Source organism: Pseudomonas kulmbachensis, from assembly GCF_963681935.1.
GTDB classification, from domain to species: Bacteria; Pseudomonadota; Gammaproteobacteria; order Pseudomonadales; family Pseudomonadaceae; genus Aquipseudomonas; species Aquipseudomonas kulmbachensis.
Map to the genome: position 1 here is coordinate 2,050,243 of NZ_OY817088.1, position 57,671 is coordinate 2,107,913.

A 57,671-nucleotide genomic window follows, 5' to 3' on the forward strand; every position below is an offset into this window, starting at 1 on the left:
GGGTAGTGTCGTAGTGGTGTGGTCGTTATGGCGGGTACGTCATGCCAGCCAGCGGGTCGGCCGGTACGATGCATTGGCCAGAGTGTTTTTTGCGGTGTGGCAGGTGTATGCGGTGAGCCAGGGGGCCAGTTACCTGATTCTGCTGGTTACGGCGATGGAGATCGTGTTCGGTATTGCACAGTTGTTGCCTGTGCGGGCCCCACACCAACCCGACATCCTGTAGCCGCTGCCGCAGGTTGCGATGGGCGGTATAGCGGTCCCGCTCTCAAGATTACAAGAGAAGGTCCTGCGGCCCTTATCGCAGCCTGCGGCAGCGGCTACCAGCTTTCAATGCAGCGCCTGCTCTATATCCGCCAGCAAATCGGCAATGTCCTCAAGCCCCACAGCCAATCGCACCAGACCCTCGCTGATGCCGTGCCGTGCGCGTTCCTCCAGGGTGTAGGTGGAGTGGGTCATGCTCGCCGGGTGTTGTGCCAGTGACTCGGCGCCTCCCAGGCTCACCGCACGACTGAACAGTTGCAGGGCATTCATAAAGCGCTGGCCTGCAGCCAGACCGCCTTTGAGTTCAAAGGCAATCATGCCTCCCGGCAGCTTCATCTGCCTGGAGGCCAGTTCGTATTGTGGGAAGGAGGGAAGACCGGGGTAGGCAACCCATTCTACTGCGGGATGATCCTGCAACATTTGCGCGATGACCTGGGCGCTGCTGCAATGGCGATCCATGCGCAATGCCAGGGTCTTGATGCCGCGCATCAACAGGTGGGCATCCTGCGGCGAAAGCACTGCACCGGTCAGATCCTTCAGGCCTTGCAGGCGAATCCGGTCTGCCAGGATTTGGCGGGTGACCACCATGCCGGCGGTGATATCGCTATGCCCGCTCAGGTACTTGGTGGCCGAATGCACCACCACATCGGCGCCCATTTCCAGAGGGCGTTGTAAATACGGGGTGCAGTAGGTGTTATCGATCACCACGATTATGTCGCTGTGCTTGTGGGCAATGTCTGAGACGGCTGCGATGTCCACCAATTGCATGTTTGGATTGGCCGGTGTTTCGAAGTAGATCATCCGCGTTGCCGGGCTGATAGCGGCTTGCAGTTCGGTCAGGTTGGACATGTCCACGTGCTTGACCACAACCCCGAACTCACCGATGCCGTGATGCAACAGGGCGAAGGTGCAGCCATACAATGTGCGGCTGACGATGATTTCGTCGCCGGGTCTGAGCAGGGTCCAGAAGGTCGCGGCAATCGCACCCATGCCGGAACTGAAGGCTACACCTGCTTCGCCGTTTTCCAGCGCCGCCATACGACTTTCCAACAGCGCCAGGGTCGGGTTGGAGATGCGGGTATAGAAATGCCCGCTCTGTTCCCCGGCAAAACAGGCTGCGCCGTACTCGACCGATGCAAAGGCAAAGGTAGAAGTCAGGTAAATGGGCGGTATCAGTGCACCGTGGTTCTCCAGTGCGTTGTAACCGTAATGTATTGCGCGGGTAGAAAAGCCGAAGTTGTTATGTTTATCGTTCATGCTGAACTCTCCGATATTTCCTACAATGCTATGCTTTAAATAGACGTGAAAAATTCCAAATTTGCCTGTAAATACTAAGTGTATTAGAACAAAACCAAGTCACAGCGTTTTTTAGAGGCACATTATGCCAACTGCTCTGGATCGAACTGATAAAGCCCTTCTCGCTGCACTGCAAGGTAATGCCCGACTCACCGTCGCTGAGTTGGCCGAGAGCGTTTCACTGACGACCTCACCGTGTTGGCGGCGGGTAAAAATACTGGAAGAGAGCGGGATTATTACGGGCTATCAGGCTGTTCTTTCGCCCAAGGAGTTGGGCTACGGAGTCACGGCTTTTGTCAGTGTGATGATGGAGTCGCACTCTCAGGAAGTGGCCAGGAAATTTGAGCAGCGCTTATTGGAAATCCCTGAAATCATTGCCTGTCACAACGTTTCGGGGCGTTATGATTTTTTGTTGGAAGTAGTGGCCAAAGATCTGGAGTCCTTCGGCGAATTTGCCCGAGAGGTCCTGCAAGTCTTGCCTGCGGTCAAGGAGATTTATTCGAGTTTTTCGTATAAATCGGTCAAGCCGCGGCGAGTGGTTCCCGTCATCGGTTGAGGGCGGCTATGCACTGTCAAGTTGTGAAGTATGCGAACTTTATATCCGCCATGTTATAGGGCTGTAAGAGTGTTCTGTTAAAGATGTAGTCCTGGTCTTTTAGTAGTTATTTGGCAGGCGGTAAAGGTTTTAAATGGTTCACTTTTAATTTCGTTTATTAAGAGTAAATAACCATGTTGACCCGTAAAATCATGTTGCAGCTTTTTCCAAAAAGCGCTGCGTTTGTCGATGTGTATATGCCTTTTGTGCAGGCAATGACCCGCCAGCGGCTGATCAATACTCCCAAGCGCATGGCCGCTTTTTTAGCTCAGGTCGGGCATGAAAGTGCAGGTTTTAGTGTTCTTGTCGAAAGCCTCAATTACAGCGCTGACGGCCTGGCCGCGACGTGGGGTTCACGTTTTGCGCAGAAAAACTCGGCCGGCCAATACCTCACAGTGATGGACGGGGGGCGAGCACGGCGCCTGCCCAATGGTGACGCGCAGAAGCTGCATCGCAGGCCTGAAGCAATCGCCAACCGGGTTTACAGTGACCGCCTGGGCAATGGCTCCGAGGCTTCGGGAGATGGCTGGCGGTATCGTGGCAGAGGGCTGATCCAGGTAACCGGTAAAAGCAACTATCAACAATGCAGTCTTGGACTGTTCGGCGATGAACGATTACTGGACGCCCCACAACAATTGCAGGAGTGGCACTGGGCAGTTGAATCGGCAGGCTGGTATTGGAACTCGCGCAATGTAAATGCTCTGGCAGACGGCGACGACTTTGAGCGCGTTACAAAAGCAATTAACGGCGGCCTTAATGGCCAGCCGCATCGATTGGCTCTTTACCGGCAGGCCCTGGACTTGTTACAGGCGGCCTGACAGATTTTATTTCAGTCAGCCAGACAGTGTTATCAGTCCATAATGCCCACCGATTTGCCCCTAGCCATTTTGGAGTCATGGATCAGTGATGTTTGAGATAAAGCCGATGAGCCCCGAAATTTACCGTCAGCAAACCCGTCGCAGTACGTTTTATATCGCGTTGACGTTTGTGGTACTGGCCCTGCTGGTGTCCGGGCTGGCGGTCATGATGCTGGGGGTCGCTGGTGGCGATAACTTCAGCTTGAATCTGGCGGGGGTCATTGTCGCCTTGATCGCGACCCTGCTGCTGGTACGTTACCGGTTTTGGTCACAGCCCTGGATGGCGCCTGCGGTTTACGGCTGGCAACTCAAGCGCAGCCTGATGAAGGTCACCAATGTCATGCATCACGTGACAGCGGGGGTAATGGCGGGGGATGTTGCGGCAATGAAGCTGCTGCGTTTTTATCATTTGGGTGTGACCCAGATGTACCAGCTGGACGCCAACACCAGTGCATTAAGCCAGATGCTGCGAGAAATCGATTTGCACAAGGCGCGTCTTGAAGCGCTGGGTATTGAAACAGAACAGACCCGGCTTGATCCTGCCTGGATTGATGCCGTAAAGCAGTTTGCTCCGCTGAAGTAAGGCCGCGATGGGCAGGCCAGGCGAGGCGCGTGATGACATTCCGCGTTTCGCTTGGCAAGCCCTTTTGGATGGGGTTTAGCTTACGACTCGATAGCACGGCACATAGGCTGCGCCGCCTGGAAGCTTCATGCGGTTTTGTTCAACGAATGCTTGCAGCAGTTTGTCCAGAGGCTTCATCACAGCCGCGTCGCCATGAATCTCGTAAGGCCCATGCTGCTCGATCAGGTGGATGCCTTTCTCTTTCACGTTCCCCGACACAATCCCGGAAAAAGCCTGGCGCAAATTGATTGCCAATTCGTGCGCGGGCATGTCGCGCCGCAGTTGCAGGCTCGCCATGTTGGCGTGGGTCGGGTCGAAGGGGCGTTGAAAGCCTTCGTCGATTTTCAATAGCCAGTTGAAGTGGAATGCGTCATTGCGCTCGCGACGGAACTGCTTCACCGCCTTGAGCCCTGCGGTCATGTGGCGGGCCACTTCGGCCGGGTTGTCGATGATGATCTGATAGTGCTGTTGCGCTTCCTCACCGAGGGTAGCGCCTACAAACTCATGCAATTGCTGCAGGTAGGGCTCGGCCTCTTTGGGACCGGTCAACACAACCGGGAATGGCACATCCTTGTTTTCCGGGTGCATCAGAATGCCCAGCAGGTACAGGAATTCTTCGGCTGTACCGGCACCGCCAGGAAAGATGATCACGCCGTGGCCAACCCGGACAAAGGCTTCAAGGCGCTTTTCGATGTCCGGCAGGATCACCAGCTCGTTGACGATAGGGTTCGGTGCCTCGGCAGCGATGATGCCTGGCTCGGTGAGGCCCAAATAACGGCCGCCGGTCAGGCGCTGTTTGGCGTGGGAAATGGTGGCGCCTTTCATCGGGCCTTTCATCACGCCAGGACCGCAGCCCGTACAGATATCAAGGCTACGCAGGCCCAGTTCGTGGCCGACTTTTTTGGTGTACTTGTACTCTTCGGTGTTGATCGAGTGACCACCCCAGCACACCACGATTTTTGGCTCGACGCCGGGGCGGAGCGTGCGGGCATTGCGCAGCAGGTGAAACACGTAGTCGGTGATGCCCTGAGAGCTGCTCAGGTCGATACGGGGGCTGTCCAGGCCGCTCTGGGTGTAGACGATGTCGCGCAGGGCGCTGAACAACATCTCACGGGTACTGGCGATCATTTCGCCATCGACAAATGCATCGGCTGGAGCGTTGAGCAGTTCAAGACGCACGCCGCGGTCTTGCTGATGAATCCGGACTTCGAAATCCTGATAGGCCTCAAGGATGGTTTTAGCGTTATCGACATGAGCGCCGGTGTTCAAAATAGCCAGTACGCACTGGCGAAACAGCGTGTAGCTGGTGCCTGAGCCAACTTCGCTCAGCTGTTGCACTTCACGTTGGGAGAGTGTTTCCAGACTGCCCTTGGGGCTTACGGAGGCGTTGATGACTTGTCTTTGGACCATTACGGGCTTCCTTGAGCGGGGTCGAAAATTGCTTGGCACAGCCATTGAGTTCATGTCAGCAGTGCAGATTTGCCGAGCGAGGCGTCCCAACTCTCGCGTCTTTAGATTCATCTGCTTTAAGCATAGTAGCCTTCGGGCATGGATTTAGAAGTGCCTGAGGCTCTATCCCGCTACAGTAGCAGCAGTGCGCAGTGCAAAATACGCAGCACCTCTACAAGTCTCTGAAACAGAAAAAGGACAGGTTGATGATTATCACCACCACACACAGCATTGATGGCCGAAAAATCACTGACTACCTAGGGGTTGTCAGCGCCGAGTCGGTACACGGAATTAACGTGGTGCGAGACTTTTTTACCGGTGTGCGCGATTTTTTTGGTGGCCGCTCTCAGACACTGGAACGAGCGCTGAAGGAAGCGCGAGCAGAGGTCACGGATGAAATTCGTGACAGGGCCAGAGCCATGGGGGCAGATGCAATTGTGGGGCTGGATTTTGAAATCAGTATGCCGTCAGGTCGTGGCGGGATGTTGGTGGTTTTTGCCACTGGTACTGCAGTGCGTTTGAACTGAGGGATGAGGATTCGACCGCGTTAACGCGGTCGAAGGGGCTGGTGCCGGCTTAAACCGTTTTGGCCAAAGGCACGCCAGCGGTGGTTTTGGACAGTGCGTCCTGCAGCTTTTGCTCTTGTTCCGGCGACAGGGAGGTACGCAATACCTTGCCCTTGAAGTCTGAATCTTCGAGTTCTTTCAGAACTTTCTCAGGCTGGAACTTGCGCAGCAATACGAACAGGGCGGAGGAGTCGTTGGGGATCGTTTCGCTCAACGACTTGATGAAATCGTCATCAATCCCGTAATCGCTCAACGAACCCGAAAGCGCGCCAGTACCGGCGCCCAGTGCGCCACCGATGGCAAAGCCTGCCAGAGGGTTAAGAAACAACAGCCCGACCAGTGCGCCCCACAAGCCGCCAGTTACCAGGCCAGAAGTAGCCCCAATAGCGGTCAGGTTTACGCTTTGTTTGATATGGATCTTGCCTTCGGCATTGCGTACGACAATGACCGCATCTTCCAGCTCTACCAGGTGCTCTTTACTCAGCGAAACCATTTTAGTGAGGGCGCGATCAGCTTTTTCGGTGTCTGAAAATCCCACTACGATTAAATCGGACATGTCTTTCATTCCTTGATGGTACAGGTTCAGCTCGCTGACGGGCTGAATTGAGGAGGAGTCTCTCAAGACGTCACAATACAAACGCCTTGGCGCGCAGCGGTTCAGGTACTTTGAGCCTTCTGCGAGGAATGAGCGTGGTCGCTAACCTTGAAACGGTCAAGCCAACAAGACATATCGTTTAACAAAGAGACAGGGGCAGCAAGGGGGAGATGCTGGGGGGGAGCAGGTTTTGAGTGTTTTGAGGAGGGCTGGCTGAGCAGCCCTGACACTCAAGCCTAGGGCTGATACCTCACAGGCTTACGGCTGATCGTTTTTTTCCGGTGCATTCAATCCGGCCTGGATACGTTGGTAAATCTCTTCACGGTGAACGGCAACATCCTTCGGCGCATTGATGCCGATTCTGACCTGTTGGCCGCTGACACCTAAAATAGTGATCGTAATATCGTCACCGATGTTTATGCTTTCACCAACTTTACGGGTGAGTATCAGCATTTTTTTCTCCTTGATGGCTTTGTAAGGCACGTCTCTGAGACGGTGCGGCTTCGGTCATGACTACAGAATACTGCGAAGTGCGTATAAATGCGCCGCTCATTACAGACGACATGGCCAGAGGTTTGATTCCCAGCATAGGGAAAATTCTCGCGTATGAGCCTTAAATTGGGGCGTATTTGATTTGTTCAAGGAGAGCAAAGGCCATTGCCCCAGTGATAAAATCGACCCATTCAAACAGACAGGGGAAACGCAGTGCGTAAAGTCATCGTGATGACAGCAATATTGGCCTTGACGGCTTGCGGTCAGGAGTCTAACGATAAAATCCAGCGGGCTAAAGCTGCTTCTGAAGCAACGATGGTTCAGGCCCCCGTTGGTCATTGGGCGTTAGAGATCACTGAGGGCCAGAGAGCGACCATTCCTGACACCACCGGAAGGCTTCTTGACAACGGTTTTACTCCTTATATTTTTGAGAGTGGCGGCGTTCAACACTTCTTGATTGGGCCGTTCACCACCGAGGCTCAAGCTGTGCAAGCGCAGGAAAAGATGAAGCTCAAGCGCAAACTCGACGGCATCGAAACCAACGTGATTGAGTTGCCCGCAGCGAACTAAGCCAGTGCAGCGCGTCTCGTAGCAGCCTAAGCGTAGCTGCAACAGGCGCTATTCGATGCGTTGCGCAGGAAATATTTGCTCACTCGGCATCTGTCGAAGAAGCACGACCGCAAGGGCATTGGCCATGGGCAATCACAAGATCGAAATTCGGCGCAGTAATGTCGAAAAAATCCTCCTAGGGGCCGAAAAGGTTTTTGCCGAAAAAGGCTTTGCCGGTACGGCGATGGCGGATATCGCCGCGCAAGTCGAACTGCCACGCTCCAACCTGCACTACTACTTCAGTACCAAAACCGAGTTGTATAGCGCTGTATTGCTGGGTTTGCTCGAGGTATGGAAGCAGGACGCGCTGTGTTTCGAAACCTATGATGATCCGCGTTTGGTGCTCAGCAGTTACATTCGCGCCAAGATGAACCATTCGCGCACACGGCCCCATGGTTCGAAAGTCTGGGCTAATGAGATGATCCACGGCGCCCCGACCCTGGGCCTGGCGCTGGATGCCAGCCTCTATGACTGGGCGAAGATGAAGGAGGCGAAAATCAGCCAATGGGTGCAAGACAAGCGCATCCTGCCGGTGGAACCGTCCAGCCTGTTGTATATGATCTGGGCCTCAACCCAGCATTACGCCGACTTCGACCATCAAGTGACGATTATCAACGATCATCAGCCCTTGTCCGATATCCAGTTTGAGCGGGCGCTGCAGACCGTCACCAGCGTGATCCTGCGCGGGATCGGGTTGGAGCCGTAAAATTTAGCGGGATGGAGGGGGTGTAGCAGCTGCCGAAGGAACGAGGCTGCGTTCGGCGGCAAAGCCGCCGTAAAACCTGAGTCTGCGGTCTGTCAGTTAATTCGCGGACTCAGGTTTTACGATCGCTTCGCAATCGAACGCAGCCTCGTTCCTTCGGCAGCTGCTACACCCCCCTGCATTCTACGAAGCCACCCGATACGGATTACGCGGGTCATGGTTCCAGTCCAGGAACGGCAGGCCATTGTTGTAAGGCACCATCTCGATACAAGCCTCGACCGGGCAGGTGATCTGGCACAGGTTGCAGCCCACGCATTCGTCGTCGATTACTTCGTAACGGTGTGTCCCGTCAGGCTGTTTCAAGCTGGCGATGGCCTGGTGCGCGGTGTCTTCGCAGGCAATATGGCAACGTCCGCAGCCAATGCAGGCGTCCTGATCGATTTTGGCGATGACCTGATAATTGATATCCAGGTATTTCCAGTCAGTGGTATTGCCTACAGCGCGTCCGCAGAAGTCATCGAGGCAGGTATAACCCTGGCTGTCCATCCAACGTGACAAACCGTCTTTCATCTCGTCGACAATCCGAAATCCGTGGAGCATTGCCGCCGTACACACCTGGATCGAGCCACAGCCCATGGCAATAAACTCTGCCGCATCACGCCAACTGCCAATGCCGCCTATCCCACTGATAGGCAAGCCTTTGGTCAGTGGGTCGCGGGCGATTTCAGCCACCATATTCAGCGCAATCGGCTTGACCGCCGAACCGCAATAACCGCCGTGGGTACTTTTGTTGCCCACCGTGGGCAACGCCACCATGTGTTCAAGGTCGACACTGGTGATCGAGTTGATGGTGTTGATCAACGACACCGCATCGGCACCGCCGCGATAAGCGGCCCGGGCGCTGAGGCGTACATCGGTGATATTGGGCGTCAGCTTGACGATCACCGGCAGCGAACAATAGGTCTTGCACCAGCGCGTCACCAGCTCGACGTACTCGGGCACCTGGCCCACCGCAGCGCCCATGCCGCGTTCGGGCATGCCGTGGGGGCAACCGAAATTAAGCTCGATGCCATCGGCGCCCGTGGCCTCCACCAGCGGCAGGATGGATTTCCATGCCTGCTCTTCGCAGGGCACCATCAGCGACACGATCAGTGCACGGTCCGGCCAGTCCTTCTTGACCTGGGTAATCTCGCGCAAGTTGATTTCAAGGGAACGGTCGGTAATCAACTCAATATTGTTGATGCCTATGACTTCGCGATTCGGCCCGTAGTGAGCCGAGTAGCGTGAAGATACGTTGACCGCGGCCGGGTCCTCACCCAGGGTTTTCCAGACCACGCCCCCCCAGCCTGCCTCATAGGCGCGCACTACGTTGTAGGCTTTGTCGGTCGGAGGTGCAGACGCGAGCCAGAAAGGATTGGGCGCTTTGATACCGGCGAATACAATCGAGAGATCGGCCATTTACGCGGCCTCCTGATCAAGCATGAGTTGGGCATGCATGGCTTGCGCGGCCAGCTTGCCGTGCTGCACGGCCTGTACGGTCAAGTCCTGCCCCAGTGACGTGCAATCGCCTCCGGCATAGATTCCCGGAATACTGGTGCGCAGTTGCTCGTCCACCTCGATCCGGTCACCCACGCGCTTGAGCGCTTGTGCCAACGGATCGCCCAGTGCCGCGTTATCAAAAGTCTGGCCGATGGCCTTGAACACCGCGTCAGCCGCCAGTTCGAAGGTTTCACCGGTGGTGACCAGGCGCCCATCCTCAAGCCGGGTACGGGCGAAGCGCATGCCACGCACATGGCCCTTTTTATCCAGTAACACTTCCTGCGGTTGTGCCCAGGTCATGAGTCGCACCTGATTGGCCTTGGCAATGTCCTGTTCGTGCCCGGTGGCGCCCATGTCTTCAAGACCGCGGCGATACACCAGGTTCACCTCGCGTGCACCTAAGCGGGCCATCTGTACCGCCATGTCGATTGCCGTGTTGCCAGCGCCCAGCACAATGCAGCGTTCGGCCAGGGGCAATTGCGTCAGGTCGTCGCTTTGGCGCAGTTCGCGGATGTAGTCGGTGGCGGCCAGCACCCCTGGCGCATCTTCGTGAGGCAGCCCCAGTTGGCGACTGGCTGCCAGCCCAAGGCCCAGAAACACCGAGTCAAACTCCAGGTGCAGGTCGCTCAGTTTCAGGTTGTCACCCAGACGCTGCCCGTGGCGCACTTCAATGCCACCGACCTGCAATACAAAATCCACTTCGCGCTGGGCGAAATCATCCACCAGCTTGTACTTGGCAATCCCGTACTCATTGAGCCCGCCGGATTTTTCCCGGGCCTCGAAAATCACCACTTCATGTCCGAGCAGCGCCAGGCGATGAGCGCAGGCCAAGCCGGCAGGTCCGGCACCGACCACGGCGATGCGCTTGCCGGTGGGGGCTGCACGTTTGAACGGATGTTCGCTGAACTGCGCATGGTCGACCGCATAACGCTGTAACAAACCGATCAGCACCGGGGCGCATTCCTCGGTGTTATTGCGCACGCAGGCTTGCTGGCACAGCACTTCGGTGGGACAGACCCGGGCACAACTGCCGCCGAGGATATTGGCCGAAAGGATTTTTTGCGCTGCCCCCTGGACGTTTTCCTGCTGGATATTGCGAATAAACGACGGGATATCTATGTCACTGGGGCACGCATTGACGCAGGGCGCGTCATAGCAATACAGGCAGCGCGAGCTTTCCAATGCGGCTTGGCGCGCGCTGAGTGGCGGCGCCAGGTCGGTAAAGTGGCTCGCCAGCACCTGCGCGTTGTCGTGCGGGTGCGGTAAATGGTTCAGGGACTTGATCACGGTGATTGCCTCACGGTTGTGGGGATCGTCCTGCCTCTGTCGGGCAGTACTGTGCGACTCAGCGCTTAACAGCCACCGGCTGCTGATGCGCGGCGCGTTTTTTCAGCAGGTCGAACACGGCGGGGTAGGCCGGGCGTTCGATATAGCGGCCTGCACCGCGTTCCGCGCGCAGGTCGCCATCGGCCCACACCAGGCGGCCCTGGCTGATGGTATGGCTGGGAACGCCGCGCACGGTCTTGCCTTCAAAAATATTGAAATCGACTTTTTGATGGTGGGTTGTGGCGGAAATGGTGCGCGTACCCAGCGGGTCCCACAGCACCAGATCAGCATCGGCGCCAACCCGGATCGTGCCTTTGCGCGGGTACAGGTTGAAAATTTTCGCGGTGTTGGTGGAGGTCAGCGCGACGAATTCCTGCATCGACAGACGCCCGGTATTGACCCCTTCATCCCACAGCAGCGCCATGCGGTCTTCGATGCCCGCGGTGCCGTTGGGGATCTTGCTGAAGTCGTCGCGCCCGGCGGCCTTTTGTTCGGCACAGAAGCAGCAATGGTCGGTGGCGGTGGTGTGCAGGTTGCCTGATTGCAGGCCATGCCACAGCGCCTCCTGGTGTCCGCGAGGACGGAAGGGCGGGCTCATCACGTAGCCAGCGGCGGTCTGCCAGTCTGGGTGCTGATACACGCTGTCATCGAGTAGCAGATGCCCGGCCAGTACTTCGCCATACACGGGTTGGCCCTGACTACGGGCGTAGGTGATTTCATCCAGCGCTTCACGGGTCGAGACATGCACCAGATACAACGGCGTGCCGATGGTCTGGGCGATTCTGATCGCCCGGCTGGCGGCTTCTCCTTCAACTTGGGACGGACGTGACAGCGGGTGGGCTTCCGGGCCGGTCATGCCTTGAGCCATGAGCTTACGTTGCAGGTGGTACACCAGCTCGCCGTTCTCGGCATGCACGGTGGGCACCGCGCCCAGTTCCAGGCAACGCTCAAAACTGGCGACCAGGGTGTCGTCTGCGGCCATGATCGCGTTTTTGTAAGCCATAAAATGCTTGAAGCTGTTGATGCCGTGCTGGCTGACCAGTTCGGCCATTTCTTCACTTACCTGCTCGCTCCACCAGGTGATCGCGACATGAAAGCCATAATCCGACGCAGACTTCTCGGCCCAGCCGCGCCACTGATGAAAAGCCTCCAGCAAGGACTGCTGAGGATTAGGGATTACAAAGTCGATAATGGAAGTAGTACCGCCAGCCAGACCGGCTGCAGTGCCACTGAAAAAGTCTTCGCTGGCCACGGTGCCCATAAAGGGAAGTTGCATATGAGTGTGCGGGTCGATACCGCCAGGTATTAGATATTGGCCGCTGCCATCAAGCACTTCGCAGCCTGCTGGAACATCAAGATGGGTCCCGATTGCACGGATGAGACCGTCGGCACAATAAACGTCTGCACAGTAACTTTCATCATGGGTTACAAGCGTAGCGCCACGGATTAACAGTGACATACCGAGATCCTCGCAGGCTGACCGGCTAATACCGGTTCTAAATGTTGTTATTCAAGTTTAGTGAGCAGTTTGCATTCCTGCCACTGGTGACAGGAATAAAATCTAATAGGTTGTCTGGGAATGATCAAACTTTATTTTTGATCTATGTGTTTGATACTAACTTACTGATTAATAAGTAATTTATATTAAAGTCACCAAAATGATGCACGCCATCACCATTTTGACGCACTTGACAGGAATCAAATATGAGCGAAGTTTCTTATGTTAAATCAGGTGCTTGAGTAGACGGCGAAAGGGTGATGAATCGATAAATTAAATAAGCGTGCACCGTGTTGTTTCGTTTAGCTATATCAAAAAAGCGCTTACCCAACTGCAAATGAACTTAACGGGAATGAGAGTCATTTGAGTAATAAGTTAAAACAGTTAAAAACCAGCGAGTTATACATAATAAAAGCCAGTGTGCGGGGATGAGGCAAGTAACACGGCACAGTTCTTGATTGTGGCTGCCAACACCTGACGGGCCGACGCAGACAAGTGAGTGTCCAGACCAAGAGAGTCACCTTGCGCGAAGGCGCAGGGCCTGACAGCACAACCAGGAACGCCACAACAAGAGAGTGATCGAATATGCAACCGAGCAGATCCCAAGTCACCGAACGTAACGGTTTATACGAGTTGGACCCAGGGCCTGAAGTCCTCGATAGTTCCCGGTACAACCACGATATCGCCCCCACCAAAGTGCATGAGCGCACCTGGAATAAATGGCATATCACTGCCTTGTGGATTGGCATGTCCATTTGCGTGCCTACCTACACCTTGGGCGGAGTGTTGACGGCTTACTTCGGGCTTTCGGTCGGCGAGGCGCTGCTGGCGATTCTGATGGCCAATATCGTGGTGTTGATCCCGCTGACACTGAACGCTTTTGCTGGCACCAAATACGGCATTCCCTTTCCGGTATTGCTGCGCTCTTCCTTCGGCATCATCGGTTCTAACGTTCCGTGCCTGATCCGTGCCCTAGTGGCCTGCGGCTGGTTTGGTATTCAAACGTTATTCGGCGGCCTGGCCATTCACTTGTTTCTGGGCTCGGTGTTCGAGGGCTGGAAAAGCCTTGGTGGCACCGGTGAAGTCATCGGTTTCATGATGTTCTGGGCACTAAACCTGTGGGTGGTGTTGCGCGGTGCCGAATCGATCAAATGGCTCGAAACCTTGTCTGCGCCACTGCTGGTGCTGGTCGGCCTCGGTTTGCTGGTGTGGGCATTGCCCAACGTGTCGATGACCGAGCTGCTGGCCCAGCCGCCCAAGCGCCCTGAAGGCGCCAGCGTGTATGGCTACTTCTTTGCCGGCCTGACCGCCATGGTTGGTTTTTGGGCCACTTTGTCACTGAATATTCCGGACTTCAGCCGCTACGCAAAAAGTCAGAAAGACCAGATTCTGGGGCAGATTTTCGGCTTGCCGCTGACCATGTTCCTGTTCGCCGCATTGGGCGTGGTGATGACGGCTGCGTCGGAAAAACTGGTAGGCGTTACGGTGTCTGATCCGGTGAGCCTGATCGGCCATATTCAAAGTCCGGGCTGGGTGGCACTGGCCATGGCGCTGATCATCATCGCCACCCTGTCGACCAATACCGCAGCCAATATCGTGTCGCCCACCAATGACTTCCAGAACATTGCCCCGAAGTTGATCAACCGAACCACCGCAGTGATGTTGACGGGGCTGGTGGGGTTGGTGTTGATGGCCCACGAACTGCTCAAAAAACTCGGTTTGCTGGTCTCGGATGTGAGCCTGGAAACCGTGTACTCGAACTGGCTGCTGGGTTACTCCAGCCTGTTGGGGCCGATTGCCGGAATCATGGTGGTCGACTATTTCATCATCCGTAAGCAACAGCTCGACCTCGCGGGGCTGTACCACGACGGCGTTTACCCGGCATGGAACTGGAACGGATTTATCGCTTTTGGGATTCCCGTGGTGCTGACCTTGCTGTCGTTGGGCAGCAGCGCCTTCAGCTGGTTCTATGACTTCGGCTGGTTTACCGGGTCGTTGCTTGGTGCCGGGATTTATTACGGTTTGTGTCGCTTTAACAGTCAGCAAGCACAGACCGTCAAAGGCACGGTTTAAAGCCGATCTCTACTACAACTGCCTGAGGAAAACTCCATGAACGCCGTACAAGACCTTCAGCAGCAACGTACCCAAGCCATCAACGGTGAGCGCCTATGGGCCTCGCTGATGGAGATGGCCCAACTTGGCGCCACGGTAAAAGGCGGCGTGTGCCGCCTGGCTTTGACTGACCTCGACCGTCAGGCCCGTGACGTATTCGTACGCTGGTGCGAAGAGGCGGGCTGTACTGTCAGTGTGGATGCCGTGGGCAATATTTTTGCCCGCCGTCCCGGACGCAATCCCGACTTGCCGCCAGTGATGACCGGCAGCCATATCGACACCCAGCCCACCGGCGGCAAGTTTGACGGCTGCTTTGGCGTACTCGCCGGGGTTGAAGTGCTGCGCACCCTTAACGACCTCAATATCGAGACCGAAGCACCGCTGGAAGTGGTGGTCTGGACCAACGAAGAAGGCTCGCGCTTTGCGCCGTGCATGATGGGTTCCGGGGTGTTCGCCGAAAAATTCACCCTTGAAGAAACTCTGGCCAAAATCGATGCCCAGGGCGTGAGTGTCGGTGAAGCTCTGACTGCCATTGGCTATGCGGGCAGCCGTAAAGTCAGCGGCCATCCGGTGGGGGCCTATTTCGAAGCCCATATCGAACAGGGCCCGATCCTTGAGGACGAACGCAAAACCATTGGTGTGGTGCTGGGCGCTTTGGGGCAGAAATGGTTCGACCTCAACCTGCGAGGTGTCGAAGCTCACGCCGGGCCGACGCCCATGCACCTGCGCAAGGACGCCCTGGTCGGTGCCGCGGCGGTGGTTGCTGCGGTCAATCAAGCTGCTCTCGGCCATCAACCCCATGCCTGTGGCACCGTGGGTTGCCTGCAGGCCTACCCCGGTTCGCGCAATGTGATCCCCGGCGAAGTGCGCATGACCCTGGACTTCCGGCATCTGCTGCCTGAGCGTCTGGACTCGATGATTGCAGAGGTTCGCGGGGTGATTGAGGCCACCTGCAAGCAACATGGCCTGAGCTTCGAACTCACCCCCACGGCGGACTTTCCACCGTTGTATTTCAACCCTGACTGCGTCAACGCCGTGCGTGAGGCAGCCAACGAGTTGGGCCTGTCCAACATGGACATTGTCAGCGGCGCCGGGCACGACGCTATTTTTCTTGCCGAACTGGGGCCAGCCGGGATGATTTTTGTGCCATGTGAAGGCGGCATCAGCCACAACGAAATCGAGAATGCCGACCCCAAGGACCTGGCGGCGGGGTGTGCGGTATTGCTTAAAGCCATGCTGGCGGCGTCGAAAGCCGTGGTACAGGCAGGCTGATCGATAATCGACTTGTGGGAGCGGGCCGGCCCGCGATGGCATCGCTGCGATTTGCCTGACAGACCGCGTCGCTTGCATCGCGAGCAGGCTCGCTCCCACTGATACGGGATATACCTCAACCCTTCCAACCACCCCCCAACGCCGTCAGCAATCCCACACTGGCCTGCAACTGCCGGGTGCGCAGAGCTTGTACCTGGCGCTGGGCTTGCAGCGCTGCGGTCTGCGCGGTCACCACATCCAGATAGCTCACGGCCCCGGCTTCATAGCTGTTGGTGGCGATCGCTTGGGTGTGTTCGGCGGCATTGGCGGCCGCTTGTTCGTCGAGGCTTTCCTGTTGTAGATCGCGCAACTGGGCGAGGTTATCCTCGACTTCACGCACCGCATGCAGCACCTGGCTGCGATAGTGAGCCGAGGCTTCTTCAAATTCGGCCTTGGCCTGGCGCTCCTGGCCATCGAGCCTGCCACCATCAAAAATCGGCAGGCTGATCAGCGGCCCCAGTGCCCAAAACCGATTACCTGCGGCCAGTAAATTACCGCTGCCCTGGGTTTGTCCGCCGAGCAGGCCGGTCAGGCTGAAGTCCGGATACCAGGCCGCTTTTGCCACGCCAATTGCGGCGTTGGCGGCAAATACTCGGCGCTCGGCGGCTGCAATGTCGGGTCGGCGTTGCAACAAGGTACTGGGCAAGGTTTGCGGCTGATCGGGCAGGCTTAATCGGTGCTCACTGGCAGCTAGCTGGAAATTGCTGGCAGGCTCGCCCACCAGTTCGCCAATGGCATGTTCAGTCAGGTTGCGCTGGGCGCGCACGTCGTCCAGTTGCGCCTCGGCTTCGGCCAGTTGGCTTTGCGCACGGGTCAAGTCGAGTTCAGAGGCAATTTGCCCCTGATAGCGCGAACGGGTCAGTTGCAGGGCCTGGCTGTAGTCATCCAGCGATTTGGACAGAATTTGCTGTTGCGCATCCAGCCCGTCGAGTTGCACATACAGGCTGGCAAGCTGGTGTTGCAGGCTCAAGCGCGCCACAGCCAGATCATCCGCCGAGGCTTGGGCCTGGGCATCGCCAGCTGCGACCTGATTACGGATTTTGCCCCACAGGTCGAGGTCGAAATTCAACGCGAATCCGGCCGTATTGCTGTTGTACACCGATGGTTGAGTCGTGCCGCGTAAAGGCCGGTTGTCCGATTGACGCTGGCGCAAAGGTTGTCCGCTAGCCGTTATTTGCGGGAACAACCCCGCGTGCAACTGGCTGGCATAAGCCTGCGCCGCATCGAAGTGGCTCAGTGCCGCCGCCAGATCTGGATTGGCCTTGAGCAATTGCTGTTGCAGGGTGTTCAGGCGTTCATCCTGATACACCCGCCACCACTGGGGCGACAGCTGATCGGCAGGTTGCGCGCTGTGCCACGGTCCGTCGCTGCTTTGCTCACGGTAATGCGTGGGCAAATCCAGGACAGGGGTTTTATAGGTGGGCGCCAGGGAACAGCCCTGCAACGCCAGGGCCAATAACAGGGCTCCACGTTTAAGCCTTGGCTGCATGGGAGGCTCCTGCGTCGGCCAGTTTCACCGGGTCGCCTTCACGCAAGGCGTCGGGCGGGTTGTCGATTACCGTGTCGGCAGCCTTTAGGCCCTGGTCGATCACCAACCGCTCGCCCAGATCCAGGCCGATATGGATGTTCTGCAAATGCACATGGTGCGCACTGTCGAGTACGGCGACCTGGGTGCCCTGGGCGCGGAAGATCAACGCACTGGCCGGAATACTGACGCCGTGGGTGTCCGCCGGGATTGCCAAGGTGGCTTCGGCGTAGTCCCCGGGCATCAGGGCGTCGCCGGGGTTTTGCGCTACAAACTGCGCCATCAGGGTGCCCGAACGCTGGTCAATCGAGGTCGAGTTGCCAATCAGGCTGGCGCTGAACGTTTGCCCCGGATGCTCCGGCACGCTGAGTTGCACCTGCATGCCAGGGCGGATCACGCTGGCGTAGTTCTGCGGCACCGGCACGTAAAGGCGTAGTTGGTGGGTGTCGGCGATGTCAAACAGCTCGGTATCGGTGTCGGTGTCGGCCTTGATCAACTGGCCAATATCGGTGTGGCGCGCGGTGATGGTTCCGGCGAATGGCGCGCGAATGGTTTTGTAGGCTTCCAAGGTAGAGAGGCGTGCGTAATCAGCTTCGCCAGCCTGGGCATTGGCCTTGGCTGCGGCGGCATTGGATTGCTTCTCGTCGGCTTCCTGACGCGATACGGAATGGCTGGCCAGCAGGTTTTGCCAACGCGTGGCGGTCGTGGCCGCGAGCCTGGCATTGGCTTGTTCCTGCACCATATGGGCGCGGGTCTGCGCCAGTTGTTGATCGAGATCAGGGCTGTCGATGACGGCCAGTATCTGCCCGGCTTCAACTTTGCTGCCAATATCGGTTTGCCAGCTTTTCAGGTAGCCACTGACACGGGCATGAATTGGCGCTTTGCTCCAGGCTTCCAGGTGCGCGGGCAGGCGCAGGGTGTCGCCGTGGGCGTTTTGCAGCGGTTGGAACACGCTGACAATCGGCAGGGCGGCCGCTTCGGTCCATTGGCTCACCGCATGTTCGTGGCGGCTGCGTGCTGCCAGGCCATTGGCTACCAACAAGGCGGCCAGCGTCAGGCCGCCGATGCCCAAGTACATCAAGCGCTTGCGCGAGGGTTTTTGATCAGACGACATGGGAAGTTTCTCCAGCAACAGCGCGATTTTTTTCACGGCCGTGCACCAGGCTGAACACCACGGGCACGAACAGCAGGGTGGCAACGGTGGCCAGCATCAGACCGCCAATGACGGCGCGTCCGAGCGGGGCGTTCTGTTCTTCTGACAGGGCCAGTGGCAACATGCCGATCATCATCGCCAGAGCGGTCATGCACACCGGTCTGAAGCGCGTGTAGCCTGCTTCGAGCGAGGCCTTGAGGGCATCGCCATGTTCGGCCAGCCGCTCTCGGCAAAAGCTCACCACCAGAATCGAGTTGGCCGTGGCCACGCCCATGCACAGGATGGCCCCGGTCAATGCAGGCACCGACAGCGAAGTACCGCTGAGAAACAGCATCCACACGATCCCGGCCAAGGCTGCGGGCAGGGCGGTGATGATCACAAACGGATCGACCCAGGACTGGAAGTTGACCACGATCAGCAGGTAGATCAGCACTACCGCGCCCAGCAAGCCGAAGCTCAAGCCGCTGAAGGCTTCATGCAGGGCGTCGATCTGGCCATGCAGGCTGATAGTTGCGCCTTTTGGGCGCAGGTCGGCCGCGCCATCAATGACCTTTTGCACATCCGCCGCCACTGAGCCCAAATCACGGCCTTGAATGTTGGCGTACAGATCCAGCGTCGGCTGGATGTTGTAGTGCGTGACCACGGCGGGGCTTTCAACCCGGCTGATGGTCGCCAGCCCGCCAAGGATTTGTGACTGGCCGTTGCTGCCCGTTATCGGCAAGGCTTCAAGGGCCGGCAGGCTGTCCAGACGGTATTGCGGGGTTGCCGCAACCACCCCGTAAGACACGCCGTTTTGCGGGTTGAGCCAGAAGGTCGGAGCCACCTGAGAGCTGCCGGCCAGAGACGCCACCATGCTGTTGGTGACATCGCGTTCGGTAATCCCCAGGCCATTGGCGCGCAGGCGGTCCACGTTGACTTGCAGCGACGGGTAGCCCACCGACTGCTGAATGCGCAGATCGGCAATCCCGGGCACGTGCTGCAAGCGCCGTTGCAGTTCCAGGGCATAGGCGCGGTTGGCCGCGTCGTCACGCCCGGAGATTTTCACGTCCAGTGGTGCTGGAGCACCGAAGTTGAGGATCTGGGTGCTGATATCTGCGGGCATAAAGGCAAACTGGCTGCCGGGGAAACTTTCGGGCAGGGCTTCGCGCAAGCGTTTAACGAAGTCGGCAGTGGGGCTGTGATCTGCCTTGAGCGTGATTTGAATATCGCCGTCTTGTGGGCCGATAGTGCCGCTGCTGCTGTAGGCCATATCGATACCGCTCAATGGAATGCCGATGTTGTCGATCACCGTGTCCAGTTGTTCGGCGGGGATGATTTCGCGGATCCGTGATTCGATGCGGTCGAAGTCGGCGGCGCTTTCTTCGATACGGGTGCCCAGTGGCAAGCGCACATGCAGGGCCAGCGCTCCGGCATCGGTAGCCGGGAAAAAGTCCTGGCCCAGGCTTGGCAGCAATGCGAACGAGGCCAGCACACAAGCCATAAAACCCAGCAAAAAGCGTTTTCGATTGGCCAGCGCCAGTTCCAGAACACCGTAATAGGCATCCCGCACGGCTGAAAAGCGGCGTTCGAACCCCAGTTGGAAATTCAGCAGCGCACGCACCGGCGCCGAGTGCTGTTTGCTGTGCTGATCGCCCTCGTGATGGTTGATGTAGCCGTCTTCCGGATGATGCCCGGCACCTTGCTCCGGCACATGTGGCTTGAGCAGAAACATAGCCAGGGTTGGCACCAGGGTGCGCGACAGAATAAACGAGCTACCCATGGCGAAAATCACCGACAGTGCCATGGGGCGAAACAGGTAACCGGCAATTCCCTGCAACATGAACATCGGCACAAACACGATGCAGATACACAGCAGCGACACGAATGCCGGGCCGACAATCTGTTTGGCGCCATCGAGAATCGCATCGCGCACTGACTTGCCTTGCTCAAGGTGCCAGTTGATGTTTTCGATGGTCACCGTCGCATCGTCCACCAGAATCCCCACCGCCAACGCCAGTCCCCCCAGGGTCATGACATTCAGGGTTTGCCCGCTGAGGGCCAGCAGGGCAATGGCCGAGAGCACGGCCAGCGGGATCGATACGGCGATGATCAGCGTGGAGCGCCAACTGCCGAGAAACAGCAGGATCATGGCGCTGGTCAGCAAGGCGGCAATGATCCCTTCCTGCGCCACGCTGCCCACCGATTGTTTGACGAACACCGAGGCGTCGCCCAGCAGCGAGGTCTTAAGGGATGGCGGCAAGGTTTCATTGATGCGCGGCAGCATCCCGCGGATCCCGTCGATGATGGACAGGGTCGAGATATTGCCGTTCTTTAACGCGGGCATCAGCACGGCGCGATGGCCGTCCACGCGCACAATATTGGTTTGCGGCGGTGAGCCGTCACGCACGTGGGCCACCTGACCGATGGTGATCAGCGCGCCATTCACGGTCTTGATCGGCAGGTCGTTCAGCTCATCGATGGCCTTGGGGCTGTTGTTGAGCAGCACCGTGTATTCATAGGTGCCGAGCTTGGCGGTGCCCACCGGGATGATCTGGTTCTGCGCCGCCAATGCATTGCCTACGTCCTGTGCCGACAGGCCTTTGGCTGCCAGTGCTTGTGGATCAAGATCAAGGGTGATCTGGCGCTGCTTGCCACCCATTGGGGTGGGCATGGCCAGGCCGGGCAGGGAACTGAGTGGCAGGCGGATATTGTTTTGCACCAGGTCGCGGATTTTTGCTTCCGAGAGCGTAGGGCTGGAGAACGCCAGTTGCAGGATCGGCACCGTTGAGGCGCTGTAGTTAAGAATCAGCGGCGGGGTGATACCCGGCGGCATCTGCTTGAGCACGGTTTGTGACACGGCGGTCACTTGTGCGTTGGCGGTACGGATATCGACGCCTGGCTGAAAGAAAATTTTCACGATGCCCATACCGGGCAATGACTGCGACTCGATATGTTCGATGTCGTTGACTGTGGTGCTCAGTGATCGCTCATAGGTATAAATCACCCGTCCTGCCATGTCGGCAGGCGCCAGCCCGGTGTATTGCCACACCACGGCGACCACCGGAATGCCAATGTCAGGGAACACATCAGTGGGAGTGCGCACGGCCGCGAGGGGCCCGATGATGCAGATGAAAATCGCCAGCACGATAAACGTGTAGGGCTTGTGCAGTGCGGTCTTTACCAGCCCGAGCATGCCTGAACCTCCGAGGAGTGGAATTGCAAACCTCGGCAGTCTCCCCGTCCAAACCTAACGATCAGCTTTCAGTAACGTGAAGGTTCCTTTAGGAACTGCCTGAAAATCCCTTCATTTTCATTCATTTGGCCGCAGACTCGATGAGCGCCAAGCTTGAGGTCTATTCGACGGGGCAGGTTTTATCCCTGTCGTACTTTTTGCTTTTTTCTACGAGGCGTACGTGTGATGACTCTTAAACCGCTGCTGCTGATTCCGACCCTGAGCCTGGTGTTGTTGCTGTCGGCCTGTGCCGGGCCTATGCCCAAGCAAGACCCGAGCGAAGCCTGGATCGGCCTTAAAGAAGAGGGCAACAGTGACCTGATGGCCGAGCGCGTAGACGGCAAGAACATCAATGATGGTCGCTACTTTGAAGTCACCCCCGGCGCCCACCGCCTGGACGTGACCTTGTTTGAAGGCGCCACGGGGGATGAAAACCAGGTGGATTGTCAGGGCAAGGTCAATTACACCGGATTCAAGGCTGGTGAGCATTACGAGTTGATCGAGTCGAGCCTGGGGCCTGAAGTCAGCGCGAGCCTGGTCGATGGCCATGGCAAGGAAGTAGCGCATACGGCGGACTTCAACTGTATGCCGGGGTAAGGCCTGTGCCTGCTACTAGGATGAGTGCATCAGGTAAATGATTTTACGATCTTGCCCAATGTTTCCATGGCCTTTTCGCAGGCGGGGTCCCACGGGCTGCCGTAGTTCAGGCGGATGCAGTTCCTGAAGCGCTGGGTGGCCGAAAATATTGGCCCCGGCGCGATGCTGATGCCTTGGGCCAGAGCCATCTGGAACAGCTTGAGCGAGTCCATCTGCTCGGGCAGTTCCAACCACAGGAAATACCCGCCCGAGGGCTGGCTGACGCGGGTTTGGGCCGGGAAGTAGCGGGCAATCGCCGCCAGCATCGCGCTCTGTTGTTCTTCCAGGGCATAACGCAATTTACGCAGGTGGCGATCGTAGCCGCCATGCTGCAAGTAATCGGCAATGGCAGCCTGGGCAGGCATCGAGGCGCACAGTGAGGTCATCAGTTTCAGACGTTCAATTTTCTGCGCGTAACGCCCTGCAGCCACCCAGCCAATGCGATAGCCCGGAGCCAGGCTCTTGGCGAACGAGCCGCAATGCATCACCAGGCCTTCGGTATCAAAGGCCTTGGCCGGTTTCGGTGCGTGCTGGCCGTAATACAACTCGGCGTACACATCGTCCTCAATCAGCGGCACCTGATGGCCGCGCAACAATTCGACCAGCGCCTGTTTCTTGGCCTCGGGCATGGTCGCGCCGATCGGGTTCTGAAAGCTGGTCATGCACCACACGGCCTTGATCGGATGGCGCTCGAGGGTTTGCTCCAGCACCCCGAGGTCGATGCCGTCACGGGGGTGTACCGGAATTTCCACGGCCTTGAGCTTGAGCCGCTCCAGCACTTGCAGGCAGGCGTAAAACGCCGGGGCTTCAATGGCCACCAGATCACCGGGTTCGGTGACGGCTTGCAGGCACAGGTTCAGGGCCTCCAGCGCGCCATTGGTGATCAGCAGTTCTTCCATGGGCAGCATCAGCCCGCCGACCATATAACGCAGGGCGATTTGCCGACGCAGTTGCGGGTTGCCGGGTGACATGTCGGTGACCACCATGCGCGGGTCCATCTCGCGGCTGGCGGTGGCCATCGAACGGGCAAGCCGTTGCAGCGGAAACAGCATCGGGCTGGGAAAAGCCGAGCCGAACGGCACGGTGTGCGGGTCTTTGATCGAGTCCAGTACCGAGAACACCAGAGCGCTGACATCCACCTGGGTGGACTCGGTGACGTGGCTGCTGAACACCGGCTCGCAAAACGGGCTCGGCGTATTGGCGTTGACGAAGTAGCCCGAACGCGGCTTGGCCCGAATCAGGCCGCGTCGCTCCAGCAGGTAATAGGCTTGAAACACTGTAGAGGGGCTGACGCCATAGGTCTGACTGGCATAGCGCACCGAAGGCACGCGCTGACCGGGGCCGAGCACCCCGGTGCGGATCAGTTCGGCAATATCGTCGGCGAATTTTTCGTAGCGTTTCATTGGGTAAGGCTCGGTCCGAAGGGGCTTGCGGCACTGCTTGCTGTGATTGTGGGAGCGGGCTTGCTCGCGATACAGGCGCTGCGGTGTTTCTGATAAGCCGCAGTGATCCTATCGCGAGCAAGCCCGCTCCCACCCAGTAAATGTGCAGTCTAACGATTCAAGGGGGCAACAAAACGGCTTTTCGCCACACTGCGTACATTTGGCTCATCGGTGTCGGTAACCACAAACTCGATGGTTTGTGAGCTGCTTTTCGGCCTGTCGGCCAGCAGGGCGACAGATACCGGCACATCGACAATTTCGCCGGGGGCCAGGGTCAGCTCGGTTTTACCCTGCAACTGGAAGTCCTCGCTGTCTTGCAACGATACCCGATAGTGCTGCGGCTCCTGGGTCTTGTTGATGATTTTAAGGCTATAGATGTTTTCGATCTGGCCCTGGCTGTTTTCGCGGAACAGACCGCGGTCCTTGATCACATCCAGTGACACCATAGTGCGCTGGTTCAGGGCCACCACCAGCGCTCCGATCATGACTACCAGCACCACGGCGTAGCCAATCAGGCGTGGGCGCAGCAGGTGAGTCTTGCCGCCCTGCAACTCGTGTTCCGAGGTGTAGCGCACCAGGCCTGGCGCATAACCCATTTTTTCCATCACCGAGTCGCAGGCATCGATGCAGGCAGCGCAACCGATACATTCCATCTGCAAGCCATCGCGGATATCGATCCCGGTCGGACACACCTGCACGCACATATAGCAGTCGATGCAATCGCCCAGTTCTGCCTGTTTGGGTTCCACCCCGCGTTTGCGCGGGCCCCGGTTTTCGCCACGGGCCACGTCATAGGAAATAGCCAGGGTGTCTTTATCGAACATCACGCTCTGGAATCGTGCATACGGGCACATATGCATGCACACCGCTTCACGTAGCCAGCCGGCGCTGATGTAGGTGGCGCCGGTGAAAAACATGACCCAGAACAGGCTGATACCGGCTATTTCGAGGGTCAGCAGCTCAGTGGCCAACGGCCTGACCGGCGTGAAGTAACCCACGAAGGTCAGCGCAGTCAGCACGCTGATGGCGATCCATAGCGTGTGCTTGGCGCTGCGACGCAGGATTTTGTTTAGGCGCCAGGGGGCGGCTTGCAGTTTTATGCGTTGGTTTCTGTCACCTTCGGTGATCTTTTCGCACCACATAAACAGCCAGGTCCAGGAGCTTTGCGGGCAGGTGTAGCCACACCACACCCGTCCTGCAAACACCGTGATCGCAAACAGGCCAAAGGCGGCAATGATCAGCAATGCCGACAACAGGATGAAGTCCTGCGGCCAGAACGTCGCACCAAAGATATGAAACTTGCTTTCAGACAAATCCCACAGGACCGCCTGACGGCCATCCCACGTCAGCCAGACCGTGCCGAAGAACAGTAAAAACAACAGGCCTGTACCCACTATTCGCAAGGTGCGGAACAGGCCAGTGAAGCTGCGGGTATGGATCACGTTGTCGCTGGACTTGTTTTTGATTTTTGCGGCTCTTGGTCGAGAAGCCTCAAATGATTCAAGTATCTGGACGGGAATTTGTTCGCTCATGGTCTTTCGCTCATCAGCCTCCATCAGGCATGCGCACTATGCCCAGCGAACTGTTTGCATAACAGACTCAGTTATTTGAATTAAAACCGGATCAGATGGTTTCCAAGAGCTGCCTGCGACAATAGGCTGCACCCCTGGCAACGCCACGGCTTTATTGGGCTTTTACGCCTGTAACCCAGGTGTGTCGGATTGAGGCTGATTAAGGTCAAGTAAATTAGCGAATCACTGAAGTGAACCTTCACAAGGGCAATCTGTGCATGTGTTTTGCATTGATACCTGCAGCGGCCACCATCAACCCTTTTCAGCCTGTACCTGCGGGTGTGCGCGTGACCTCAAAGCAACACATTGCACTGTTATTGTGCGAAAACAGTGCAGTGTGCAGGGTTCTGCCCCAAGCTTTTTTTGTCGGTCATTGGGGAGTCATCAAACGATACAGATTGTCTGACAACAGCTAGTCTTTGCTCTGTCTGTGGGTTGCAGGACACGGCTCAAGTCGATGGCTAAAACGCGTGCTGGGTCATGCGTAACCTTTACCGGATGGAGAGCAGCATGGATTCGAGCAAGCAAACGGGTAAAGGGAAGGACTCATCGTTACCCGACATCTCGGATATCGAGGCGCTGACCCGGGCAGAGCATCCCGATCCGTTTTCGGTATTGGGACCTCATGGGGATGGCGAGGACGGGCAGTATATCCGGGCTTTTTTACCGGGTGCGGTCAGTGTCAACGTGGTCGCCCGTGATGGCGGTGAAGTCCTTGGCCGCCTTGATGATTCGCAGGTGCCCGGCCTTTATGTGGGGCATTTTCCCCAGGCGCGGGGGTATCTGCTGCAGGTTGACTGGGGCAATGCTGTGCAGACCAGCGAAGATCCCTACAGTTTTGGCCCGTTGCTGGGTGAAATGGATCTGTACCTGTTTGCCGAAGGTAATCATCGCGACCTGAGCAGCTGCTTTGGCGCGCAATTGATCGAGGTCGATGGCGTGCCCGGTGTGCGCTTTGCGGTATGGGCGCCGAATGCGCGGCGGGTATCGGTAGTCGGTGATTTCAATGGCTGGGACGGGCGCCGCCATCCGATGCGCTTGCGCCATCCGAGCGGGGTATGGGAACTGTTTGTGCCACGCTTGCAGGCAGGTGAAGCGTACAAGTATGAGATTCTTGGCGCCCATGGGATATTGCCGCTCAAGGCCGACCCTGTGGCGCTGGCCACGCAGTTGCCACCTGATACCGCGTCAAAAGTGGCTTCGCCCCTGAGCATCGACTGGCAGGACGGCGACTGGATGCAAGCGCGTGCGCAGCTTCAGCGCCATGATGCGCCGCTGTCCATCTACGAGCTGCATGTGGGCTCCTGGCAGTGTGAGGTTGATGATGTTGGCGAAATAGCACGCCAGTACACCTGGCCTGAGCTGGCAGAACGCTTGATTCCGTATGTGCAGCAACTGGGCTTCACGCATATCGAGCTGATGCCGATCATGGAGCACCCGTTTGGTGGTTCCTGGGGCTATCAACCCTTGTCGCAATTTGCCCCAACGGCGCGTTTTGGCTCGCCCGATGATTTTGCCGCGTTCGTCAATGCCTGCCATGTTGCCGGTATCGGCGTGATTCTGGATTGGGTGCCAGCGCATTTCCCCAACGATACCCACGGGCTGGCGCAATTTGATGGTACGGCGTTGTATGAATATGCGAACCCGCTTGAAGGGTTTCATCAGGACTGGAACACGCTGATTTACAATCTGGGGCGCACCGAAGTGCATGGCTTTATGCTGGCCTCGGCCCTGCACTGGCTCAAACACTTCCATATCGACGGGCTGCGGGTCGATGCGGTGGCATCCATGTTGTACCGCGACTACTCGCGTAAATCCGGCGAATGGGTGCCCAATCGTTATGGGGGGCGGGAAAACCTCGAGGCCATCGAGTTTCTGCGCCATCTCAATGACGTGGTTGCCCATGAAGTCCCCGGCGCGCTGGTGATTGCCGAAGAATCCACGGCCTGGCCGGGTGTCAGTCAAGGTACCGATCAGGGCGGCCTGGGTTTTTCGTATAAATGGAACATGGGCTGGATGCACGATTCGCTGCACTACATCCAGCAAGACCCGGTATACCGTGCGCACCATCACAACGAGCTGAGCTTTGGCCTGGTGTACGCCTGGACCGAGCGTTTTATCCTGCCGATTTCCCATGATGAAGTGGTGCACGGCAAGCACTCGCTGATCGACAAGATGCCCGGCGATCGTTGGCAAAAATTCGCCAACTTGCGCGCTTACCTGAGCTTTATGTGGGCGCATCCGGGCAAGAAACTGCTGTTTATGGGCTGTGAGTTCGGCCAATGGCGCGAGTGGAACCACGATCAGCAACTGGACTGGTATCTGCTGCAATACCCCGAGCACCGGGGCGTGCAGAAACTGGTTGGCGATTTGAACCGTTTGTATCGCGAGCAACCTGCGCTGCATGAGCAGGATGACGTGGCACAAGGGTTCCAGTGGTTGATTGGTGATGACGCGGCCAACAGTGTTTACGCCTGGTTACGCTGGAGCAAGGACGGTTCGCCATTACTGGTGGTGGCCAACTTTACCCCGGTGCCGCGTGCGGGTTATCGCATCGGGGTGCCGCTGGCCGGCACCTGGCAGGAGGTGATCAACAGTGATTCGGCCGTCTATGCCGGTTCCGATTATGGCAATGGCGGCGGGGTGGTGACCGAGGAGCTGCCCAGTCACGGGCAGGGTTCGTCTCTGGCCTTGAACCTGCCGCCGTTGGGGGTGTTGATATTGCGGCCGGTGGCGGGGTAAAGGTCGCCTCAATATTACAAATGCACCTCAACCGCCAGCGGCAAATGATCGGATAAATGCGTCCAGGGCTTGTTGCCGAGGATTTCGGGATTGTGGCTGCTGGCGTTGCGCAAGTAGATGCGGTCCAGACGCAGCAGCGGCCAGCGCGCCGGGTAGGTTTTGGCCAACTGCCCGTGATGCCTCTCAAACACTTCATGCAGATCGTCGCGTTGGCGCAGGGCGGCATTGCCTTGCTGTTTCCAGTCGTTGAAGTCGCCTGCAATGATCACCGGCTCATTGGGCGGCAGGGATTTGAGCAACTGGTTAAGCAGTACGATTTGTAGCTGTCGGTGGCTTTCCAAAAGGCTCAAATGCACGCAAATGGCATGCACATTGTCGTGGCCGGGAACGTCCAGCTCGCAATGCAGCAGGCCGCGCCGCTCGGGGCCGGTGATGGAAATATCCAGATTGCGCGAGGCCTTGATCGGGTACTTGGACAGCAAGGCATTACCGTGATGGCCATTGGTATACACGGCGTTACGGCCGTAGGCGAAGTCGCTCCACATGCTGTCGGCGAGGAATTCGTATTGCGAGGTTTCTGGCCAGTCCTCGTAGCGGGATGCGTGTTTCTCGTGTTCGCCAAGCACTTCCTGCAGAAACACCAGATCAGCACCGGTGCTGCGCACGGCCTCGCGCAGTTCGGGGAGGATGAAGCGTCGATTGAATACAGTGAATCCCTTGTGCGTATTGACCGTCAGCACCTTGATTTGATGGACAGCAGGTGCTGTTGCCGTGGTAGCAGATGAAAGCGTGTTGCCGACAACATCATCAGTGGGCATGGTCACTCCTCTGTCAGGGGCAGTTTCAAAGCGGCAAGTTCAGGGTTTGCAGCTTGCCGCTTTTTATGGGGGCGTACTTGATGCTTATCAATATAGTCACGACACCTCAGGTCGTTGCAGTTCAAACAACACCAGTGAGCGCCCGGTGACGCTGTAGGCCTTGTTGAACGGCAGGTGCTGTGGCCCTTTGATTGACGGGTCGGTGGTGTCGAGCTTGCATGACCAACTGATGCCCTGGGGGACTTTGGGCAGGTTGAAGTTGATTGTGTCGTGGCTGGCGTTGACCACGATCAGCAAGGTGGCGTCGGCTCCGGCCCGTTGTACCCCGGAGACCTGCGCTCGACCATCCAGCAGCATGCCCAGGCAGCGGGCTTGGCTGTCTTGCCACTGCTCGGTGGTCATCTCCTCGCCATCCGCTGCCAGCCAGGTCACGTCACTGACTCCAGGCGTCTCGCTGGAGTGGCCAATCAGAAACAGGCCGCGACGCAAGATGGGGTACTGCATGCGCAGCTTGATCAGGCGTTTGACAAACGCCAGCAGGGATTTGCCGGGCTTGTCCAGTTCCCAGTTGACCCAGCCGATTTCGCTGTCCTGGCAGTAGGCATTATTGTTGCCGTGCTGGGTGCGTGCGAATTCGTCGCCCGCCACCAGCATCGGCGTGCCCTGAGCCAGGAGCAGGGTGGCCATGAAGTTGCGCATCTGGCGCTGGCGCAACGCATTGATCTCGGGATCGTCAGTGGGCCCTTCGATCCCGTGGTTCCACGAAATATTGTTATTGCTGCCGTCCTGGTTGTTTTCGTCGTTGGCTTCGTTGTGCTTGTCGTTGTATGACACCAGGTCGTGCAAGGTGAAACCGTCATGGGCGGTAACAAAGTTGACCGAAGCATAGGGTCTGCGGCCACGGTGGTTGAACAGGTCGGCCGAGCCGGTCATGCGCCCGGCAAAGTCGGCCAGTTGGCCTTCGTCACCCTTCCAGAAAGCGCGTACGGTATCGCGAAAACGGTCGTTCCATTCCGCCCAGCCGGGCGGGAAACCGCCGACCTGATAGCCCCCGGGGCCGCAGTCCCAGGGTTCGGCGATCATCTTCACCCGACGCAACAGTGGGTCCTGACGGCAAGCCACCAAAAAGCTGTGACGCTGGCTAAAGCCGTCGTGGTAGCGCCCCAGAATGGTCGCCAGGTCAAAGCGGAAGCCATCGACGTGCATTTCGCGCGCCCAGTAGCGCAGTGAATCGGTGACCATCTGCAGGACGCACGGGTGGCTCAGGTCGAGCGTGTTACCGGTGCCGGAATCATTGATGTAAAAGCGCTTGTCTTCAGGCATCAGCCGATAGTACGAGGCGTTATCGATGCCGCGCATGGACAGGGTAGGGCCCAGCTCGTTGCCTTCGGCCGTGTGGTTGTAGACCACATCCAGAATCACCTCCAGCCCGGCCTTGTGCAGGCGCGCGACCATTTCCTTGAACTCGGCTATCTTGCCGCTGGCCAGGTAGCGCGGGTCCGGGGCGAAAAAACCGATGCTGTTGTAGCCCCAGTAGTTGGTCATGCCTTTTTGCAGCAGATGCTGGTCGTTGACGAATGCGTGCACCGGCAGCAACTCGATACTGGTCACGCCGAGGCTGGTCATGTGTTCGACCACCTCATCGACCATCAGGCCAGCAAAGGTGCCGCGCACCTCATCCGGTACGGCGGGGTGGCGCATACTGATGCCGCGCACATGGGTTTCATAAAAAATCGTACGGTCCCACGGCACGGCCAGCCGATGATCCTGCCCCCAGGTGTGCGCCGGGTCTATCACCTTGCACTTGGGCACAAATGGCGCGCTGTCGCGCTCATCAAAGCTCAGGTCGGCATCCGGATGGCCGACGGTGTAGCCAAACAGGGCTTCGGACCATTTAAGTTCCCCAACCAACTGTTTGGCATAGGGGTCGATCAGCAATTTATGGTGGTTAAAACGATGACCGTTGGCAGGGTCGTAGGGGCCATACACGCGGTAGCCGTAAATCTGTCCGGGGTGTGCGTTTGGCAGATAGCCGTGAAAGATCTCGTCGGTGTACTCGGGTAATTCGATCCGTTCCAGTTCAACCTCACCGGCTGCGTCGAACAGGCACAATACGACTTTGCTGGCATTGGCGGAAAACAGGGCGAAGTTGACGCCTAATCCGTCCCACGTAGCGCCCAAGGGGAAGGGTCGGCCTTCGCGGATGCGCAAAGGGTCGCCAGTAAAAGGTGCTGACGTACGTTTACTCATGACCTGCTCCTGCACAACCGCAATTGAAGACGTAAATGGCCTGTGGGAGCGAGCTTGCTCGCGATTGCAACAACCCGGTCAACCTGCTCAACCAAGGTGTTTGAATCGCGAGCACGCCCGCTCCCACAGGTGGGGCTTTGTGCTCAAGATGAAGCAGGTTTGCGCGGTGCTCGGGGCTTTTTCTCTGCGACAGGTTTAGCCGGTGACTTGGCTTTGGTAGCCCGTGGTGCTGTTTTGGATGGAGCCAGTGCCTGTGCCTGCGCCAGTTTGTGAGCCATTTCCCAGTGACGCTCCTGCTGGCCATCGGGCCGACCCTCGGATTCCCAGATCTGGTAGGCAAACTCACGAATATGTTTGTCGTCGTTACTCATGGCAAAGCTCCTTGGGTGGTAGGGCAATTATCGATCTCGTTCATGGGCTTGCTGGCGGGCACAGGCCAGCAATTCGAAGCGTCGCGTGGCGTCGATCGCGTCCAGCAACGTGTTGCAGTCGCCCGGCAAGCGTCGGCACCAGTTGGGGTGGCCGCTGACGGTGCCTGGCAAGTTGGCTTGCTCCTCAAGGCCAAGGGCGTCCTCGATCGGTAGCAGCACCAATGGTGCACGGGTGTGCCCCAGAAAACGGATACTGGCGTCCAGTGTCGGGGCGTTGCCCTGGGTTTCTTCCTGAAAGTTTTGCGGGTCCTGGCGCAAGGCCCGGTCCAGACCTTCGCACTCGTGTTGGCGATTTTCCCGCCAGCGGTGCGCAGCCACAGGGTCGATCAACCCCAGGCGTTCATTCCAGTCGATATCGCGTCCGCACAGCCAGCCATTGAGAGTGGGTAGATCGTGGGTGCTGGTGGTGGCCAGTGCATAGTCCGGCCAGTCCAGAATGGGTTTGAAGCGGGCGCCGTAGTCTTGCTCGAACAGCAGCACGCGAATCCCGAGGATCGCCCGCTCGCTGAGTTTTTCGCGCAGCCCGTCCGGCACCGTGCCGAGGTCTTCGCCGAGCACGATGGCTTGATGGCGTACAGATTCGAGGGTGACCAGGCGCAGCAGGTCATCGACCGGGTAATACAAATACGCCCCTTCGCTGGACGGTGCCCCCAGGGGGATTACCCATAAGCGTTGTAAACCCAGTACATGGTCAATGCGCAGCCCTCCAGCGTGGGCAAAGTTAGCGCGTAACATTTCGATAAAGGCACGGAAGCCATTACGTTTCAGGCCTTCAGGTGAAAACGCGGAAATCCCCCAGCCCTGGCCTGCACGGTTGAGTTGATCGGGTGGGGCGCCTACGGTCAGTTGCGCCAGCATTTCGTCCTGTCTGCACCATGCCTGGCTACCTGCGCCATCAGCGCCCACGGCCAGATCGGCGATCAGGCCGATAGCCATGCCGCTGGATCGTGCCGTGGTTTGTGCATGAGCCAGGCAGCGGGCGATCAGCCACTGACAAAAGGCGTAATACGCAATGACCTGCTGGTGCTCTTCGGCAAAGTGCAGCAATGCCGGGCTGTCGGGGTTGCGCCATTGCTCTGGCCAGTCGCGCCAATCGAGGCTGTGATGCTCGGCCACGCAGCGCTCTTGCAAGGCTTCGAAGCGGCAGTGGTTTTCCAGTGCCTCGCCTCCCAGTTCGCGAAAGCGCTCGAAGTCGTCCATGCGCGGATGTTCGCCCCGGGAAAAGTCATTGTAGAGCTGGCGCAGCAGTGTCTGTTTGGCCCGGGTCACGGCTGGCCAGTCAATCAGGGGCAATTGTTCCAGGCGCTGCAGTTCTTCTTTCAGACCCGTAGCGTCGATGGCCCTGTTTAGCGCCTCTTCACCCAGAATGCTGGCGGGTGCGGCATACAGGCTGTTGAGGAACAGACGGCTGGACGGTGAATACGGACTGTAATGCTTGGGTGCGCTGCTGAACATGGCGTGCAGGGGGCTGATTGCCAAGGCATCCGCGCCGCGCTCACCGGCCGCCCGCAGCAGGGTTTCCAGTGCCTGGGTATCGCCAAAGCCACCATCGCCTTGGCGATGCAGCGAATACAGCTGAGCACTTAGGCCCCAGGCACGGGGTGCTGCCTGATGCAGGGCATCGGCAATGCTGAAACATTTGGCCGGGGCTACGGCGAGGGTGAAATGCTGATCGTCCAGTTGCACCCGGTGGTAACCAATGGGAATCATGCCCGGCAGTACCGCGTCGGCATCCAGCTGGATCGCCAGGGAGTCACCGTTTTCCAACTGCACGACGCACTGGCTGTGGGGGTGGAAATAACGAGATAAATCCAGCGCCTTGCCCACATCTGCGGTCAGTAATGGCGGCAGCCGTTTGTTCTGTTGTTCCAGCTGCAAATTCAGCAGGCTGGTTTCGATAGCTTCGGCGCTGTCGGCAGGTAAGCCCAAGCCCGCCAGAATGGCTTCCAGTGCGCTTGGTTGAACCCTTTGTGGCTGACCGTTGGCATCGATCCAGTCAACGGCCAGCCCGGCTCGGCCAGCGAGTACTTCAAGTTGCGCTTCACTCATTGGCGGTTCCCTTGGTGGCGATAGATGATCGGACGTCAGGCAGATCCGCAGGTGGTATTGCTCAAGGTGACACGCTGCGAAGCAGTGACTTGGCAACCAGTTGTTCATAAAGCTCGGCGTAGGGTTCCACCGCCTTGCACCAGTTGAAGGGTGCTGCCATCGCGCGGCAACGCATGGCGTTAAACAGCGCGGGGTAGCTGAAGACCTTGAATGCTCGCTTCAGAGCCTGCTCGTAACTGGCCACGGTGGATTCATCGAACAAAAACCCGGTAACGCCATTTTCGATGGTATCGGCCAGACCACCGGTGTTGCGTGCTACAGGCAGTGAACCGAAGCGTTGCGCGTACATTTGGCTCAGGCCGCAGGGTTCATAGCGCGATGGCATCAACAGGAAATCGCTGCCCGCGAACATGCGCCGAGCGTCGGTTTCATTGAAACCGATACGTACCCCGATCTGACCGGGGAAACGCAGAGCCAGTTCACGCATGGCCTGTTCCTCCTCCGGCTCGCCGCGGCCGATGATGCAGATCTGTCCGCCCGATGCCACGATAAAAGCGGCCACGGCTTCGGTCAGGTCCAGGCCTTTTTGGTACACCAGCCGCGAAACCACGGCGAACAGCGGCCCTTTGGAGGGTTTGAGTTCAAACAGGCTGCGTACATGGGCGGTGTTCAGGGCTTTGGCGTCCCAGTCGCCGATGCCGAACGGGGCAATCAGATGGGGGTCGGTTGTGGCTTCCCAGCTTTCATCAATGCCATTAGGGATACCGCTCAGCAGCCCTTGCTGGGTTTTGCTGGCTAAAAAGCCATCCAGGCCGCAACCGAAGGCCGGAGTGGTGATCTCTGCGGCATAGGTGGCACTGACCGTGGTGATGTGGCTGGCATAGGCCATGCCGGCCTTGAGGAACGACAACTTGCCATAGAACTCCATGCCGTCCTGTTGCAGGGCATGGTGCGGGATACCCAGCTCCGGGCAGCAGGCCCGGCTGAATACGCCCTGGTAGGCCAGGTTGTGAATGGTGAATAGCGTTGGCGTGCGCTGACCGCGCCAATGCATATAAGCCGGGGCCAGCCCGGCAGGCCAGTCGTGGGCGTGGACCAGGTCTGGCTGCCAATGAATCTGCGCCAGGTTGGCCGCAATATCGGCCGCGGCCAGGCCCAGGCGGGCGAAGCGAATATGGTTGTCGGGCCAGTCACGGCCGTTATTGGCGCCATATGGGGTGCCTTCGCGTTCATACAGCTCGGGGCAAATCAGTACATAGATGACCAGGCCGTCCTTCAAGTCCATGCGCCCGATCTTGCAGGCGGGCAGGGCGGCATGCCCACCGAGTTCGCCGATGATATGGATCGGGTTGTCGCTGTTGAGTACTTGTGGGTAGCCGGGAATCAACACCCGCACATCATGTAAATGACGCATGGCCCGTGGCAGCGCGGCAGACACATCGCCCAGGCCGCCGGTTTTCACCAGATCGGCCAGTTCGGAGGTGACAAACAGCACTTTCTTTTTATTGGGATTAGCGCTCGGCAGTACCTGCACGGGCTTCCCGGCAGGGGCCAGGCCTGACAATGAAATCAGCTCATTAATAACTTGCGGGTGCAGACGTTCTTCTTGATTTGGCGCAGCAGCACTGATCATGAATCTCTCCCGTTGTATTTATTGATCCCTAACGGCCACCCGGCCGGTACGTCCTCACTTGCTGATCCGCCACATCCCGCCTGCGTAAAAGCCCAGAAGGTAAATAAGGCACTGCAAGGAATGCACCAAAAGCGACGACCCTGTTTGAAATTGACCTATCACGGGCGCTAAAGATTCACTTATATAAATACGACGTTAAAACGCCGTACACACGACAGCGTTAAGTGTAGGAGAGATAGGTCAAGGTGCTAGGTGGGAGTCGGAACTTTTGTAGGACAAGGGCATATTTGTTGTAATAAATTTTCTATCACATGATGTGTGTCACTGTTATGTCAATACGTCGCGCAGCTCTGGACTTTTTGGTAGCCGCTGACGAGGAACGAAGGCTGCGAGCTCTTGATCTTGCGAACGGGACAAAAAAGCTCGCAGCCTTCGTTCCTCGTCAGCGGCTACAGTGCACTCAATGCTCCAGAGGATTTCAATAACAGGGCGAGCGCACCATTGCAGTGCGCTCGGTACTGAAATCTCAGTTGCCGGGGTACTCGGCAATCACCTGGTCTTTACCGTCGTTGCGCAGGCCGATCACCTGGTACGCGTCCTTGCGATCACCCATTTCCATTCCGGGTGAGCCCATGGGCATGCCCGGTACGGCAATCCCTTTGAGGTCATTGCGCTTGGTCAGGGCAACCACTTGTTCGGCGGGTACATGGCCTTCAACGAATTTGCCGTCGATCACTCCGGTATGGCACGAAGCCAGTCTCGGCTGGACGCCGAGGCGCTGTTTCACGCTGCTCATATCGGCTTCCACATGGTCATTGACCTTGAAGCCATTGGTTTCAAGGTGAGAAATCCAGGCTTTGCAGCAGCCACAGTTGGCATCACGATGCACATCAATGGTCAGTTGTTCGGCGGCTTGAGCCATTGAGGCAAACAGCAGGGCCGAGAGAGCGGCAAGGCGCAATGGAGTTTTCATCGAGTTCCTCTTTACGAAAAAAGTGTCAGCTTGAGCGATAGGGACTGTCAGGCAACTGATGGCAAGATGACAATTGTGTCAGGTTCAGCGTGCTCCGCTTATTGGCCCAGCCGCAAGCTGGCGCGAATACCTTTCACCTCTGGCTCGTTGGCCTTGTAACCGTCTGCGGGGCCCGCGTAGGAAAGCGCGTAAGCGCTGTTGCCCTGAGTGGCGGCTACCAGTGTCTGAGTGATGACGTGGTTACCGTTCTGAGTGATCTTGCAGGTGGTTTCCAGCGCATCCAGGCCGCCCAGCGTGCTGCTGCGGATTTTGCTGCATGCACTCTGGTATCCGCCTTTGGCGAAGTTCTGTTGCAGGGTTTTGCGCATCTGCAACAAAACCGCCTCCATATTGACCTTGTGTTCAGGTGCCAGGGTCGACTGGGTCAGCTCCATGACCATCTGCGGATCGCCATTGGCGTCGTTCTTCACTGCTCGCTGGCGCACGCTGGTGTCGTCAGTCGCAGGCGGTACGGCTTGCACTTCCCAGTCTGCGGGCCAGGTAATCATCAGCCCTTCGGCGTTGGCCACGGGCAGCGCAGCGAGCAGGCATAAGCCGATAAAAACAGGTAAACGGCGAGCAAAGTGCATGGATATCGGGCCTTTTGGGCAAGTTTTGACAGTAATAGTGTATCAACAGGTGTCGAGGTATTGCTTTGCAGCGTGACATCATTTTCGACCATTGCTCAGCTAAACCTTTGCTTCTTATGTCTAATCCCGGACAATCGCGCCCCTCTTATGGCTGGGGCGATGTCAGCAAGGTGTTTCTTGTCCGCCCCGGCTGCGTGGTAACGACCGGCTAGCGGAGATTCGACCGGATGAATGACCAGGCTAACAGCGTTGACGAACGCTTCGACGAGACCCCAGCGACCCTGAGTCGCTGGAACCGTCATGACACCACCTGGATGCTGGGCCTGTTTGGCACAGCGATTGGCGCAGGTACTTTGTTTTTGCCAATCAACGCTGGGCTTGGCGGCTTTTGGCCGTTATTGATTCTGGCGCTGCTGGCGTTCCCGATGACCTTTTACGCCCACCGTGGCTTGACCCGATTCGTTCTCTCCGGTCGCGAAGGCTCAGATATCACTGACGTGGTAGAAGAACATTTCGGCCTGCGCGCCGGTGCAGTGATTACACTGCTGTATTTCCTGGCCATTTTCCCTATTTTGCTGATTTACAGCGTAGCGCTGACCAACACCGTTGGCAGTTTTATGCTTAATCAATTGCATATCACGCCACCACCACGGGCCATCCTGTCGCTGGTGCTGATTCTGGGCTTGCTGATCGTTGTGCGCTGCGGCGAACAAGTGATCGTGAAGGCCATGAGCATGATGGTCTACCCGTTTATCGTTGCATTGCTGTTTTTGGCGGTGTTTCTGATCCCGCACTGGAATGGCGGCATTCTGAGTACCGCAAGCACGCTGCCGGAGCCTTCGGCTTTATTGCACACCTTGTGGTTGGCGATTCCGGTGATGGTGTTCTCCTTTAACCATTCACCGATCATCTCGGCTTTCGCCGTGGATCAAAAGCGCCGTTACGGTTCGAACGCCGACGAGCGCAGCTCGCAGATCCTGTCCCGCGCCCACCTGCTGATGGTGGTGATGGTGCTGTTCTTTGTCTTCAGCTGTGTGCTCACGCTGTCGCCTGAACAACTGGCCGAAGCCAAGGCCCAGAACCTGTCGATCCTGTCCTACCTGGCCAACCACTTCAGCAACCCGACCATTGCATTTGCCGCGCCGCTGATTGCGTTCGTGGCCATTGCCAAGTCATTCCTGGGCCACTACATCGGCGCCAGCGAAGGCCTTAAAGGTCTGGTACTGAAAACCGGCAAGCGCCCAGGCGCGAAAAACCTCGACCGCATGACCGCTGCTTTCATGCTGGTGGTGTGCTGGGCCGTGGCAACGCTTAACCCAAGCATCCTGGGCATGATCGAAACCATGGGCGGGCCGGTGATTGCTGCCATTCTGTTCCTGATGCCGATGTACGCGATCCGCCGGGTGCCCGCCATGCGTCAGTATTCGGGGCAGATCTCCAACGTGTTTGTCACTGTTGTGGGCCTGATCGCGATTTCGTCGCTGGTGTACTCGCTGATCCCTTGATGCTTGCCCCGGTCGCCGCCGTTCTGCGCGGCGACACTTCGGTGATTGTCCAGCTCAAGCCGCCCAAGGCTTGAGTCTGGCCAGTACTGTGAATACTATTGCGACCCATTCCTATTCGTGGTGTGCTGCCAGCACGTCCGAGGGTTCCCGTGTCGCCATCCCCGTCGAACTTACCCTAGCTGCGATCACCACGGTTGGCTGTTGAACTGGCTGCGGCGGCGCTTGCGCGATACCGACAGTGCTGCTGATGTGCTGTTCACTGAGCAACAGCGATTGATGGTGTTGCGGATGGGCGAAATTATTACTACGGCGCTCCACGCAATCTGATGCTGGGGATGAAGTACCGTTTCTGAAGAGGCTTTCTGGGAGCGTGCTTGCTCTCGATCAATCGCGAGCAAGCACGCTACAGGTTGTGGGTTATTTACCCGACAACAACGCCTCTAGTTTTTCCTGGTCACGGGCGAACTGGCGAATGCCCTCGGCCAGTTTCTCAGTGGCCATTGCATCTTCGTTGGAGGCCCAGCGGAATTGCGCTTCGTTCAGGTTCAGACGCGGTTCGCCCGCGTGGCCTGGAGCCAGTTTGCGCTCCAGTTTACCGTCGTCCAGAGCCAGTTTTTCCAGCAAGTCCGGGCTGATGGTCAGGCGGTCGCAGCCAGCCAGTTGCTCGATCTGGTTGAGGTTGCGGAAGCTGGCGCCCATTACCACGGTGTTGTAGGCATTGGCCTTGTAGTAGTTGTAGATACGGGTCACGGACTGCACGCCCGGATCATCGGAACCGGTGTAGTCGGTGCCGGTGGACTTCTTGTACCAGTCGTAAATCCGACCTACGAACGGCGAGATCAAAAATACCCCGGCATCGGCACAGGCAGCGGCCTGGGCGAACGAGAACAGCAGGGTCAGGTTGGTTTGAATACCGTCCTTTTCCAGTTTCTCGGCAGCGCGGATGCCTTCCCAGGTCGAGGCGAGCTTGATCAGGACGCGGTCGCGGCCTACACCAGCCTTGTCGTAAAGCTCGATCAACTGGTTGGCTTTGTTCAGCAGGGCCGGCTCGTCAAACGATAGACGGGCGTCGACTTCAGTCGAAATGCGCCCCGGTATCACTTTCAAGATACCGCTACCTACCGATACCGCGAAATGATCGCAGGCCAGGCCCACATTGCCCTTGGCGTGGCTGATGGCGTTTTGCAGCAGCTCGGCATAACCGGGCATCGCTGCAGCCTTGAGCAGCAGCGACGGATTGGTGGTTGCATCCACAGGTTTGAGACGGGTAATCGCGTCGAGGTCGCCGGTGTCTGCGACCACGGTGGTGAACTGCTTGAGTTGTTCCAGCTTGGAAGTCATGAGCGTCTCTGTCGAAAAGGTATTAATGGCAGTACAGATTGATTGCGTCGTCGATCAATAGTTCGTTGAACGAAGAATGCCGTTGAATACCTTCTCGATGCAACCAATGGAACAGATTTAATCTGTCGTAGTGCCATTACCTGGATTTCAGAGTTCCAGCTTGCCCCATCCTGGCTTGCGCGGCTCTGGTTCGCTGATCTGCACAGCATTGACGGTTTTGCCGGTGGCCAGCTCAACCCGGCGCGCCACTTCCGGGTCGTCGGCAAAGGGGATCAGGCTGGCCTCGTCGATATCCTTTGCGGTTTTATGCTTCAGGCACCAGCCGACCGCAAAGTAGAGGCTGATTACGGCGGCACAGTTGAGGACTATTTCGAGCATGGCAAGGCTCCTTGCTGAGTGCAGCGCACGCCTGCGGCATGCGCTGCAACGGGGTCAGGCGATCTGGGCGCTCAGTTCGGCCTGTTTGAAGTTGGCCACGCGCACCGTGCGCCATACGTTCCAGGCCATCAGCAGCATGCCGCAGAGGAAGAACAGCCCGCCCACAAGGCGCACGACGAAGCCAGGGTGGCTAGCCTGCAACGACTCGACAAACGAGTAGGTCAGCGTGCCGTCATCGTTGATTGCACGCCACATAAGGCCCTGGGTGATGCCGTTGACCCACATCGAGGCGATGTAGAGCACCGTGCCGATGGTGGCCAGCCAGAAGTGCAGGTTGATCAGGGCAGTGCTGTACATCTGCTCGCGGCCGAAGATTTTCGGGATCATGTGGTACAGCGCACCGAAGGTGATCATCGCTACCCAGCCCAATGCCCCGGCGTGAACGTGGCCGATGGTCCAGTCGGTATAGTGGGAGAGGGCGTTGACGGTCTTGATCGCCATCATCGGGCCTTCAAAGGTCGACATGCCGTAGAACGCCAGCGACAGCACCAGAAAGCGCAGGATCGGGTCGGTGCGCAACTTATGCCAGGCGCCCGAGAGGGTCATCATGCCGTTGATCATGCCGCCCCAGCTGGGTGCCAGCAGAATGATCGACATCGCCATGCCCAGCGACTGAGCCCAGTCCGGGAGGGCGGTGTAGTGCAGGTGGTGCGGGCCTGCCCAGATATACAGGGTGATCAGCGCCCAAAAATGCACGATGGACAGGCGATAGGAGTAAATCGGCTTACCGACTTGCTTGGGCACGAAGTAGTACATCATCCCGAGAAAGCCGGTTGTCAGGAAGAAGCCTACAGCGTTATGCCCATACCACCACTGCACCATGGCATCGGTGGCGCCGGAGTACACCGGATAAGATTTGAACCAGTCCACGGGGATTGCCAGGTGGTTGACCACGTGGAGCATGGCGATCACCAGAATAAAAGCGCCGAAAAACCAGTTGCCGACATAAATATGCTTTGTTTTGCGCCGCACCACGGTGGTGAAAAAGACGATGGCGTAGGCCACCCAGACCACGGTCATCCAGACCGCGCCGGTGAACTCGATTTCGGCGTACTCCTTGGTCGTGGTGTAGCCCAGGGGCAGGGTGACCAGCATGATCACAATCACTGACTGCCAGCCCCAGAAAGTAAAGGCTGCGAGCCTGTCAGAGAACAGCCGCACCTGGCAGGTACGCTGCACGGCGTAGTAGCTGGCGGCGAATTGCGCGCTGCCGGCAAAGCCGAAAATCACCAGACTGGTGTGCAGCGGTCGCAGGCGGCCGAATGTGGTCCAGGGCAGGTCGAGGTTCATCTGTGGCCAGGCCAGTTGTGAGGCGATCCACACGCCCATGGCCATGCCGATAACACCCCAGACCACGGTCATGATGGCGAATTGGCGGACAACCTTATAGTTATAGGCCTGCCCGTTTAGTGCTGTGCTCATGCTCAAGTCTTCCACGGTTCAAAGTCCTGCCAGGCCTCGTGGTCTGGCGCAGGGTGAACTTTAGGAACCTTGAGCAAAACAAAACAGATTCAGAAAATCATAATTAATACGGATCAGATTTTATCTCAGGTTTAATCGAAAATTTTCTTAACTGATCTGGTTTTAATTGGTTTTCAATAATTTAAAAGCAACTGAGCTGTAAGGCTCGGGCCCATGTGTATTGCGTGCTCTATCACATTCAACGTCGGATAAAACCTGGTTCTGCGGCGATTCTCCAATGCTTGGCTATACCTATATGGCGCGTTCTTACGGTTGCGTCCCCTACAGGAGTTACAGCATGAAGCTTGGCTTAATGATCGGTACGTTGTGCATCGCCTCAATCGGGATGGTCGGTTGTGCGAGCAAGGTCCAGCAACCGGATGAGTACTCCGGCTTTTTAAAAGATTACAGCCGCCTTAAAGAAGGCAAGTCGCCGTCTGGTGCAGAAGTGATGCGTTGGGTTGACCCTCAGCTCAAGATCAACCAATACACCAGCGTTTATATCGAGCCGACCCAGCTGTACCCGGCACCCAAGCCTACGGAGAAAATCCCGCAGAGCACTTTGAATGGCATCACCAGCTACTATGATCAGGCGCTGAAACGTGAAATGAGCAAATCACTACCGCTGGCCAGTGGCCCAGGCCCAGGGGTGATTGTGGTGCGGGCAGCCATCACTGCGGTCAGCAGCGAGACCGAGAGCCTGGCACCTTATGAGTACATTCCGGTAGCGCTGGTTGCGGCGGCTGTGAGCACGGCGTCGGGGATCCGTGATCAGGAAACCCAGTTGGCCACTGAGGCAGTGTTTATCGACGGGCAAAGTCAGGATGTGGTTGCCCAAGTGGTTCGCAAAGGCATTGGCAAGCCGTTGAGTAACGACAGCCAGGTGATGAGGGCCGATGACGTGAAAAAGGTCATCGATAGCTGGGCATCGGACATGCATCAGTCGTATTTGAAGCTGAAAAAGTAACCGCGCGGTACTTGTGGGAGCGAGCCTGCTCGCTCCCGTTGCTGCGCCTGCAACTATTTACCGAAAGTGACGTTGATCCCGGCAAACAGCGTGAACTGGGGCAGGTCGTCACCCTTGCGCTCCACAGTCCATTGCGGTTCAACGAAGGCGTTGAGAATGTTGCTTCCGGCTTTCCAGGCTTTGCCCACGCCCAAGCCGATGGGGATGTAGTGCGTGTTGCTTTTCAGGTCGTAGGTCCAGGTGCCTGTGGAGCGCAAGTACCAGCCCTTGGGCAGGTTGTGGATGATAAATGGCTGAAAGGTGGCGCTTTCAACATGCTGGCGGTCGCTGTCACCGGCGAACGAGCTTTGGTACTGCACCAGCGCACCCAGCAGGCCGCGTGGTGAGGCGTCGATGGCAATAGCGGCCAGGCCGGCTTGCCACTTGCCGGTGCCCAGTTCGTCATGTTCGGCGGTTGGCGCGGTGATTTGCGGGCCGATGCCAAGCTGCACACCTTCGGTTTTGAGCAGGAATATATCGAACAGGTTGAGGTCGCCAATCCCGGTGCTGTAGCCGCTGTGGGGATTGGGCCGGGTACTGATCGGCAGCGTGACGCGCAGCAGTTGTGGTACGCCGATAAAGTCATTGGGCGCCACGGGCAGGGCGCCTCGCAACAGGGCGTCATTGGTGTGGATATTGCTGTCGTAGACCTGTGGCGTGTAATAGTCCTGAAGATTGATTCCCGGAGCCAGGCTCAGCGGGTTGTTGCTTTTGTTGGCGGTCTCGGCGTTATCGGCCAGTGCGTCAGCAGCAGGGCACAGAACAAGTGACAGCAACAATCCTGAGGCGAGGCGTGTGATGGGCATGGCAGTCCTGTTCCTTGGATACTGACCGTTAACGCTAGCAGTTGGCCTGTACACTGCCGGTATTTATGGCCGTTTTGAGTGCGGCTACACAGAAAGTTGCAGCCTGTATCGTTATGGCATGCAGTGGCGGCGGCTTTGTAGGAGCAATCTTTTTGTAATGGTAAACATGAGATTTTATGTTCAGCCCATAGGTCAGCCTGCCTGATTCATGTTTAACTTCGGCCTCTTCAACAACCTGTCAAAAAGGACATCGTTCATGGCTCAAGTGACGCTTAAAGGCAACCCTGTTCAAGTCAACGGCGAACTGCCTGCAGTAGGTTCCAAGGCGCCGGCGTTTTCGCTGGTTGCAGGTAATTTGTCCGATGTAACACTGGCGAGCTTTGCCGGTAAGCGTAAAGTGCTGAACATCTTCCCAAGCGTTGATACCCCGACTTGCGCGACCTCCGTGCGCACGTTCAACGCTCAGGCCAACGAACTGGCCAACACCGTTGTGCTGTGCATCTCGGCTGACCTGCCATTCGCCCAAGCACGCTTCTGCGGCGCTGAAGGTCTGGAAAACGTACAAAACCTGTCGACCCTGCGCGGCCGTGAGTTCATCGAGAACTACGGCGTGGCAATCGCAGATGGCCCGCTGGCTGGCCTGACTGCTCGCGCTGTTGTAGTACTGGACGAAAACGACAACGTGCTGCACAGCGAACTGGTTAAAGAAATCGCTGAAGAGCCAAACTACGAAGCAGCGCTGGCTGTTTTGAAGTAAGTCGTACCGCAAGACCAAAAGCGGCCTGGCACCCAAAGTGTCAGGCCGTTTTTTTTGCGTTCTACTTTGTATTGATTGCAAAACTGTGGGAGCGAGCCTGCTCGCGAAGGTGGTTAACAAAGGCGCATGTTGCCGGAATTATGGCGGGGCTCTTGATATTTTCGCGAGCAGGCTCGCTCCCACAACATGGACTCAGGTAATACCAAAAGGGGCTACAGAGGCTCTATAACGTAAATACCCGGTAAAGAACCTTTTCATAACGGTCTGCACTGCTTATCGTTCGGCTTCCTGAAAATTATCGCTCGCGCTAATGGTTGATCATTCCATGCAATCCTCTGTTTCCCACAAATCCCGTTTCTGGCTGTTTGGCCTGCTGGCCTTGCTGATCGTCGTTGGTCTGTGCTGGTGGCTATGGCCGTCCGCCTCGAAAAAGGCCGTGACCGATCAGCCTGCCGGGCACACCGGTCGCTCGGGGATGATGCGTCCCGGGTTTGGCGGTTCGACTCAGCCTGTGCCGGTTCGAGTGTCGCAAGTGACGCAGGGTGATTTTCCGGTGTACTTCAAGGCGCTGGGGACTGTGACGGCACTCAACACCATCAACGTGCGCAGTCGTGTGGCAGGGGAGTTGGTCAAGATCAACTTCAAGGAAGGGCAAATGGTCAAAGCTGGCGAACTGCTGGCTGAAATCGACCCGCGCAGCTATCAGAATGCGTTGCTGCAAGCCGAAGGCACGCTGCTGCAGAATCAGGCGCAACTGAAAAACGCTCAGGTCGATGTGCAGCGCTATCGCGGCCTGTACGCCGAAGACAGTATTGCCAAGCAAACCCTCGACACCGCCGAAGCATTGGTCAGCCAATATCAGGGCACGGTCAAGACCAATCAGGCTGCGGTCAACGATGCCAAGCTGAATCTGGAATTCACCAAAATTCGCGCCCCTATCGCTGGTCGTGTGGGCTTGCGCCAACTGGATGTCGGTAACCTGGTGGCGGCCAATGACACTACAGCGCTGGTGGTGATCACCCAGACCGAGCCGATCGTGGTCAGTTTCACCTTGCCCGAGACCAACCTGGCGCTGGTACTTGAGCGCTATCGCAGCGGCGCCAAAATGCCGGTGCAGGCCTGGAACCGTGGTGACACCAAAGAGCTGGCGGTGGGCGTATTGAGCAGCATCGACAACCAGATCGATATCACCACCGGCACCTTGAAGTTCAAGGCACTGTTCGAGAACCGCGATCAGGCGCTGTTCCCCAACCAGTTCGTCAATGTGCGCCTGTTGGCTGACACTCTAAAAAACGTGGTGCTGGCGCCGACGGCAGCCATTCAGTACGGCACCAACGGCTCGTTCGTGTACGCAATGGATGGCGACAACAAAGTCAAGATTCGCACCGTCAAAGTGGGCGTCACCGATGGCGACGTAACAGTGATCGAAGATGGCCTGGCACCGGGTGATCGTGTGGTGCTCGAAGGCACTGATCGCTTGCGCGATGGTGGCGCGGTGGAAGTGGTCAACGACAGCGTCGAAGTGCCTGCAACTGCAGCCGGGCAAGTGCTCGATGGCGGCTCTGACACTGATGCAGCCCCGGCCTCTGACAAAGCCAAGACCAAGGCCCGCGAATGAATCTGTCGCGGCTGTTTATCCTGCGCCCGGTCGCAACCACGCTGTGCATGCTGGCCATCGTGTTATCCGGGATCATCGCTTATCGCTTGCTGCCAGTGTCGGCCCTGCCTCAGGTCGACTACCCGACCATTCGCGTGATGACGCTGTATCCCGGAGCCAGCCCGGATGTCATGACCAGCGCCGTGACTGCGCCGCTTGAACGTCAGTTCGGGCAAATGCCGGGCCTGACGCAAATGGCCTCGACCAGTTCCGGTGGCGCATCGGTACTGACCCTGCGCTTTAATCTCGACATCAACATGGATGTGGCCGAGCAACAGGTGCAGGCCGCGATCAACGCTGCCAGCAACCTGCTGCCCAAGGATTTGCCGGCACCACCGGTGTACAACAAGGTCAACCCGGCGGATACCCCGGTGCTGACCCTGGCGATCACCTCCAAAACCATGCTGCTGCCCAAGCTCAATGATCTGGTCGATACGCGCATGGCGCAAAAGATTGCCCAGATCAGTGGCGTCGGCATGGTTAGTATCGCGGGCGGTCAGCGTCAGGCGGTGCGGATCAAGGTCAACCCCGAGGCGCTGGCCGCCAATGGCCTGAACCTGGCGGATGTGCGCACCCTGATTGGCGCATCCAACGTCAATCAGCCCAAGGGTAACTTTGACGGCCCGACCCGGGTGTCGATGCTGGACGCCAACGACCAGCTGAAAACCCCCGAGGAATACGCCCAACTGATCCTCGCCTATAACAACGGTGCACCGTTGCGGCTCAAGGACGTGGCCGAAATTGTCGACGGTGCCGAGAACGAACGTCTCGCGGCCTGGGCCAACGAAAACCAGGCGGTATTGCTCAATATCCAGCGCCAGCCCGGTGCCAACGTGATTGAGGTAGTGGACCGGATCAAGGCGCTGTTGCCGAGCATCACCGACAACCTGCCGGCTGGCATCGACGTCACGGTGCTGACCGACCGTACGCAAACCATCCGCGCCTCGGTGCGTGATGTGCAGCACGAATTGCTGATCGCCATTGCGTTGGTAGTGATGGTGACATTCCTGTTTCTGCGCCGAGCCAGCGCGACCATCATCCCCTCGATTGCCGTACCGCTGTCGCTGGTGGGTACATTCGGGGTGATGTATCTGGCTGGCTTCTCGATCAACAACCTGACGCTGATGGCTCTGACCATTGCCACCGGTTTTGTGGTGGATGACGCCATCGTCATGCTGGAGAACATCTCGCGCTATATCGAGGAAGGCGACAGCCCGATGCAGGCGGCGCTCAAGGGCGCCAAACAGATCGGCTTCACCCTGATCTCGCTGACCCTGTCGCTGATTGCGGTATTGATCCCGCTGCTGTTTATGGCCGACGTGGTAGGGCGGTTGTTCCGCGAGTTTGCGATTACCCTGGCGGTGGCGATCCTGATCTCGCTGGTAGTCTCGTTGACCCTGACCCCGATGATGTGCGCCCGCCTGCTCAAGGCCGAACCCAAGCCCGAAGAACAGGGGCGCTTCTACCGCGCCAGCGGCGCCTTTATCGACTGGATGATCGCCGAATACGGGCGCATGTTGCAGTGGGTACTCAAGCACCAGCCGCTGACCCTGCTGGTGGCCATCGGCACACTGGGCTTGACCGTATTCTTGTACATGGTGGTGCCCAAGGGGTTTTTCCCGGTGCAGGACACCGGGGTCATCCAGGGCATCTCCGAAGCGCCGCAATCGATTTCCTTCAGCGCCATGAGCCTGCGTCAGCAGGAGCTGGGCAAGATCATCCTGCAGGATCCGGATGTTGAAAGCCTGTCGTCGTATATCGGCGTGGACGGTGATAACCCGACGCTCAACAGCGGGCGCATGCTGATCAACCTCAAGCCCCACAGCGAGCGCAACGAAAGTGCCTCCGAGGTGATTGCACGTTTGCAACCGCAACTGGACAAGCTGACGGGGATTCGCCTGTTTATGCAGCCGGTGCAGGATTTAACCATCGAAGACCGCGTGAGCCGTACCCAGTACCAGTTCAGTCTGTCTTCACCGGATGCCGAGATGCTCAGCACCTGGAGCCAAAAACTGGTCACGGCGCTGTCCAACCAGCCTGAACTGGTCGATGTGGCCAGCGATCTGCAAGACAAGGGCTTGCAGGTGTATCTGGTGATTGACCGCGATGCCGCCTCGCGTCTTGGGGTGTCGGTGGCCAATATCACCGACGCCTTGTATGACGCGTTTGGCCAGCGCCAGATCTCGACCATCTACACCCAAGCCAGCCAGTACCGTGTGGTATTGCAGGCCAAGGACGGCGAGAAAATTGGGCCGCAAGCCCTCGACCAGATCCACGTGAAAACCACCGATGGCGGCCAGGTACGGTTGTCGAGCCTGGCCAGGGTCGAAGAGCGTCAGGCGCAACTGGCTATTTCCCATATCGGCCAGTTCCCCTCGGTGATGGTCTCGTTCAACCTGGCTCCCGGTGTGGCACTGGGGCAGGCGGTCCAGCTGATTGATCAGGTGCAAAAAGACATCGGCATGCCGTTGGGGGTCAAAACCGAGTTCCAGGGCGCGGCGCAAGCGTTCCAGGCATCCCTGTCGAGCACCTTGCTGCTGATTCTTGCGGCGGTAGTGACCATGTATATCGTGCTCGGTGTGCTCTATGAGAGTTACATTCACCCGATCACAATCCTTTCAACCCTGCCGTCGGCGGCGGTCGGTGCCTTGCTGGCGTTGATCCTCAGCGGCAATGACCTGGGGATGATTGCGATTATTGGCATCATCCTGCTGATCGGTATCGTGAAGAAAAACGCGATCATGATGATCGACTTCGCGCTCGATGCTGAACGCAATCAGGGCATGGCGCCCGAGCAGGCAATTTATCAGGCGGCGCTGCTGCGCTTCCGACCGATTCTGATGACCACCCTGGCCGCGCTGTTCGGGGCGGTGCCGCTGATGCTGGCCACCGGTTCCGGGGCGGAATTACGTCAGCCATTGGGTCTGGTAATGGTCGGCGGTTTGCTGGTGAGCCAGGTACTGACCCTGTTTACAACTCCGGTGATCTACCTGTATTTCGATCGTCTGGGCCGCCGCTGGCGCGGTGCTCCTGCCCAGGCCAAGCAGGCGTCGCTATGAATCTGTCCGGCCCGTTTATCAAGCGCCCGGTAGCCACCATGCTCCTGAGCCTTGCAATCATGTTGCTGGGCGGTGTGAGCTTCGGTTTGCTGCCGGTGTCGCCGCTGCCGCAAATGGACTTCCCGGTGATCGTGGTCTCGGCCAGTTTGCCGGGAGCCAGCCCCGAGGTAATGGCGTCTACCGTGGCCACGCCGCTGGAGCGATCGTTCGGTGCGATTGCCGGGGTCAACACCATGAGCAGCAACTCGAGCCAGGGTTCGACCCGAGTGATTTTGCAGTTCGATCAGGACCGCGATATCAACGGTGCTGCGCGGGAAGTGCAAGCGGCGATCAACGCTTCGCGCAACCTGCTGCCTAGCGGCATGAAAAGCATGCCCACCTACAAAAAAATCAACCCGTCTCAAGCACCGATCATGGTGCTGTCGCTGACCTCCGAGGTGCTATCCAAGGGGCAGCTTTACGATCTGGCCTCGACCATCCTCTCGCAAAGCCTGTCCCAGGTGCCCGGTGTGGGCGAAGTGCAGATTGGCGGCAGCTCGCTGCCCGCCGTACGCATTGAGCTGGAGCCGCAGTTGCTCAACCAGTACGGCGTTTCGCTGGATGATGTGCGCAACACCATTGCCAATGCCAACGTTCGTCGCCCCAAGGGCGCGGTGTCCGACGGTGAGCGCAACTGGCAGATCCAGGCCAACGACCAGTTGGAAAAAGCCAAGGACTACGAGCCGCTGATCATCCGCTACCAGGATGGTGCGGCGCTGCGTCTGAGCCACGTAGCCAAGGTCAAGGACAGCGTTGAAGACCGCTACAACAGTGGTTTCTTCAATAACGATGCCGCGGTATTGCTGGTGGTCAACCGCCAGGCCGGGGCCAACATCATTGAAACCGTAAACGCGATCAAGGCCCAGTTGCCCGCGCTGCAGGCAGTGCTGCCAGCCAGCGTCCAGCTGAACCTGGCAATGGACCGCTCGCCGGTGATCAAGGCCACGCTGCACGAAGCCGAGATGACCCTGCTGATTGCCGTGGCGCTGGTGATTCTGGTGGTGTTCCTGTTTCTCGGCAATTTACGTGCGTCGCTGATCCCGACCCTGGCAGTGCCGGTTTCATTGGTCGGTACTTTCGCGATCATGTACCTGTACGGGTTCTCGCTGAACAACCTGTCGCTGATGGCTCTTATTCTGGCTACCGGGCTGGTGGTGGATGACGCCATCGTGGTGCTGGAGAACATCTCGCGGCATATCGATGCGGGAATTGCGCCGATGAAAGCGGCGTACCTGGGTGCCAAGGAAGTCGGTTTCACCTTGCTCTCGATGAACGTCTCGCTGGTGGCGGTGTTCCTGTCGATTCTGTTTATGGGCGGGATTGTCGAGAGCCTGTTTCGCGAGTTTTCCATCACCCTGGCAGCCTCGATAGTAGTATCGCTGGTAGTGTCGCTGACCCTGACCCCGATGCTTTGTGCGCGTTGGCTTAAACCCCATGTGCCGGGCACCGAAAACGCCATGCAACGCTGGAGCATACGGCTTAACGAGCGCATGGTCAGCGGCTATGCCCGCAGCCTGGATTGGGTATTGCGGCACAAGCGGCTGACGCTGTTCAGCCTGCTGCTGACCATCGGCGTCAACGTTGCGTTGTATGTAGTGGTGCCCAAAACCTTTATGCCGCAGCAGGACACCGGGCAACTGATCGGTTTTGTTCGCGGTGATGATGGCCTGTCGTTCAGCGTGATGCAGCCGAAGATGGAAATCTTCCGCAAGGCGGTGCTGGCCGACCCTGCAGTCGAAAGCGTGGCCGGCTTTATTGGCGGTAACGGCGGCACCAACAACGCGTTCATGATCGTGCGCCTAAAGCCGATTTCAGAACGCAAGGTGTCGGCGCAAAAGGTCATTGAGCGCTTGCGCGAGAACATGCCGAAAGTGCCGGGCGGGCGGCTGATGCTGATGGCTGACCAGGACCTGCAGTTTGGCGGCGGGCGTGATCAGACCAGCTCGCAATACTCCTACATTCTGCAAAGCGGTGATCTCGCCCAATTGCGTATCTGGTACCCGAAAGTGGTGGCTGCGCTCAAGGCGTTGCCGGAACTGACCGCCATCGATGCCCGTGAAGGACGCGGTGCGCAACAAGTCACGCTGGTGGTCGACCGCGATCAGGCCAAGCGCTTGGGGGTGGACATGGACATGGTCACCGCGGTGCTCAATAACGCCTACAGCCAGCGACAGATTTCCACCATCTACGACAGCCTGAACCAATACCAGGTGGTGATGGAGGTCAACCCAAAGTACGCCCAGGACCCCGAAACCCTGAACCAGGTGCAGGTGATTACCGCCGATGGCCAGCGGATTCCGTTGTCGACGATTGCTCACTACGAAAACAGCCTGCAGAACGACCGTGTCTCGCACGAAGGCCAGTTCGCCTCGGAGTCTATCGCGTTTGATATGGCCCCCGGCGTGACCATGGAGCAGGGTACCGCAGCTATTGAACGGGCCATCGCCAAACTCGGTTTGCCGGAAGAAGTGATTGCGAAAATGGCCGGTACGGGCGATGCCTTCGCCGCCACGCAAAAAAGCCAGCCGTTCATGATTTTGGGTGCGCTGGTGGCGGTGTATCTGGTGCTGGGGATTTTGTATGAGAGTTATATCCATCCGTTGACCATTCTTTCGACCTTGCCGTCGGCCGGGGTGGGTGCGCTGTTGAGCATCTACCTCACAGGGGGTGAGTTCAGCCTGATCTCGCTGCTCGGTCTGTTTCTGCTGATCGGTGTGGTGAAGAAAAACGCGATCTTGATGATCGATCTGGCGCTGCAACTGGAACGCCACTCGGGCCTTGACCCGCAAGAGTCGATCCGCAGTGCGTGCCTGCAGCGTTTAAGGCCGATTCTGATGACTACTCTGGCGGCCATTCTCGGTGCCTTGCCGCTGATGCTGAGCAGCGCAGAAGGTGCTGAAATGCGCCAGCCGCTGGGTCTTACCATTATCGGCGGCCTGATTTTCAGCCAGATCCTGACCCTTTACACCACCCCGGTGGTTTACCTCTATCTCGACCGCTTACGCCATCGTTTCAACAAGTGGCGTGGCGTGCGCACTGATGCTGCTCTGGAAACTCCGCTATGACCTCTCGTTTGCTTACCCTTGCCCCGGCTCTGTCGTCCCAACGTTGGCAGTTGGCCCGTGGCTCGCGCCTGCTGGGCCTGGCGCTGTCCGCTGTGTTGCTCAGTGCCTGTGCGATTGGTCCGGATTACCAGCGCCCGCAAACGTCGGCCCCGCTTGAGTACAAACAGGCCGCTGGCTGGACTCAGGCCAATCCGAGCGACTCCCTGGCCCGTGGCGCCTGGTGGGAGCTGTATGGCGACCAGCAGCTCAACGGGCTGGTTGAAAAACTCAACAGTTCCAACCAGACCATTGCGCAGTCCGAAGCCCAGTTTCGTCAGGCTCAGGCATTGGTGCGCAGTGCGCGTGGGGCTTTTTTGCCGAGCGCCGATTTGAGCGTGGGTAAAACCCGCTCCAGTCAGGGTACCGGCAGTTCCAATTCAAGTTTGACCAGCTCCAGCAGCGGCATTCGTGACACCTTGAACGCTCAGGTCGGGGTGAGCTGGGAAGCTGATGTGTGGGGCAAGTTGCGCCGAGGCCTTGAAGCCAACGAGGCGAGCGCCGAAGCCAGCTTGGCCGATTTGGCCGCGATGCGTCTGAGTCAGCAGTCGGAACTGGTACAGAATTACCTGCAATTACGGGTGATTGATGAGCAGAAACGCTTGTTGGAGGCCACGGTCGAGGCGTATCAGCGTTCATTGAAAATGAGCGAAAACCAGTACCGCGCGGGAATCTCCGGCAAGGATGCGGTGGCCCAGGCACAAACCCAGTTGCGCAATACCCAGGCCAACCTGATCGATCTGATCTGGCAACGAGCCCAGTTTGAAAACGCGATTGCGGTGCTTACCGGTCAGGCCCCGTCGGGCTTTAATCTGGCTGAAATCAAAGACGTGCCCAAGTTGCCGATGATCCCGGTCAACCTGCCTTCGCAATTGCTGGAGCGGCGCCCTGACATTGCCTCTGCAGAGCGCTCGGTGATCGCCGCCAACGCCAATATCGGCGTGGCCAAGGCGGCTTACTACCCGGATTTCAGCCTGAGTCTGTCGGGCGGCTACAGCAGCAGCCAGTATCAGGACTGGATCAGCGTGCCAAACCGCTTCTGGTCGGTGGGGCCGAAAATCTCGTTGCCGCTGTTCGATGGCGGTCAGCGTTCGGCCGAAGTCGATCGTAACGAGGCCGCGTATGACCAGACCGTGGCCAAGTATCGCCAAACCGTGCTTGACGGTTTGCGTGAAGTGGAAAACTACATGGTGCAATTGAAGGTGCTGGGCGATGAGTCGGTGGTGCAGGAGCAGGCACTGGAATCGGCCCGGGAGTCGTTGCGTCTGACCAACAACCAGTACAAAGCCGGGTTGATTGCCTATCTGGACGTAGTCTCGGTACAAACCACCGCCCTGACCACTGAGCGCAGCGTGCTCAACCTGTTGCAAAGCCGCCTGATTGCCAGCGTGCAGTTGATAGCGGCGCTGGGCGGCGGGTGGGATGGCAAGACCGACCTGAACGCCCAGGAACAATAAACCCTGCCTTTGTGGGAACGAGCCTGCTCGCGATGCAGACAATGCGGTCTCTGCAACAAACCGTGGTGATGCCTTCGCGAGCAGGCTCGCTCCCACAGGTCGAGCCTAGTAAAAACTGAACCTGTCCTTGCCCGTTTTTTTGGATTCATACAGCGCCTTGTCGGCATTGGCCAAAGCCTGGTTCAGGGTGTCTGTATCGGTAACCCGGGCCAGGCCAATACTGACGGTCACGGGATGCTCAGCGAGGTCCTCGCGCACCCGGCTACACAAGCTGTCCATCAGTGCTTCGACGTCGCTGCGCCTTACCCCTGACAGGTACACGGCAAACTCTTCCCCTCCCAATCGTGCGTACTCATGGTCAGCCATCACTGCCTTGATGCTGGCAGCGGTGCGCTTGAGCACTTCATCGCCGATATCATGGCCATATTGATCATTTACCTTCTTGAAGTTGTCGATGTCGATCATCGCCAGGTAGTGATCCTGCACCCGCGGCTGGGTCAGCAATGCATGACCTGCCTGGAGCATAAATGATCGGCGGTTGGGGATTTCGGTCAGGGCATCGACATAGGCCTGGACCGCCAGCCGCTTGGACATGATGTAGTTGTGCAACTTGACCCGACGCAATTTGAAAAAACTGTAAATCGTCACGCTGCACAAAAAAGCGCAGAAGCACAGAATCAACAGACCGCGCAGGTCCATGACCGACGCTTGGGTCATCAGAAAAGGATTAAGAGTCAGGCAAGTAATCGCGGCAACACCAAGGAATGCCCAGCGGCTCAGAGGCAGGATCGAGGCGTTGTAAAGGACGCTCGCGCAGGCGAGTGCCAGCCAGATGGGCTGTGTTTCGGCCGGCAGACCAAAGGTGACCAGGCGCAAACCCAGGGTAATGACCGCGACGAACATCACGTTCAGCACGTCGAAATGCCGGTAATTGCGAATAAAGCCAAGGATGGTGGTGAGTGCTGCCATCACGCCAATAAACAGCAAGGACAGAGCCGTAAAACCCTGGCCGCCCTTGAAGCTGATAATCAGGTTGAACAGTAACCAGATGGCAATGCTGGTGATATAAGTCAGGCGGCAAAAATTGCGCAGTTTTTCGAAGTCGTGTTGAGCAAATTCGGCTTGCAAGGCAGGTGGCGCAGCTTGTTTGGAGATCTCTGATTCAATGGTTTTGAGCATTGCGCGCCTTGAACACTGTCGGATGACGGGCCCTGGGCAAACATGTGTTTAAACATCTTCTGCCCAGGTTACATAAGTAACCCTAGCAGGAGTTGGCTGCTTATCGAAGCGTGCCCGGCGTGCAGGTCAGCCATTGTGGGCGAATACTTCGCCGATACTGCGTTGACGCGCATATTGCTCGCTGGCTCGAATCAGCGCTTCAAGGTCTTCGGGGGTCACGTCTATAAAAGCATCCATTTGTTGCAGTGCGTTTTGCAAGTCTTCGGCGGTAATGTTCGGGTCCACGGGGGACTGGGCAGAGCTCGCCAGCGGGTTTGGTTCAGCCGGTTTTTTCGGGTAACCCACGCGGGTCAGATTGTTATAGGCCAACGCCGCGAGCAGCATGCACACCGCGCTGAGCATTACCGGGGCCAGCATGCCCCAGCCCAGGCTGGCGCTGTCCGGATCAGCCAACACCACCAGCAACGCCAGCGCCCCGGCAGGCGGGTGCAGGCAGCGCAGCAGGCACATGCACAGCAGGGCAATGCCGACTGCTAGGCAGGCGCTGTCCAGGCTACGTCCAAACACGTACACCACGCACAACGACACCACCGTTGCGCACAGGTAGCCGCCGACTATCGACCAGGGTTGCGCCAGTGCCCCTGAAGACACTGCAAACAGCAAAATGGCTGAAGCCCCTAGCGGGCCAATCAAATGCATGGCCACGGGCAGGCCGAAAAACAGACTGCATACCCAGACACTGAACAGCGTGCCAAGGGATACGCCAATGGCGGCGCGGCTCCATTCGGAGGGACGAGTGTTCGTAGCCGCAGGCAATAGGCGGCTGATCCAGCGGGTTTGCATGGTCAGGAAAATCCGGTTTTGAGGGCGAGGCAGATAAAAAAAGGCTTGGCGGGATTCCCGACAAGCCCTTGAAAATGTTCCTTCATTTGGGGGAGGAACGTGTGCAGTCTGCCCAGTGTAGAATCAATCCGCAAATGCATAATAATGCTGGTTAAGTGCATTATTTTTGATGTTTGCCGCCGTGAGCAGATAAGCGTCCGTACTGGCCGGGCTTGTCTGGCGCGAGTTTGCCCAATACGCGCTCATAAACCTCGTTGTTAAAAAGCCGCCGCTCGATAAAGCTGCGCGCGCCCGGGCTATTGGCTAGAGGGCCCTTTAGTACAATCAATGCATCGCGCAATTTCAGCAGTTTGCACAGTTCCAGCATGCAGGTATGCCCAGCGCAACTCTGGGGCTGCACACACGGTGTTTGCTCAGGGCAGGGGGCGGCATTGGCAATCAAGGCGTTACTCATCACGTTGAGCTCCATATATGAAGGGTATGGATGGATGCATGCAAGACGTTGTCGCCAATGCCCTGTAATGCGATACACGCGGTGACATATCGCCCATTTACTTGGCTTGTGATCTAGGTTTTGCGCCAGTGATTGTAAAGTGCCAAAACAGAGCAGTATTGTCAGGAAATACGCTGCTATGGATAAGATTTACGGAGAAGATTGTAGGTTTTTTCGATGTAACTGGTGAGGTATTAGAGGTCGTGGATTCACGCAGATATATGGATGTAAGCGCACTTAGTCTGTAGTGGTTTCTTACTGAAATTTACATCAGTGTTTAAAAGTGGAAATACTATATGCGTGCGCTGTCATCACTTGCCTCATGGGTGACCATAAGGCACTTTCGATTCCAGTAGATGCGTGGTTTCTAGTCGGCTTTGCCTTGCAGCCATCCTTCAAATGCGCTCTGGGCCGGTTCTTCCAGGCAGGGCGCGTAGTAAGCCAGATGCAAGTGTCTGTCGGCGTCAATCGTCAAAGTGGTGTGCTCAAACGAGATATTTCCAAATGAAGGAATATCAAAGTGCCTGATGCCTTGGCAGGGCCCCTGGATATCCTGTCTGTTCCACCAGTGTTTGAAGTCGGCACTGACTTTTTCGAGGCTACGCACCAGCTCAGCAATATCGCTTTGTGCCGAAGCATGGGCAAAATCCCTGCGAAAACTGGAGAGCATTTGTATCGCTTGCTGCTCCCAGGAGCACAATAGCGAACGCATTTTCTCATCCGTAAAGAGCATCCACAGCAGGTTGCGTTGTTCTGCAGGTTTGCCTGCAAAGTTGAAGATTTTATCGGCGACCGAGTTCCATGCCAGTACATCCCAGCGCAGATTGAGTACGTAAGCAGGGCGCAGAGGCATGTCTGCCATCAATCGATGGATGACTTTTGGCACGACACACCATGTTTGCGCCTGTTCTGCCGGTGCACGCTGGTAGGTCAGCAGGTAAAGGTGCCTGCGTTCCGTTGCATCAAGTTTCAAAACGCGGCAAAGGCTGTCGAGGAACGCCGGGGAAACCCCTATATCGCGGCCTTGCTCAAGCCACGTGTACCAGGTCAGGCCGACGCCGGCCAACGCGGCGACTTCCTCGCGCCGCAGGCCCGGCGTTCTTCTTCGCCCGCTTGCGGGTAAGCCTGCCTGTTCGGGTGAAATTCGTTCCCGGCGACTACGCAAAAATGCTGCCAGCTCCTCCCGGGTACGCTCCAGTGTCCTTGCCATTATCCAGTTGCTCCTAGTAACAGTATAAATGGTAGATATTGTAACAATTATTAGCATGCTAAAGAATTCGCCAAGTTGACGGTGTGCGCAATGCATGCGCTGCCCTGATTTCGTCAAGGAGGATTCTCATGCACAGCACTACACCCTCATCGGTCTACTGGATTGCCCTCGGCGCTTTTGCGCTGGGCATGGCGTCCTTTGTTACGGCTGGCCTGGTACCCATGATTGAGCAGTCCTTTAGCGTGTCTGTGGCAGCAGCGGCTCAATTGGTGACGGTGTTCGCTTTGGCGTATGGCATCGGGTCACCTGTGTGCGTTGCTCTTTTACCTGCGCACCGGCAGAGGTTCGGGTTGTTGTCCGCCCTGGGGGTTTTTGTTTTGGCTAATGTGGCCAGCACTGTCGTTGATGACTTTGCCGTGCTGCTG

At 57.6% G+C, this 57,671-nt stretch carries 46 protein-coding genes (2 of these 46 only partly in view); 19 read left to right on the plus strand and 27 right to left on the minus strand.

Annotated features, from left to right (window positions below; genetic code table 11):
- On the plus strand, positions 1-223 hold the 3' portion of the coding sequence (locus U5A05_RS09365; protein ID WP_321836185.1) for a hypothetical protein. Its footprint begins 194 nt before the window's first position; 223 of the gene's 417 nt are visible here — the last part of the coding sequence; its start codon lies off the left edge, out of view; the stop codon is at positions 221-223.
- Between the two features lie 104 nt (positions 224-327).
- On the opposite strand, the gene U5A05_RS09370 is transcribed toward U5A05_RS09365, so the two are convergent.
- Entirely contained in the window at positions 328-1,518 is a 1,191-nt protein-coding gene (locus U5A05_RS09370) for a methionine gamma-lyase (RefSeq protein WP_321836186.1), read from the minus strand.
- A 124-nt stretch (positions 1,519-1,642) separates the two neighbouring features.
- Here U5A05_RS09370 and U5A05_RS09375 point away from each other — a divergent pair, with 124 nt between their 5' ends.
- The 3 genes from U5A05_RS09375 (at position 1,643) to U5A05_RS09385 (ending at position 3,592) form a co-directional block, all read left to right on the plus strand.
- Positions 1,643-2,113 (plus strand): Lrp/AsnC family transcriptional regulator, encoded by a 471-nt coding sequence (locus U5A05_RS09375; protein ID WP_321836187.1) that lies wholly within the window; start codon positions 1,643-1,645, stop codon positions 2,111-2,113.
- Between the two features lie 173 nt (positions 2,114-2,286).
- Positions 2,287-2,970: a glycoside hydrolase family 19 protein gene (locus tag U5A05_RS09380; protein ID WP_321836188.1), complete on the plus strand. Its 684-nt coding sequence runs from the start codon at positions 2,287-2,289 to the stop codon at positions 2,968-2,970.
- Between the two features lie 88 nt (positions 2,971-3,058).
- A complete protein-coding gene (locus U5A05_RS09385) occupies positions 3,059-3,592 on the plus strand; it encodes a DUF3087 domain-containing protein (RefSeq protein ID WP_261741836.1) in 534 nt (177 codons plus the stop codon).
- Between the two features lie 75 nt (positions 3,593-3,667).
- Here the strand turns inward: U5A05_RS09385 and ppnN are convergent, their stop codons facing one another.
- Entirely contained in the window at positions 3,668-5,041 is a 1,374-nt protein-coding gene (gene ppnN, locus U5A05_RS09390) for a nucleotide 5'-monophosphate nucleosidase PpnN (RefSeq protein ID WP_261741837.1), read from the minus strand.
- Between the two features lie 245 nt (positions 5,042-5,286).
- Between ppnN and U5A05_RS09395 the strand changes: the two genes are divergently transcribed.
- A complete protein-coding gene (locus tag U5A05_RS09395; RefSeq protein WP_261742408.1) occupies positions 5,287-5,607 on the plus strand; it encodes a YbjQ family protein in 321 nt (106 codons plus the stop codon).
- A 49-nt stretch (positions 5,608-5,656) separates the two neighbouring features.
- Here the strand turns inward: U5A05_RS09395 and U5A05_RS09400 are convergent, their stop codons facing one another.
- Together U5A05_RS09400 and csrA are read right to left on the minus strand one after the other, a co-directional pair.
- Positions 5,657-6,202 (minus strand): DUF1269 domain-containing protein, encoded by a 546-nt coding sequence (locus U5A05_RS09400; RefSeq protein WP_016780418.1) that lies wholly within the window; start codon positions 6,200-6,202, stop codon positions 5,657-5,659.
- A 297-nt stretch (positions 6,203-6,499) separates the two neighbouring features.
- Positions 6,500-6,694 (minus strand): carbon storage regulator CsrA, encoded by a 195-nt coding sequence (gene csrA, locus U5A05_RS09405; RefSeq protein ID WP_019828915.1) that lies wholly within the window; start codon positions 6,692-6,694, stop codon positions 6,500-6,502.
- Positions 6,695-6,946: 252 nt separating this feature from the next.
- Between csrA and U5A05_RS09410 the strand changes: the two genes are divergently transcribed.
- Together U5A05_RS09410 and U5A05_RS09415 are read left to right on the plus strand one after the other, a co-directional pair.
- Positions 6,947-7,303 carry a hypothetical protein gene (locus tag U5A05_RS09410; protein WP_321836189.1) on the plus strand — a complete coding sequence of 119 codons (357 nt, stop codon included), beginning with the start codon at positions 6,947-6,949 and terminating at the stop codon, positions 7,301-7,303.
- 124 nt (positions 7,304-7,427) lie between these two features.
- Complete coding sequence (locus U5A05_RS09415) at positions 7,428-8,048, plus strand: TetR/AcrR family transcriptional regulator (RefSeq protein ID WP_261741839.1); 621 nt, start codon at positions 7,428-7,430, stop codon at positions 8,046-8,048.
- Positions 8,049-8,228: 180 nt separating this feature from the next.
- Here the strand turns inward: U5A05_RS09415 and preA are convergent, their stop codons facing one another.
- The 3 genes from preA to hydA are packed head-to-tail and all read right to left on the minus strand — an operon-like array spanning position 8,229 to position 12,369.
- Entirely contained in the window at positions 8,229-9,503 is a 1,275-nt protein-coding gene (preA, locus tag U5A05_RS09420) for an NAD-dependent dihydropyrimidine dehydrogenase subunit PreA (RefSeq protein ID WP_321836191.1), read from the minus strand.
- Positions 9,504-10,871 carry an NAD(P)-dependent oxidoreductase gene (locus U5A05_RS09425; protein WP_321836192.1) on the minus strand — a complete coding sequence of 456 codons (1,368 nt, stop codon included), beginning with the start codon at positions 10,869-10,871 and terminating at the stop codon, positions 9,504-9,506.
- Positions 10,872-10,929: 58 nt separating this feature from the next.
- Positions 10,930-12,369, minus strand: coding sequence for a dihydropyrimidinase (gene hydA / locus U5A05_RS09430; protein ID WP_261741842.1), 1,440 nt, complete (start codon positions 12,367-12,369; stop codon positions 10,930-10,932).
- A 624-nt stretch (positions 12,370-12,993) separates the two neighbouring features.
- Here hydA and U5A05_RS09435 point away from each other — a divergent pair.
- Both U5A05_RS09435 and U5A05_RS09440 read left to right on the plus strand, forming a co-directional pair.
- Complete coding sequence (locus U5A05_RS09435; protein WP_321836193.1) at positions 12,994-14,481, plus strand: NCS1 family nucleobase:cation symporter-1; 1,488 nt, start codon at positions 12,994-12,996, stop codon at positions 14,479-14,481.
- A gap of 36 nt (positions 14,482-14,517) precedes the next feature.
- The gene (locus tag U5A05_RS09440; protein WP_321836194.1) at positions 14,518-15,792 is read left to right on the plus strand and encodes a Zn-dependent hydrolase; all 1,275 of its coding nucleotides are present in this window, start codon (positions 14,518-14,520) and stop codon (positions 15,790-15,792) included.
- A 115-nt stretch (positions 15,793-15,907) separates the two neighbouring features.
- Here the strand turns inward: U5A05_RS09440 and U5A05_RS09445 are convergent, their stop codons facing one another.
- The 3 genes from U5A05_RS09445 to U5A05_RS09455 are packed head-to-tail and all read right to left on the minus strand — an operon-like array spanning position 15,908 to position 21,681.
- Positions 15,908-17,320, minus strand: coding sequence for an efflux transporter outer membrane subunit (locus U5A05_RS09445; RefSeq protein ID WP_261741845.1), 1,413 nt, complete (start codon positions 17,318-17,320; stop codon positions 15,908-15,910).
- On the minus strand, positions 17,304-18,470 hold the full coding sequence (locus U5A05_RS09450) for an efflux RND transporter periplasmic adaptor subunit (protein ID WP_261741846.1): 1,167 nt from the start codon (positions 18,468-18,470) through the stop codon (positions 17,304-17,306). Before U5A05_RS09450 ends, U5A05_RS09445 begins: the two co-directional genes overlap by 17 nt.
- On the minus strand, positions 18,460-21,681 hold the full coding sequence (locus tag U5A05_RS09455) for an efflux RND transporter permease subunit (protein ID WP_321836195.1): 3,222 nt from the start codon (positions 21,679-21,681) through the stop codon (positions 18,460-18,462). The genes U5A05_RS09450 and U5A05_RS09455 overlap by 11 nt, the downstream gene beginning before the upstream one ends.
- A 225-nt stretch (positions 21,682-21,906) precedes the next feature.
- On the opposite strand from U5A05_RS09455, the gene U5A05_RS09460 reads away from it, so the two are divergent.
- On the plus strand, positions 21,907-22,317 hold the full coding sequence (locus U5A05_RS09460; protein WP_261741848.1) for a PA0061/PA0062 family lipoprotein: 411 nt from the start codon (positions 21,907-21,909) through the stop codon (positions 22,315-22,317).
- A gap of 29 nt (positions 22,318-22,346) precedes the next feature.
- Here U5A05_RS09460 and mapR read toward each other — a convergent pair whose 3' ends face one another.
- A complete protein-coding gene (gene mapR, locus U5A05_RS09465; RefSeq protein WP_261741849.1) occupies positions 22,347-23,759 on the minus strand; it encodes a GntR family transcriptional regulator MpaR in 1,413 nt (470 codons plus the stop codon).
- Between the two features lie 149 nt (positions 23,760-23,908).
- Complete coding sequence (gene ccoG / locus U5A05_RS09470) at positions 23,909-25,330, minus strand: cytochrome c oxidase accessory protein CcoG (RefSeq protein ID WP_261741850.1); 1,422 nt, start codon at positions 25,328-25,330, stop codon at positions 23,909-23,911.
- Positions 25,331-25,879: 549 nt separating this feature from the next.
- On the opposite strand from ccoG, the gene glgB reads away from it, so the two are divergent.
- Positions 25,880-28,111, plus strand: a complete 2,232-nt coding sequence (gene glgB, locus U5A05_RS09475) for a 1,4-alpha-glucan branching protein GlgB (RefSeq protein ID WP_321836196.1) — start codon at positions 25,880-25,882, stop codon at positions 28,109-28,111.
- Positions 28,112-28,125: 14 nt separating this feature from the next.
- On the opposite strand, the gene U5A05_RS09480 is transcribed toward glgB, so the two are convergent.
- The 7 genes from U5A05_RS09480 to U5A05_RS09510 all read right to left on the minus strand — a co-directional run bounded on the left by U5A05_RS09480 (position 28,126) and on the right by U5A05_RS09510 (position 36,894).
- Positions 28,126-28,929, minus strand: coding sequence for an endonuclease/exonuclease/phosphatase family protein (locus tag U5A05_RS09480; protein WP_261741852.1), 804 nt, complete (start codon positions 28,927-28,929; stop codon positions 28,126-28,128).
- 96 nt (positions 28,930-29,025) lie between these two features.
- Entirely contained in the window at positions 29,026-31,179 is a 2,154-nt protein-coding gene (gene glgX, locus U5A05_RS09485) for a glycogen debranching protein GlgX (protein WP_261741853.1), read from the minus strand.
- Positions 31,180-31,322: 143 nt separating this feature from the next.
- Positions 31,323-31,550: a DUF2934 domain-containing protein gene (locus U5A05_RS09490; protein WP_261741854.1), complete on the minus strand. Its 228-nt coding sequence runs from the start codon at positions 31,548-31,550 to the stop codon at positions 31,323-31,325.
- A gap of 27 nt (positions 31,551-31,577) precedes the next feature.
- Positions 31,578-33,659 carry a 4-alpha-glucanotransferase gene (malQ, locus tag U5A05_RS09495; protein ID WP_261741855.1) on the minus strand — a complete coding sequence of 694 codons (2,082 nt, stop codon included), beginning with the start codon at positions 33,657-33,659 and terminating at the stop codon, positions 31,578-31,580.
- 61 nt (positions 33,660-33,720) lie between these two features.
- Positions 33,721-35,292 carry a glycogen synthase GlgA gene (gene glgA / locus U5A05_RS09500; protein ID WP_261741856.1) on the minus strand — a complete coding sequence of 524 codons (1,572 nt, stop codon included), beginning with the start codon at positions 35,290-35,292 and terminating at the stop codon, positions 33,721-33,723.
- A 526-nt stretch (positions 35,293-35,818) separates the two neighbouring features.
- Complete coding sequence (locus tag U5A05_RS09505) at positions 35,819-36,265, minus strand: DUF411 domain-containing protein (RefSeq protein WP_321836197.1); 447 nt, start codon at positions 36,263-36,265, stop codon at positions 35,819-35,821.
- 98 nt (positions 36,266-36,363) lie between these two features.
- Positions 36,364-36,894 (minus strand): DUF4946 domain-containing protein, encoded by a 531-nt coding sequence (locus tag U5A05_RS09510; RefSeq protein ID WP_261741858.1) that lies wholly within the window; start codon positions 36,892-36,894, stop codon positions 36,364-36,366.
- 227 nt (positions 36,895-37,121) lie between these two features.
- Here U5A05_RS09510 and U5A05_RS09515 point away from each other — a divergent pair, with 227 nt between their 5' ends.
- Positions 37,122-38,399 (plus strand): serine/threonine transporter, encoded by a 1,278-nt coding sequence (locus U5A05_RS09515; RefSeq protein WP_261741859.1) that lies wholly within the window; start codon positions 37,122-37,124, stop codon positions 38,397-38,399.
- A 417-nt stretch (positions 38,400-38,816) separates the two neighbouring features.
- On the opposite strand, the gene tal is transcribed toward U5A05_RS09515, so the two are convergent.
- The 3 genes from tal to ccoN form a co-directional block, all read right to left on the minus strand.
- On the minus strand, positions 38,817-39,740 hold the full coding sequence (tal, locus tag U5A05_RS09520; RefSeq protein WP_321836198.1) for a transaldolase: 924 nt from the start codon (positions 39,738-39,740) through the stop codon (positions 38,817-38,819).
- 147 nt (positions 39,741-39,887) lie between these two features.
- On the minus strand, positions 39,888-40,118 hold the full coding sequence (locus tag U5A05_RS09525; RefSeq protein ID WP_321836199.1) for a hypothetical protein: 231 nt from the start codon (positions 40,116-40,118) through the stop codon (positions 39,888-39,890).
- A 54-nt stretch (positions 40,119-40,172) separates the two neighbouring features.
- Complete coding sequence (gene ccoN, locus U5A05_RS09530; protein ID WP_321836200.1) at positions 40,173-41,600, minus strand: cytochrome-c oxidase, cbb3-type subunit I; 1,428 nt, start codon at positions 41,598-41,600, stop codon at positions 40,173-40,175.
- A gap of 337 nt (positions 41,601-41,937) precedes the next feature.
- Between ccoN and U5A05_RS09535 the strand changes: the two genes are divergently transcribed.
- Positions 41,938-42,606 (plus strand): DUF3313 domain-containing protein, encoded by a 669-nt coding sequence (locus U5A05_RS09535; RefSeq protein WP_261741862.1) that lies wholly within the window; start codon positions 41,938-41,940, stop codon positions 42,604-42,606.
- Between the two features lie 53 nt (positions 42,607-42,659).
- Here the strand turns inward: U5A05_RS09535 and U5A05_RS09540 are convergent, their stop codons facing one another.
- On the minus strand, positions 42,660-43,451 hold the full coding sequence (locus U5A05_RS09540; protein WP_261741863.1) for a hypothetical protein: 792 nt from the start codon (positions 43,449-43,451) through the stop codon (positions 42,660-42,662).
- A gap of 256 nt (positions 43,452-43,707) precedes the next feature.
- Here U5A05_RS09540 and tpx point away from each other — a divergent pair, with 256 nt between their 5' ends.
- The 5 genes from tpx (at position 43,708) to U5A05_RS09565 (ending at position 53,521) form a co-directional block, all read left to right on the plus strand.
- Positions 43,708-44,208 (plus strand): thiol peroxidase, encoded by a 501-nt coding sequence (gene tpx, locus U5A05_RS09545; protein WP_019828950.1) that lies wholly within the window; start codon positions 43,708-43,710, stop codon positions 44,206-44,208.
- Between the two features lie 310 nt (positions 44,209-44,518).
- Positions 44,519-45,826 carry an MdtA/MuxA family multidrug efflux RND transporter periplasmic adaptor subunit gene (locus U5A05_RS09550; protein WP_321836201.1) on the plus strand — a complete coding sequence of 436 codons (1,308 nt, stop codon included), beginning with the start codon at positions 44,519-44,521 and terminating at the stop codon, positions 45,824-45,826.
- Positions 45,823-48,924 carry an MdtB/MuxB family multidrug efflux RND transporter permease subunit gene (locus U5A05_RS09555; RefSeq protein WP_321836202.1) on the plus strand — a complete coding sequence of 1,034 codons (3,102 nt, stop codon included), beginning with the start codon at positions 45,823-45,825 and terminating at the stop codon, positions 48,922-48,924. Before U5A05_RS09550 ends, U5A05_RS09555 begins: the two co-directional genes overlap by 4 nt.
- Entirely contained in the window at positions 48,921-52,028 is a 3,108-nt protein-coding gene (locus U5A05_RS09560) for an efflux RND transporter permease subunit (RefSeq protein WP_261741866.1), read from the plus strand. The genes U5A05_RS09555 and U5A05_RS09560 overlap by 4 nt, the downstream gene beginning before the upstream one ends.
- The gene (locus U5A05_RS09565; protein ID WP_261741867.1) at positions 52,025-53,521 is read left to right on the plus strand and encodes an efflux transporter outer membrane subunit; all 1,497 of its coding nucleotides are present in this window, start codon (positions 52,025-52,027) and stop codon (positions 53,519-53,521) included. Before U5A05_RS09560 ends, U5A05_RS09565 begins: the two co-directional genes overlap by 4 nt.
- A gap of 105 nt (positions 53,522-53,626) precedes the next feature.
- Here the strand turns inward: U5A05_RS09565 and U5A05_RS09570 are convergent, their stop codons facing one another.
- From U5A05_RS09570 to U5A05_RS09585, 4 genes are all read right to left on the minus strand, one after another.
- A complete protein-coding gene (locus U5A05_RS09570; protein ID WP_321836203.1) occupies positions 53,627-54,700 on the minus strand; it encodes a GGDEF domain-containing protein in 1,074 nt (357 codons plus the stop codon).
- Between the two features lie 126 nt (positions 54,701-54,826).
- Positions 54,827-55,543, minus strand: a complete 717-nt coding sequence (locus U5A05_RS09575; protein ID WP_261741869.1) for an HPP family protein — start codon at positions 55,541-55,543, stop codon at positions 54,827-54,829.
- A gap of 160 nt (positions 55,544-55,703) precedes the next feature.
- Complete coding sequence (locus tag U5A05_RS09580; protein WP_321836204.1) at positions 55,704-55,985, minus strand: type VI secretion system contractile sheath small subunit; 282 nt, start codon at positions 55,983-55,985, stop codon at positions 55,704-55,706.
- 418 nt (positions 55,986-56,403) lie between these two features.
- Entirely contained in the window at positions 56,404-57,246 is an 843-nt protein-coding gene (locus U5A05_RS09585; RefSeq protein ID WP_321836497.1) for a helix-turn-helix transcriptional regulator, read from the minus strand.
- A gap of 128 nt (positions 57,247-57,374) precedes the next feature.
- Here U5A05_RS09585 and U5A05_RS09590 point away from each other — a divergent pair, with 128 nt between their 5' ends.
- Positions 57,375-57,671, plus strand: the beginning of a protein-coding gene (locus U5A05_RS09590) for an MFS transporter (protein WP_321836205.1). It continues 915 nt past the right edge of the window; 297 of the gene's 1,212 nt are visible here — the first part of the coding sequence; the start codon lies at positions 57,375-57,377; its stop codon lies beyond the right edge, outside the window.

Excerpts from the sequence above, each read along its gene's own strand:
- U5A05_RS09370 (WP_321836186.1), bottom strand. The coding sequence starts at position 1,518 with ATGAACGATAAACATAACAACTTCGGCTTTTCTACCCGCGCAATACAT.
- U5A05_RS09375 (WP_321836187.1), top strand. The coding sequence starts at position 1,643 with ATGCCAACTGCTCTGGATCGAACTGATAAAGCCCTTCTCGCTGCACTG.
- U5A05_RS09380 (WP_321836188.1), top strand. The coding sequence starts at position 2,287 with ATGTTGACCCGTAAAATCATGTTGCAGCTTTTTCCAAAAAGCGCTGCG.
- U5A05_RS09385 (WP_261741836.1), top strand. The coding sequence starts at position 3,059 with ATGTTTGAGATAAAGCCGATGAGCCCCGAAATTTACCGTCAGCAAACC.
- ppnN (WP_261741837.1), bottom strand. The coding sequence starts at position 5,041 with ATGGTCCAAAGACAAGTCATCAACGCCTCCGTAAGCCCCAAGGGCAGT.
- U5A05_RS09395 (WP_261742408.1), top strand. The coding sequence starts at position 5,287 with ATGATTATCACCACCACACACAGCATTGATGGCCGAAAAATCACTGAC.
- U5A05_RS09400 (WP_016780418.1), bottom strand. The coding sequence starts at position 6,202 with ATGTCCGATTTAATCGTAGTGGGATTTTCAGACACCGAAAAAGCTGAT.
- csrA (WP_019828915.1), bottom strand. The coding sequence starts at position 6,694 with ATGCTGATACTCACCCGTAAAGTTGGTGAAAGCATAAACATCGGTGAC.
- U5A05_RS09415 (WP_261741839.1), top strand. The coding sequence starts at position 7,428 with ATGGGCAATCACAAGATCGAAATTCGGCGCAGTAATGTCGAAAAAATC.
- preA (WP_321836191.1), bottom strand. The coding sequence starts at position 9,503 with ATGGCCGATCTCTCGATTGTATTCGCCGGTATCAAAGCGCCCAATCCT.
- hydA (WP_261741842.1), bottom strand. The coding sequence starts at position 12,369 with ATGTCACTGTTAATCCGTGGCGCTACGCTTGTAACCCATGATGAAAGT.
- U5A05_RS09435 (WP_321836193.1), top strand. The coding sequence starts at position 12,994 with ATGCAACCGAGCAGATCCCAAGTCACCGAACGTAACGGTTTATACGAG.
- U5A05_RS09440 (WP_321836194.1), top strand. The coding sequence starts at position 14,518 with ATGAACGCCGTACAAGACCTTCAGCAGCAACGTACCCAAGCCATCAAC.
- U5A05_RS09445 (WP_261741845.1), bottom strand. The coding sequence starts at position 17,320 with ATGCAGCCAAGGCTTAAACGTGGAGCCCTGTTATTGGCCCTGGCGTTG.
- U5A05_RS09450 (WP_261741846.1), bottom strand. The coding sequence starts at position 18,470 with ATGTCGTCTGATCAAAAACCCTCGCGCAAGCGCTTGATGTACTTGGGC.
- U5A05_RS09455 (WP_321836195.1), bottom strand. The coding sequence starts at position 21,681 with ATGCTCGGGCTGGTAAAGACCGCACTGCACAAGCCCTACACGTTTATC.
- U5A05_RS09460 (WP_261741848.1), top strand. The coding sequence starts at position 21,907 with ATGACTCTTAAACCGCTGCTGCTGATTCCGACCCTGAGCCTGGTGTTG.
- mapR (WP_261741849.1), bottom strand. The coding sequence starts at position 23,759 with ATGAAACGCTACGAAAAATTCGCCGACGATATTGCCGAACTGATCCGC.
- ccoG (WP_261741850.1), bottom strand. The coding sequence starts at position 25,330 with ATGAGCGAACAAATTCCCGTCCAGATACTTGAATCATTTGAGGCTTCT.
- glgB (WP_321836196.1), top strand. The coding sequence starts at position 25,880 with ATGGATTCGAGCAAGCAAACGGGTAAAGGGAAGGACTCATCGTTACCC.
- U5A05_RS09480 (WP_261741852.1), bottom strand. The coding sequence starts at position 28,929 with ATGCCCACTGATGATGTTGTCGGCAACACGCTTTCATCTGCTACCACG.
- glgX (WP_261741853.1), bottom strand. The coding sequence starts at position 31,179 with ATGAGTAAACGTACGTCAGCACCTTTTACTGGCGACCCTTTGCGCATC.
- U5A05_RS09490 (WP_261741854.1), bottom strand. The coding sequence starts at position 31,550 with ATGAGTAACGACGACAAACATATTCGTGAGTTTGCCTACCAGATCTGG.
- malQ (WP_261741855.1), bottom strand. The coding sequence starts at position 33,659 with ATGAGTGAAGCGCAACTTGAAGTACTCGCTGGCCGAGCCGGGCTGGCC.
- glgA (WP_261741856.1), bottom strand. The coding sequence starts at position 35,292 with ATGATCAGTGCTGCTGCGCCAAATCAAGAAGAACGTCTGCACCCGCAA.
- U5A05_RS09505 (WP_321836197.1), bottom strand. The coding sequence starts at position 36,265 with ATGAAAACTCCATTGCGCCTTGCCGCTCTCTCGGCCCTGCTGTTTGCC.
- U5A05_RS09510 (WP_261741858.1), bottom strand. The coding sequence starts at position 36,894 with ATGCACTTTGCTCGCCGTTTACCTGTTTTTATCGGCTTATGCCTGCTC.
- U5A05_RS09515 (WP_261741859.1), top strand. The coding sequence starts at position 37,122 with ATGAATGACCAGGCTAACAGCGTTGACGAACGCTTCGACGAGACCCCA.
- tal (WP_321836198.1), bottom strand. The coding sequence starts at position 39,740 with ATGACTTCCAAGCTGGAACAACTCAAGCAGTTCACCACCGTGGTCGCA.
- U5A05_RS09525 (WP_321836199.1), bottom strand. The coding sequence starts at position 40,118 with ATGCTCGAAATAGTCCTCAACTGTGCCGCCGTAATCAGCCTCTACTTT.
- ccoN (WP_321836200.1), bottom strand. The coding sequence starts at position 41,600 with ATGAGCACAGCACTAAACGGGCAGGCCTATAACTATAAGGTTGTCCGC.
- U5A05_RS09535 (WP_261741862.1), top strand. The coding sequence starts at position 41,938 with ATGAAGCTTGGCTTAATGATCGGTACGTTGTGCATCGCCTCAATCGGG.
- U5A05_RS09540 (WP_261741863.1), bottom strand. The coding sequence starts at position 43,451 with ATGCCCATCACACGCCTCGCCTCAGGATTGTTGCTGTCACTTGTTCTG.
- tpx (WP_019828950.1), top strand. The coding sequence starts at position 43,708 with ATGGCTCAAGTGACGCTTAAAGGCAACCCTGTTCAAGTCAACGGCGAA.
- U5A05_RS09550 (WP_321836201.1), top strand. The coding sequence starts at position 44,519 with ATGGTTGATCATTCCATGCAATCCTCTGTTTCCCACAAATCCCGTTTC.
- U5A05_RS09555 (WP_321836202.1), top strand. The coding sequence starts at position 45,823 with ATGAATCTGTCGCGGCTGTTTATCCTGCGCCCGGTCGCAACCACGCTG.
- U5A05_RS09560 (WP_261741866.1), top strand. The coding sequence starts at position 48,921 with ATGAATCTGTCCGGCCCGTTTATCAAGCGCCCGGTAGCCACCATGCTC.
- U5A05_RS09565 (WP_261741867.1), top strand. The coding sequence starts at position 52,025 with ATGACCTCTCGTTTGCTTACCCTTGCCCCGGCTCTGTCGTCCCAACGT.
- U5A05_RS09570 (WP_321836203.1), bottom strand. The coding sequence starts at position 54,700 with ATGCTCAAAACCATTGAATCAGAGATCTCCAAACAAGCTGCGCCACCT.
- U5A05_RS09575 (WP_261741869.1), bottom strand. The coding sequence starts at position 55,543 with ATGCAAACCCGCTGGATCAGCCGCCTATTGCCTGCGGCTACGAACACT.
- U5A05_RS09585 (WP_321836497.1), bottom strand. The coding sequence starts at position 57,246 with ATGGCAAGGACACTGGAGCGTACCCGGGAGGAGCTGGCAGCATTTTTG.